Origin of the sequence: Rhizobium sp. BK491 (assembly GCF_014194925.1) — a bacterium.
Taxonomy (GTDB): Bacteria; Pseudomonadota; Alphaproteobacteria; order Rhizobiales; family Rhizobiaceae; genus Rhizobium.
Genome location: NZ_JACIAR010000005.1, coordinates 283,193 through 340,652 on the forward strand (window position 1 = coordinate 283,193; position 57,460 = coordinate 340,652).

51 protein-coding genes (2 of these 51 cut by a window edge) are annotated in these 57,460 nt (G+C 60.8%); 31 read left to right on the plus strand and 20 right to left on the minus strand.

What is annotated here, in order from left to right; all coding sequences use genetic code 11:
- Positions 1–845: the 5' portion of an ABC transporter substrate-binding protein gene (locus tag FHX05_RS23190; protein WP_183874773.1), read on the minus strand. The gene continues 169 nt to the left of window position 1, outside the view; 845 of the gene's 1,014 nt are visible here — the first part of the coding sequence; its start codon is at positions 843–845; its stop codon lies off the left edge, out of view.
- 268 nt (positions 846–1,113) lie between these two features.
- Here FHX05_RS23190 and FHX05_RS23195 point away from each other — a divergent pair, with 268 nt between their 5' ends.
- From FHX05_RS23195 to FHX05_RS23205, 3 genes are all read left to right on the plus strand, one after another.
- On the plus strand, positions 1,114–1,422 hold the full coding sequence (locus FHX05_RS23195; RefSeq protein ID WP_183874775.1) for a hypothetical protein: 309 nt from the start codon (positions 1,114–1,116) through the stop codon (positions 1,420–1,422).
- Between the two features lie 183 nt (positions 1,423–1,605).
- A complete protein-coding gene (locus FHX05_RS23200; protein WP_015341544.1) occupies positions 1,606–2,064 on the plus strand; it encodes a helix-turn-helix transcriptional regulator in 459 nt (152 codons plus the stop codon).
- Between the two features lie 320 nt (positions 2,065–2,384).
- On the plus strand, positions 2,385–2,624 hold the full coding sequence (locus tag FHX05_RS23205) for a hypothetical protein (RefSeq protein ID WP_112336496.1): 240 nt from the start codon (positions 2,385–2,387) through the stop codon (positions 2,622–2,624).
- A gap of 239 nt (positions 2,625–2,863) precedes the next feature.
- Here FHX05_RS23205 and FHX05_RS23210 read toward each other — a convergent pair whose 3' ends face one another.
- The gene (locus FHX05_RS23210) at positions 2,864–3,577 is read right to left on the minus strand and encodes a TetR/AcrR family transcriptional regulator (protein WP_246699055.1); all 714 of its coding nucleotides are present in this window, start codon (positions 3,575–3,577) and stop codon (positions 2,864–2,866) included.
- A 170-nt stretch (positions 3,578–3,747) separates the two neighbouring features.
- Between FHX05_RS23210 and FHX05_RS23215 the strand changes: the two genes are divergently transcribed.
- The 4 genes from FHX05_RS23215 to FHX05_RS23230 all read left to right on the plus strand — a co-directional run bounded on the left by FHX05_RS23215 (position 3,748) and on the right by FHX05_RS23230 (position 8,900).
- Positions 3,748–4,947, plus strand: coding sequence for an efflux RND transporter periplasmic adaptor subunit (locus FHX05_RS23215; protein WP_183874938.1), 1,200 nt, complete (start codon positions 3,748–3,750; stop codon positions 4,945–4,947).
- 9 nt (positions 4,948–4,956) lie between these two features.
- Positions 4,957–8,100, plus strand: coding sequence for an efflux RND transporter permease subunit (locus tag FHX05_RS23220; RefSeq protein WP_183874779.1), 3,144 nt, complete (start codon positions 4,957–4,959; stop codon positions 8,098–8,100).
- A gap of 132 nt (positions 8,101–8,232) precedes the next feature.
- The gene (locus FHX05_RS23225) at positions 8,233–8,478 is read left to right on the plus strand and encodes a plasmid stabilization protein (protein WP_183712571.1); all 246 of its coding nucleotides are present in this window, start codon (positions 8,233–8,235) and stop codon (positions 8,476–8,478) included.
- Positions 8,475–8,900 carry a type II toxin-antitoxin system VapC family toxin gene (locus tag FHX05_RS23230; RefSeq protein WP_112606634.1) on the plus strand — a complete coding sequence of 142 codons (426 nt, stop codon included), beginning with the start codon at positions 8,475–8,477 and terminating at the stop codon, positions 8,898–8,900. The genes FHX05_RS23225 and FHX05_RS23230 overlap by 4 nt, the downstream gene beginning before the upstream one ends.
- Positions 8,901–8,921: 21 nt before the next feature.
- On the opposite strand, the gene FHX05_RS23235 is transcribed toward FHX05_RS23230, so the two are convergent.
- The 4 genes from FHX05_RS23235 to FHX05_RS23250 all read right to left on the minus strand — a co-directional run bounded on the left by FHX05_RS23235 (position 8,922) and on the right by FHX05_RS23250 (position 17,975).
- Positions 8,922–12,038, minus strand: coding sequence for an efflux RND transporter permease subunit (locus tag FHX05_RS23235; protein WP_183874781.1), 3,117 nt, complete (start codon positions 12,036–12,038; stop codon positions 8,922–8,924).
- Entirely contained in the window at positions 12,035–15,154 is a 3,120-nt protein-coding gene (locus FHX05_RS23240; RefSeq protein ID WP_183874782.1) for an efflux RND transporter permease subunit, read from the minus strand. Before FHX05_RS23240 ends, FHX05_RS23235 begins: the two co-directional genes overlap by 4 nt.
- A complete protein-coding gene (locus FHX05_RS23245; RefSeq protein ID WP_183874784.1) occupies positions 15,151–16,662 on the minus strand; it encodes an efflux RND transporter periplasmic adaptor subunit in 1,512 nt (503 codons plus the stop codon). The genes FHX05_RS23240 and FHX05_RS23245 overlap by 4 nt, the downstream gene beginning before the upstream one ends.
- Positions 16,663–16,874: 212 nt before the next feature.
- Positions 16,875–17,975 (minus strand): RHE_PE00001 family protein, encoded by a 1,101-nt coding sequence (locus FHX05_RS23250; protein WP_183874787.1) that lies wholly within the window; start codon positions 17,973–17,975, stop codon positions 16,875–16,877.
- A gap of 171 nt (positions 17,976–18,146) precedes the next feature.
- Here FHX05_RS23250 and FHX05_RS23255 point away from each other — a divergent pair, with 171 nt between their 5' ends.
- Complete coding sequence (locus FHX05_RS23255) at positions 18,147–20,645, plus strand: heavy metal translocating P-type ATPase (protein WP_183874789.1); 2,499 nt, start codon at positions 18,147–18,149, stop codon at positions 20,643–20,645.
- A 103-nt stretch (positions 20,646–20,748) separates the two neighbouring features.
- Here FHX05_RS23255 and FHX05_RS23260 read toward each other — a convergent pair whose 3' ends face one another.
- Positions 20,749–21,939: an acetyl-CoA C-acyltransferase gene (locus FHX05_RS23260; protein ID WP_112606648.1), complete on the minus strand. Its 1,191-nt coding sequence runs from the start codon at positions 21,937–21,939 to the stop codon at positions 20,749–20,751.
- A 166-nt stretch (positions 21,940–22,105) separates the two neighbouring features.
- Between FHX05_RS23260 and FHX05_RS23265 the strand changes: the two genes are divergently transcribed.
- Complete coding sequence (locus FHX05_RS23265; protein ID WP_112336248.1) at positions 22,106–22,333, plus strand: type II toxin-antitoxin system VapB family antitoxin; 228 nt, start codon at positions 22,106–22,108, stop codon at positions 22,331–22,333.
- Positions 22,333–22,728, plus strand: a complete 396-nt coding sequence (locus FHX05_RS23270) for a type II toxin-antitoxin system VapC family toxin (protein ID WP_183874791.1) — start codon at positions 22,333–22,335, stop codon at positions 22,726–22,728. Before FHX05_RS23265 ends, FHX05_RS23270 begins: the two co-directional genes overlap by 1 nt.
- 126 nt (positions 22,729–22,854) lie before the next feature.
- Here the strand turns inward: FHX05_RS23270 and FHX05_RS23275 are convergent, their stop codons facing one another.
- From FHX05_RS23275 to FHX05_RS23290, 4 genes are all read right to left on the minus strand, one after another.
- Positions 22,855–23,160, minus strand: a complete 306-nt coding sequence (locus FHX05_RS23275) for a hypothetical protein (RefSeq protein ID WP_183874793.1) — start codon at positions 23,158–23,160, stop codon at positions 22,855–22,857.
- Between the two features lie 103 nt (positions 23,161–23,263).
- Entirely contained in the window at positions 23,264–24,703 is a 1,440-nt protein-coding gene (locus FHX05_RS23280) for an MFS transporter (RefSeq protein ID WP_183874795.1), read from the minus strand.
- A gap of 196 nt (positions 24,704–24,899) precedes the next feature.
- Positions 24,900–25,562, minus strand: coding sequence for a sulfite oxidase-like oxidoreductase (locus tag FHX05_RS23285; RefSeq protein ID WP_183874797.1), 663 nt, complete (start codon positions 25,560–25,562; stop codon positions 24,900–24,902).
- Between the two features lie 80 nt (positions 25,563–25,642).
- Complete coding sequence (locus FHX05_RS23290) at positions 25,643–26,221, minus strand: HutD family protein (RefSeq protein WP_210294965.1); 579 nt, start codon at positions 26,219–26,221, stop codon at positions 25,643–25,645.
- Between the two features lie 75 nt (positions 26,222–26,296).
- On the opposite strand from FHX05_RS23290, the gene FHX05_RS23295 reads away from it, so the two are divergent.
- Positions 26,297–26,560 carry a type II toxin-antitoxin system Phd/YefM family antitoxin gene (locus FHX05_RS23295; RefSeq protein ID WP_112606659.1) on the plus strand — a complete coding sequence of 88 codons (264 nt, stop codon included), beginning with the start codon at positions 26,297–26,299 and terminating at the stop codon, positions 26,558–26,560.
- Positions 26,557–26,943, plus strand: coding sequence for a type II toxin-antitoxin system VapC family toxin (locus tag FHX05_RS23300; RefSeq protein ID WP_112606661.1), 387 nt, complete (start codon positions 26,557–26,559; stop codon positions 26,941–26,943). Before FHX05_RS23295 ends, FHX05_RS23300 begins: the two co-directional genes overlap by 4 nt.
- Positions 26,944–26,960: 17 nt before the next feature.
- On the opposite strand, the gene hutU is transcribed toward FHX05_RS23300, so the two are convergent.
- The 3 genes from hutU to hutI are packed head-to-tail and all read right to left on the minus strand — an operon-like array spanning position 26,961 to position 31,448.
- A complete protein-coding gene (hutU, locus tag FHX05_RS23305; RefSeq protein WP_183874799.1) occupies positions 26,961–28,646 on the minus strand; it encodes a urocanate hydratase in 1,686 nt (561 codons plus the stop codon).
- Position 28,647: 1 nt separating this feature from the next.
- A complete protein-coding gene (gene hutH / locus FHX05_RS23310; protein WP_112400758.1) occupies positions 28,648–30,183 on the minus strand; it encodes a histidine ammonia-lyase in 1,536 nt (511 codons plus the stop codon).
- A complete protein-coding gene (gene hutI, locus FHX05_RS23315) occupies positions 30,180–31,448 on the minus strand; it encodes an imidazolonepropionase (RefSeq protein WP_183874801.1) in 1,269 nt (422 codons plus the stop codon). Before hutI ends, hutH begins: the two co-directional genes overlap by 4 nt.
- Positions 31,449–31,549: 101 nt before the next feature.
- On the opposite strand from hutI, the gene FHX05_RS23320 reads away from it, so the two are divergent.
- Both FHX05_RS23320 and hutC read left to right on the plus strand, forming a co-directional pair.
- The gene (locus tag FHX05_RS23320; RefSeq protein WP_183874803.1) at positions 31,550–32,893 is read left to right on the plus strand and encodes a formimidoylglutamate deiminase; all 1,344 of its coding nucleotides are present in this window, start codon (positions 31,550–31,552) and stop codon (positions 32,891–32,893) included.
- Between the two features lie 79 nt (positions 32,894–32,972).
- Positions 32,973–33,692: a histidine utilization repressor gene (hutC, locus tag FHX05_RS23325; protein WP_112336494.1), complete on the plus strand. Its 720-nt coding sequence runs from the start codon at positions 32,973–32,975 to the stop codon at positions 33,690–33,692.
- A gap of 16 nt (positions 33,693–33,708) precedes the next feature.
- Here the strand turns inward: hutC and FHX05_RS23330 are convergent, their stop codons facing one another.
- Positions 33,709–33,861 (minus strand): hypothetical protein, encoded by a 153-nt coding sequence (locus FHX05_RS23330; protein ID WP_165915281.1) that lies wholly within the window; start codon positions 33,859–33,861, stop codon positions 33,709–33,711.
- A gap of 312 nt (positions 33,862–34,173) precedes the next feature.
- Between FHX05_RS23330 and FHX05_RS23335 the strand changes: the two genes are divergently transcribed.
- From FHX05_RS23335 to FHX05_RS23355, 5 genes are all read left to right on the plus strand, one after another.
- A complete protein-coding gene (locus FHX05_RS23335; protein WP_183874805.1) occupies positions 34,174–34,788 on the plus strand; it encodes a hypothetical protein in 615 nt (204 codons plus the stop codon).
- Positions 34,789–35,302: 514 nt separating this feature from the next.
- Positions 35,303–36,661 carry an Nramp family divalent metal transporter gene (locus FHX05_RS23340; RefSeq protein ID WP_112606674.1) on the plus strand — a complete coding sequence of 453 codons (1,359 nt, stop codon included), beginning with the start codon at positions 35,303–35,305 and terminating at the stop codon, positions 36,659–36,661.
- Positions 36,662–36,793: 132 nt separating this feature from the next.
- Positions 36,794–38,647, plus strand: a complete 1,854-nt coding sequence (locus tag FHX05_RS23345) for a M23 family metallopeptidase (protein ID WP_183874807.1) — start codon at positions 36,794–36,796, stop codon at positions 38,645–38,647.
- 151 nt (positions 38,648–38,798) lie between these two features.
- Positions 38,799–39,455 carry a TetR/AcrR family transcriptional regulator gene (locus FHX05_RS23350; RefSeq protein WP_112606678.1) on the plus strand — a complete coding sequence of 219 codons (657 nt, stop codon included), beginning with the start codon at positions 38,799–38,801 and terminating at the stop codon, positions 39,453–39,455.
- A 127-nt stretch (positions 39,456–39,582) separates the two neighbouring features.
- Positions 39,583–39,960: a DUF427 domain-containing protein gene (locus tag FHX05_RS23355; protein WP_183874809.1), complete on the plus strand. Its 378-nt coding sequence runs from the start codon at positions 39,583–39,585 to the stop codon at positions 39,958–39,960.
- Here FHX05_RS23355 and ugpC read toward each other — a convergent pair.
- From ugpC to FHX05_RS23375, 4 genes are all read right to left on the minus strand, one after another.
- The gene (ugpC, locus tag FHX05_RS23360; RefSeq protein WP_112606682.1) at positions 39,957–41,027 is read right to left on the minus strand and encodes a sn-glycerol-3-phosphate ABC transporter ATP-binding protein UgpC; all 1,071 of its coding nucleotides are present in this window, start codon (positions 41,025–41,027) and stop codon (positions 39,957–39,959) included. The two genes, FHX05_RS23355 and ugpC, sit on opposite strands and share 4 nt — an antisense overlap.
- A 20-nt stretch (positions 41,028–41,047) precedes the next feature.
- Positions 41,048–41,896, minus strand: coding sequence for a carbohydrate ABC transporter permease (locus FHX05_RS23365; RefSeq protein ID WP_015341575.1), 849 nt, complete (start codon positions 41,894–41,896; stop codon positions 41,048–41,050).
- Complete coding sequence (locus tag FHX05_RS23370; RefSeq protein ID WP_112336232.1) at positions 41,889–42,827, minus strand: sugar ABC transporter permease; 939 nt, start codon at positions 42,825–42,827, stop codon at positions 41,889–41,891. The genes FHX05_RS23365 and FHX05_RS23370 overlap by 8 nt, the downstream gene beginning before the upstream one ends.
- Positions 42,828–42,899: 72 nt before the next feature.
- Positions 42,900–44,201 (minus strand): extracellular solute-binding protein, encoded by a 1,302-nt coding sequence (locus FHX05_RS23375; protein ID WP_183874811.1) that lies wholly within the window; start codon positions 44,199–44,201, stop codon positions 42,900–42,902.
- A 220-nt stretch (positions 44,202–44,421) separates the two neighbouring features.
- Between FHX05_RS23375 and FHX05_RS23380 the strand changes: the two genes are divergently transcribed.
- The 12 genes from FHX05_RS23380 to FHX05_RS23435 all read left to right on the plus strand — a co-directional run bounded on the left by FHX05_RS23380 (position 44,422) and on the right by FHX05_RS23435 (position 56,641).
- Positions 44,422–45,627, plus strand: coding sequence for an ROK family transcriptional regulator (locus FHX05_RS23380; RefSeq protein ID WP_183874813.1), 1,206 nt, complete (start codon positions 44,422–44,424; stop codon positions 45,625–45,627).
- Between the two features lie 40 nt (positions 45,628–45,667).
- A complete protein-coding gene (locus tag FHX05_RS23385) occupies positions 45,668–46,768 on the plus strand; it encodes a Gfo/Idh/MocA family oxidoreductase (protein ID WP_183874815.1) in 1,101 nt (366 codons plus the stop codon).
- A 24-nt stretch (positions 46,769–46,792) separates the two neighbouring features.
- The gene (locus FHX05_RS23390) at positions 46,793–47,434 is read left to right on the plus strand and encodes a ThuA domain-containing protein (protein WP_183874816.1); all 642 of its coding nucleotides are present in this window, start codon (positions 46,793–46,795) and stop codon (positions 47,432–47,434) included.
- A gap of 278 nt (positions 47,435–47,712) precedes the next feature.
- Positions 47,713–48,744 (plus strand): zinc transporter ZntB, encoded by a 1,032-nt coding sequence (locus tag FHX05_RS23395; RefSeq protein ID WP_246699056.1) that lies wholly within the window; start codon positions 47,713–47,715, stop codon positions 48,742–48,744.
- A 347-nt stretch (positions 48,745–49,091) separates the two neighbouring features.
- Positions 49,092–49,364, plus strand: a complete 273-nt coding sequence (locus tag FHX05_RS23400) for a hypothetical protein (RefSeq protein ID WP_183712634.1) — start codon at positions 49,092–49,094, stop codon at positions 49,362–49,364.
- 91 nt (positions 49,365–49,455) lie between these two features.
- Entirely contained in the window at positions 49,456–50,538 is a 1,083-nt protein-coding gene (locus FHX05_RS23405; protein WP_183874818.1) for an ABC transporter ATP-binding protein, read from the plus strand.
- Positions 50,539–50,547: 9 nt separating this feature from the next.
- Positions 50,548–51,618, plus strand: coding sequence for an ABC transporter ATP-binding protein (locus tag FHX05_RS23410; protein WP_112412962.1), 1,071 nt, complete (start codon positions 50,548–50,550; stop codon positions 51,616–51,618).
- A 2-nt stretch (positions 51,619–51,620) separates the two neighbouring features.
- Positions 51,621–52,493, plus strand: a complete 873-nt coding sequence (locus FHX05_RS23415) for a sugar ABC transporter permease (protein ID WP_112606698.1) — start codon at positions 51,621–51,623, stop codon at positions 52,491–52,493.
- A gap of 38 nt (positions 52,494–52,531) precedes the next feature.
- Positions 52,532–53,413 carry a carbohydrate ABC transporter permease gene (locus FHX05_RS23420; protein WP_246699061.1) on the plus strand — a complete coding sequence of 294 codons (882 nt, stop codon included), beginning with the start codon at positions 52,532–52,534 and terminating at the stop codon, positions 53,411–53,413.
- Between the two features lie 11 nt (positions 53,414–53,424).
- Positions 53,425–53,712, plus strand: coding sequence for a DUF2160 domain-containing protein (locus FHX05_RS23425; RefSeq protein WP_183712643.1), 288 nt, complete (start codon positions 53,425–53,427; stop codon positions 53,710–53,712).
- Between the two features lie 126 nt (positions 53,713–53,838).
- A complete protein-coding gene (locus FHX05_RS23430) occupies positions 53,839–55,569 on the plus strand; it encodes an ABC transporter substrate-binding protein (protein ID WP_183874820.1) in 1,731 nt (576 codons plus the stop codon).
- 211 nt (positions 55,570–55,780) lie between these two features.
- Positions 55,781–56,641, plus strand: coding sequence for an HAD family acid phosphatase (locus FHX05_RS23435; RefSeq protein ID WP_183712646.1), 861 nt, complete (start codon positions 55,781–55,783; stop codon positions 56,639–56,641).
- A gap of 262 nt (positions 56,642–56,903) precedes the next feature.
- On the opposite strand, the gene FHX05_RS23440 is transcribed toward FHX05_RS23435, so the two are convergent.
- Positions 56,904–57,460, minus strand: partial view of an extracellular solute-binding protein gene (locus FHX05_RS23440; RefSeq protein ID WP_183874822.1) — the final stretch only. Its footprint extends 739 nt past the window's final position; only the last 557 of its 1,296 coding nucleotides appear in the window; its start codon lies off the right edge, out of view; it ends in the stop codon at positions 56,904–56,906.

A 57,460-nucleotide genomic window follows, 5' to 3' on the forward strand; every position in this document is an offset into this window, starting at 1 on the left:
ACATAGCCTTCCTTGTCGCCGACATAGAAGTCTTTCGGCATCTTGTCGGCGATCTCGGCGGCTGAATGCGAGTTGATGAAATGCAGCGTCTTGACGAAAGCATTCGCAAGCTTCTGCACCTCCTCCTTGTGATCCTTGACCCACGACTCCTGCATATAAAGAGACGCAGCAGGATAGGTCCCACCCAGGGCGGCCCTCGTTCCGGCCATCGTGCGCATGTCGATGAGAACCTTGGCTTCGCCGGTCTTCAGGAGACGCGAGACCGTCGGCTCCGTCGTCATGCCGGCCTGAATGGCATCCTGCTGCATGGCGGCGATAAAGGTCTGACCGGCACCAACCGGAACGGAGGTGAATTCCCCCAGCTTCAGGCCGGCCTTGATGGCCAGATACTGCGTCAGGAAGTTGGTCGAGGAACCAAGGCCGGTGACGCCGAGGCTCTTGCCCTTGAAATCGGCGGGGAATTTGATTTCCGGATGCTTGGCCGACACCAGCTCGACTTCGCCCGGCGCCTGGCTGAACTGCACGACGGATTCGACAAACTTGCCCTTGCCCTGAAGGTCGATGCAATGGTCGTAGAAGCCGACGACGCCCTGGACGGCGCCTGCGAGCATTTCGTTTTCCGCATCAACGCCTGCAGGCTCATTGAGAAGTTCGACGTTAAGCCCCTGCTCCTTGAAATAGCCAAGCCCTTCGGCAAGCTTGGCCGGCAGATAGATCTGCTTTTCGTAACCGCCCACCATGATGGAAATCTTGTCAGCGGCGTTGGCGGCAGTGGCGGCAAATCCGGCTGCGGCTATCGCAATGGAAAAAGCCGTCGAATATCTAAGAATGCTGGATGCACGCATGAAGTTCTCCTCTCCAATTGTGTACCGGCGCCGATTGACAACGGCACGGCACGCGCTTCCTCCTGAAGCAGGAGAGACATGCACGCCCAACCTTTCATTGAACTGAAAGGAAGTTCTTGGCTATCGCCTGTTGGCTTCGAATGTCTGCGGTTTTCCGCAGCGGCGACGGAACGCCCGATTTCCGTACAACGGGAAGCATTCCTCCACCTTGGCATTTCCCGCATCGCGACTATCTAAGATGGAACGCTTTCGCTGGGAGGGATCACCGATGAGGACCATTGCCGCAGCCCTTGTCCTAATGACGATCACGGTAGCCGGGCCGGCATGGGCGATTTCCCGCTACGAGTCGCTCGGCAAGACCTGCGCATCGGTGCAGCAGCTTATCGCAGCCGAACGGGCGGTAATATTGCGCTATCCTTCGTCCCGAGGCGGCCCCGTTCTTTACGACCGCTATGTGGCCGGCCGCGGGCAATGCGGCATCTCCGACTATGCCAGCCGCACTTATGTTCCCACCAGGGATAACCCGCTCTGCCGCGTCTACAATTGCAAGCCATCCTCCATTTTCAATCCGCATTGACGCGAATCACCTTTTCTGAGGTTTATGCGGGGGCGGATTATAAACTTTGCAGCAAAAGACTTTTAGTTGAGTTACACTCATATTTAACGCACATTTTGCGGGCAGATGAAGGACGCGTCCCTTCGCGAGAAGGGTACGAGCATGGTGTTTCCACCAGCCCCTAAGTGATAAGGAGATTGCGCCGTGAGTGCAAAAGTACCGAATCCGATCGATGCCTATGTTGGCTCTCGCGTGCGCACGCGTCGTCTCATGCTTGGCATGAGTCAGGAGCGGCTTGCCGAACAGATCGGCGTGACGTTTCAGCAGGTGCAGAAATACGAAAAGGGCACCAATCGCATCGGCGCCAGCCGGCTGCAGGCGATTGCCGGCGTGCTGGCGGTACCGGTTGCCTTCTTCTTCCAGCAGGATAATTCGCAGCCGCTGAACACCGATGGCCTCGGCGCGATCAATGGTCTGGAAGATCTGTCGGACTTCCTGACATCGAAAGAGGGCCTCAGCCTCAACAAGGCGTTCATGAAGATCAACGATCCCAGCATTCGCCAGTCCGTGCTGACGTTGATCAAGTCATTGGCAAACGCTTCCGACGTTCTGCCAAATCATATTCCGCATGCAGCGGACGCGTCAGTCGGCCTGCGCAACTAAGGCTGCCGCTCCCGCGAGAATAACGATGCCGTCAATCCGAGGCAGGCCGAAAGTTGCTGCTTTGGGCCGGCACAGAATTATCGCCAACAACTGCGGTGCGGGCCGGTCTGGCCAGTCAAGCGATCGACGCCAAGATGTGCCTCGTTGCGATTTTCTCCGTGCCTGACCTTTGGAGGCGGTAAGAGCGGAATTTGCCGCAACCAAGCGTCGTGTCACGCTGCATGTCACGCGCCAACCTGCAAAACTTTCGTTACGGTTTGCTCATGTTCCCGGCCAGACACGATTCGTCTGCCGGGAACGGGGGCAATAGAGGGTACGAAATGACATCAGCACTTCCGATCGACGCAGCATACCAGGATCCTGATTCGCTCAAGGAACTGGCATCAATCGCTCGGCTCATCACCTATGCACGGCAAAGCGCCAAAAACCTGAACGCTGAATTCCCGGTCTGGTGCCTGGACTTGGCACTCGGGGCCGTGTTGCAGGAAATGTATGAAAATGGCTTGCCCAATCCCTTGTTCGAAACGGGAACGGACACAGCAAAAGTGGTGGCACACTGAATTTAAATAATTCCGGCCTTTGCCGGATACGAAATGATGCCGGTATGGCTCCCCAGGCCATATCGGCATTTTTCTTATGAGGCGACCGTCAGGACGACGAGGTTGTCGTATACCGGGTGGAAGCTAAAGCACTTCCAGGAAAAGTGCGCAGCGGTTTTCCGTCAGGAATGCGTTGGGAAATAAGAGCATAGAGCGTTTTCGCGATTCAAAGAAAAGTGGAAACGCTCTAGCGGCGCGGTTTAGCAGCCGTCCTTGCGCGGCCGGACGCCGGCAGTAAAGATTGCGATGCAATGACGCAGATGGCGCAGCCGCATTTCGCGGTCCGTCCAATCCTTCGGACGGCCCGGCCTCGAGATCATAGCATCGAAGATCATGCTCATCAGCATACGCGCCCCGCTTGCCGCATCGGCAATCTCGATCACTCCGCGCCGCTGCTGCTCAAGAAGCCAATCCGCCAACATCAGCTGCGATTGCTTGCCGCCGTAAGTATGCAGCAACATCGCGATCTCCGGAGATTGTTGCGATTCACTGATGACGAGATGAATAAAAGCGTCCCGTTCACGCTCCTGATCTTCATCGATATCGATCATGAATATCTGCTCGAGCGCCTTGTCGAACGGCAGGTTCTCATCGTCTGGCCGCGGCAAGGCCAGCATGGATGCGCGATGCTCGGCGATGATGGCCACAAACAGATCGGTCTTGCTCGGAAACAGCCTATAGAGGGTCTGCTTCGAAATCCGGCATCGCGTGGCAACCAAATCCATGGTTGTACCGGCATATCCGAGTTCGTAGAAGATCGCTCGCGCCTCTCTGACGATCTCAGCGCGGCGCTCATCGTCGCTCACGGTTTTCGGACGACCGCGCGGGCGGCGCGTGGCAGCCTGGTCGGCCTTGGCTGTTCGTTCCTTTGTCAGCACACCGAATTGACCCCAACAACCGAATACGATTGACATTTGACGCTGTATAAATATTTTCGGTACGACTTGGTACTATAAATAAGGCAACAGGAAATAGCAACGTGCGAAAGCTCGCTCCTCCCACTTCTGCACTCGTATATCCGCCGACATCCAACCGCCTTTCAGCCGGCCGCTCGTCGCTGACCGCCGCAGGATTGATCGCTGCGATGTTACTGGCCGGCTGCAACCAGCAGAATTCCGCGCAGAACAATGCGCCGGTCGTAAAGACAGAAGTCAGCGCGATGTCGCTGCATCCGCAATCCGTCGCCATCACCGCCGAACTGCCTGGGCGCACCAGCGCCTATCTTGTCGCCGAAGTGCGCCCGCAAGTCGGCGGCATCATCCGCAGCCGCAATTTCAAGGAAGGCAGCGAAGTCAAGGAAGGCGACGTCCTCTACGAGATCGATCCGTCCTCTTACCAGGCATCCTATGACAGCGCCGCCGCGGCCTTGCAAAAGGCCCAAGGCGCCTTGCCGAGTGCCCAGTCGAAGGTCGATCGCTACAAGAGCCTCACCCAGCAGGATGCGGTCAGCAAGCAGAACCTCGACGACGCGGTTTCCACATTGGCGCAGGCCAACGCGGACGTGGCATCCGCAAAGGCCGCGCTGGAAACGGCGCGCATCAATCTCGACTACACCAAGATGCGCGCGCCGATCGCCGGCCGCGTCGATGCCTCCACGGTCACGGTCGGCGCTCTCGTCACCGCCGATCAGACGACGGCGCTGACAACCATCCGTAAGCTCGATCCGATCAATGTCGATGTCACGCAGTCGAGCACCAACCTGCTCGAATTTCGCCGCGCTGTCGCGGAAGGTCGGCTGAAGACCAGCGGCAACAATGTTTCGGTTCACCTGACGCTCGAAGACGGCAGCCAATACAAGGAAACCGGCACGCTGCAGTTTGCCGAATCCTCCGTTGCGGAAACGGTCGGCACAATCACCGTGCGCGCTGTCTTCCCCAATCCGGATCGCATCCTGCTGCCGGGCATGTATGTTCGCGCCACCATTCAGGAAGGCATTGCCGAAAACAGCTTCGTGGTGCCGCAGCGCGCCGTGACCCGCAACACGAAGGGCGAACCGATCGCCATGTTCGTGACTGCGGAGGGCAAGGTACAGCAGCGGGTGTTGAAGGTGGAACGCAGCATCGGCAATAGCTGGCTTGTCAACCAGGGCGTCGCCGACGGCGATCGCGTAATCGTCGAAGGCGTTCAGCGCGTCCGCGACGGTCAGGAAGTTACGGTGTCTCCGGTAACGATCGACGATGCGACCGGCGAAGTGAAGCAGGCAGCCGCCGATGGCAAGCCGTCTGCCGAGCAGGCCGGGCTGGAGAAGACCGATATCAAAGCCGCCTCCGGCGTCCAGAAGTGAGGTTAGACGATGTCTCGTTTTTTCATCGACAGGCCGATCTTTGCCTGGGTGATCGCCATCGTCATCATGCTGGCGGGCGCACTTTCGATCTTCACCCTGTCGATTTCGCAATATCCGCAAATCGCGCCGACGACGGTCAGCATCAGCGCCACCTATTCCGGGGCTGACGCGGCAACCGTCGAAAACTCGGTGACCAAGGTCATCGAGCAGGGCATGACGGGCATCGACAATCTCGACTACATGACCTCGACCTCGACCTCGACGGGTCAGGCCTCGATTTCATTGACCTTCACCAACAAGGCCGATCCCGACGTTGCGCAGATGCAGGTGCAGAACAAGCTGCAACTCGTCACCGCGCAGCTGCCGCAGACCGTGCAATCCACGGGTATCGTGGTTTCCAAGTCGACGTCGAACTTTCTGATGGTCGTGGGCTTCGTATCGACCGACGGCAAGCTTAACTCGAACGACCTTGCCGACTACGTCGACAGCACCCTCAACGACACGCTGAAGCGCATCGAAGGCGTGGGCAACACGCAGATCTTCGGTTCCGGCTACGCCATGCGCATCTGGGTCGATCCGGACAAGCTCGCCAAATACCAGCTGATGACGTCGGATGTCGTCTCTGCCATCCAGGCCCAGAACTCGCAGGTCTCGGCCGGCCAGCTCGGTGCATTGCCGCAGCGCAAGGGCCAGGAGCTCAATGCGACCGTCACAGCCAAGAGCCGTCTGCAGACGCCCGAGCAGTTCAACAACATCATCCTCAAGAGCCAGCCGAACGGTTCGCTGGTTCGCTTGAATGACGTCGCCTCCGTCGAACTCGGCGCCAAGAGCTACACGACGTCGAGTACCTATAACGGTCATCCCTCCGCCGGCCTGGCGGTGATGCTGGCCTCGGGCGCCAACGCCATCAACACGGCGGAAGCGGTCCGCACGACCATCAACAATCTCAGCCAGACGCTGCCGCCGAATGTGGAGATCGTCTATCCCTACGATACGACGCCCTTCGTGAAGCTGTCGATCGAGGACGTGGTCAAGACGCTGTTCGAAGCCATCGTACTCGTCTTCATCGTCATGTTCGTCTTCCTGCAGAACATCCGCGCCACGCTCATCCCGACGCTCGCCGTCCCGGTCGTGCTTCTCGGCACTTTCGGCGTGCTGGCGCTGTTCGGCTATTCCATCAACACATTGACCATGTTCGGCATGGTGCTCGCCATCGGTCTATTGGTCGACGATGCCATCGTGGTGGTCGAGAATGTCGAGCGCGTGATGGAGGAGGAGGGACTGTCGCCGCGCGAGGCCACGATCAAGTCGATGCAGGAAATCACCGGCGCGCTGATCGGTATCGCCACCGTGCTTTCGGCCGTGTTCATCCCGATGGCCTTCTTCTCCGGTTCGGTCGGTGTCATCTACCGGCAGTTCTCGGTGACGATCGTCTCCGCGATGGTGCTGTCCGTCATCGTTGCTCTTATCCTGACGCCCGCCCTTTGCGCCACCCTTTTGAGAAAGCCCAAGCATGGCGCCAAAGAGCGCGGTCTGTTTGGCTGGTTCAATCGCAACTTCGAGCGGGCAACGCATCGCTACCAGCGCGGCGTTCACGGCATGATCCGCCTCAGCATCGTCTTCCTGCTGATATTCGTCCTTATCGGCGGTGCCGTTGCTGCTCTGTTCAACCGCCTGCCGAGCTCCTTCCTGCCGGATGAAGACCAGGGCATCCTGCTGACCGCCATTCAGCTGCCGCCGGGCGCCACGGATTCACGCACCAAGGCCGTGCTCGACCAGGTGAGGAACTATTACCTCAACACCGAAAAGGACTATGTCGAAGGCGCATTCGCTGTCGCCGGCTTCGGCTTCAGCGGTCAGGGCCAGAATGTTGGCCTCGTTTTCGTGAGGCTGAAGGACTTCGACCTGCGCAAGACGCCGCAATCCAAGGCGCAAGCGATCGCACGCCGCGCGATGGGTGCTTTCTCGAAAATCAAGGACGGCAATGTCTTTGCGCTGGCGCCGCCGGCCATCCCCGGCTTCGGCAGCTCGAGCGGCTTCGACTTCTTCATCAAGGACATCAACGGTGCCGGTCACGCGGCACTGATCGCTGCCCGCAATCAGTTGCTCGGGGCTGCCGGCAAGAATCCGAAGCTTGCCGGCACCCGTCCGAACGGCCAGGAAGATACGCCGCAATTCTCCTTGAACATCGACGAGGAAAAGGCGAGCGCTCTGAATATCAGCCTGGCCGATATCGACTCGACCCTGTCGACCGCCTGGGGCGGCACCTATGTCAACGACTTCATCGACCGCGGTCGTGTGAAGCCCGTCTATGTTCAGGCCAACAAGGATTTCCGCATGCAGCCCGAGGATTTCGGTCGCTGGTACGTGCGCAATTCCAGCGGCGACATGGTGCCCTTCTCGGCCTTCTCGAACGGTGAATGGAATTACGGTTCGCCGCGCCTGGAGCGCTATAACGGCTCCTCCGCCGTCGAAATCCAGGGCGCGGCCGCGCCGGGCGTCTCCTCGGGCGACGCCATGAATGAGATCGACAAGATCATGGCGACCCTGCCGCAGGGCTTCAGCCACGAATGGACAAGCCTCTCGGCCCAGGAAAAGCTCTCGGGTAACCAGGCGACCCAGCTCTACGCCATCTCCATCCTGGTGGTGTTCCTGGCACTCGCCGCCCTCTATGAGAGCTGGTCGATCCCCCTCGCCGTCATGCTGTCGGTGCCGATCGGCATCTTCGGTGCGCTCCTGGCTGCAACCCTGTTCGGACAATCGAACGACGTCTACTTCAAGGTCGGCCTCTTGACGACCATAGGTCTGGCGGCGAAGAACGCCATCCTGATCGTCGAATTCGCCATCGAGCAGCAGAACCAGGGCAAAAACCTGATCGACGCCACGCTGGAAGCATCGCGCCAGCGCCTGCGGCCGATCCTGATGACCTCGCTCGCCTTCATCCTTGGCGTCATGCCGCTGGCGATCGCCAACGGGGCCGGCTCCGGCAGCCAGAACTCGATCGGTATCGGCGTCATGGGCGGCATGATCTCGGCTACCGTGCTCGGCGTCTTCTTCATCCCGCTGCTCTTCGTCTCGGTGCGCCGTGTCTTCAAGGGTACGGTTAAGTCGACGGCAGCGCCGGAGTCCGCCAACCCTGACGTGGCGCATTAGGACCTCTCCACTCGCTCTCGCGAAAAAGAGAGCGGGTGGTTGAAATCTCGATCACGGATCGGCTGCTTGGTCTTGATTTGCCAGATCTGTCATCAATGATTGATATGCAATCATTGATGACAGGACATTTCTATGGCCAGTATGACGATCCGCAACATCGATGATCATCTAAAGACCCGGCTGCGCATTCGCGCTGCCGCGCATGGGCGATCGATGGAGGATGAGGCGCGAGATATTCTGCGAGCGGCCTTATCGACGGAAGAAAAGCGTCATCCCAATTTAGCCGAGACAATTCGTCGTCGTATGACTGCAAGCGGTGGGGTCGTACTGGATATTGCCCCACGTGAACTAATCCGCCCGGTCGATCTCGATCCATGATCATTCTCGACACGAATGTCATTTCGGAACTATTGGCGCCATCGCCATCGCAGGTAGTTGAAGCTTGGCTCGCTGCCCAGCCTCCTCTCGCCATCTTTACGACGGCAACGACAGAGGCGGAAATCCTTTACAGCCTCCGGCTGCTGCCCGCGAGCCGACGCCGAAGCGAATTGGAGGCTGCCATTCTCCCGATCTTCGAAGAGGATTTCGCCGGAAGAGTTCTTCCCTTCGATAGTGAAGCCGCGGGCGCATATTCTTTCATTGCAACATCGCGGCGTCGGGCCGGCAAACCAATCACCCAGTTCGATGCTCAGATCGCCGCAATTGTAGCGTCGCGAGGAGCAGTGCTTGCAACACGCAACGTGTCGGATTTCCTGGATACAGGAATAGCTATCGTCAACCCGTGGGACTATCAGGGCTGATCCGGTCCGTCCGCTAAGCACTCAAATTGATAGCGGAGATATTGGCGGTTCCGAGGCTGCAGTCTGCGGTTTCGGCGACCATTTTGCGTGCAGCTTGGCAAGCATCAGGTAGATGATCGGCGTGGTATAGAGCGTCAGCACCTGCGACACGACGAGGCCGCCGACGATGGTAATCCCAAGCGGCCGGCGCAGCTCCGCACCGGGCCCTGTTGCAATGATCAACGGGATGGCGCCCATCAGCGCGGCGAGCGTCGTCATCAAGATCGGGCGGAAACGCTTGAGGCATGCCTGATAGATGGCTTCTTCCGAAGGCAAGCCGAGCGTGCGCTCGCCCTGCAGGGCGAAATCCACCATCATGATGCCGTTCTTCTTGACGATGCCGATCAAGAGAATGATGCCGATGAAGGCGATGATCGTCAGCTCCGTGCCGCTGATGGCGAGCGCCAGCAGCGCGCCGAGACCGGCCGAAGGCAGCGTCGAGATGATCGTCAGCGGATGTGCCAGGCTTTCATAGAGAATGCCGAGAACGATATAGACCGTCAGCAATGCCGCCAGGAGCAGGAGCGGCTGGCTGCCGGACGACTGGGTAACGCTTGCGGCATCGCCGGCGAAATCCGCATGCAGCGTATCGGGCAGATGCATGTCGAGCACGGCTTTCTGGATGGCATCGTTCGCCACCTGCAGCGGCGTATTGAGCGCCAGATTGTAGGAAATCGTCACGGCGGGATATTGACCCTGGTGATTGACCACCAGCGGCGCGAGCGTCCGGTCGATTGACGCCACCGCGCTCAACGGCACCTGCGTGCCGCCGGCGGCGGGCACGTAGAGCTTGGAAATATCGTGGGGATCGAGCGCATAGTCGGGATTCGCCTCCAATACGACACGATATTGGTTGCGCTGCGTATAGATCGTAGAGATCTGCCGTTGCGCGAAAGCATTGTTGAGCGCGGAATCGATGGACTGGATGTTGACGCCGAGCTGGGAAGCGAGGGTGCGATCGATATTGACGGTCGCCTGCAGGCCGTTGGGCTGCCTGTCGGTGGCAACATCGGTCAATCCTGGAAGAGCCTGCAGACGTTCCAAAACCTTAGGCGCCCATTCCACCAGCTCGTCGTAATTCGCACCCCAGATCGTGAATTGATATTGCGATTGCGACTGACGCGCGCCGGCGCGGATATCGCCCGGCGAAAACAGGAATGTGCTGAGGCCGGGAACCGCCATCAACTGCTTGCGGAGCCGGTCTATGACATCGGCGGTCGGCGCACGCTCCGATTCCGGTTTCAGCGAGATGAAAAGCTGGCCACGATTGACGGAGCTGGAAAAGCCGCCCCCGCCGACGGAAGAGCCGACACCCGACACCGCCGGGTCCTTGGCAACTATATCCGCCGCCAGCTGCTGGAGCTTTACCATGGCCGGATAGGAGATATCGGTCGCGGCCTGCGTCCCGCCCTGGATAAAGCCGGTGTCGTCCTGCGGAATGAAGCCCTTTGGAACCTTGACGTAGAGATAGCCCGTCATGACCACGCAGGCGATGATGACGACGACCGAAAGGAGGCGGTGATGCAGCACCGCCCGCAGGGTGCGGCCGTAAAAGCCCGTAACGGCGCTAAGCGTGCCTTCGACGATACGTCCGAACGGGCCGGGCCGGGCATCGATATCGTGCTGACGCAGTCGATGGCCGCAGATCATCGGCGTCAGCGTGAGGGACACCAGTGTCGAAACGACGATAGTGAAGCCGAGCGTCAGCGAGAAGGTCTGAAAGAACCGGCCGACGATACCGCCCATGAAGAACAGCGGGATGAAGGCGGCAAGCAGCGACAGGCTGATGGAAATGACGGTAAAGCCGATCTGCTTGGCGCCTTCGAGCGCCGCCCGCATCGGCTTCATGCCGGCTTCCAGATTGGCATAAATGTTCTCGATCATGACGATGGCATCGTCGACGACAAAGCCGACGGAAACGGCAAGCGCCATGAGGGAGAGATTGTCGATCGACAGTCCGAAAAGCCACATCGCGGCAAAAGTGCCGGCAAGCGACAGGGGCACCGTCACACCCGCGGCAAAGGTCGGCGTTGCTCGTCGCAGGAAGACGAAGACAACGGCCATGACCAGGCAGATAGTGGCAAGCAGCGTCCATTGCATATCGGTGACGCTTGCATGAATCGTGGTGGTGCGGTCGGACAGGATGGAAACATTCACCCCGGCAGGAATGAGCCGCTGTAGCTCCGGGATCAGCTGCTTGACGGCATCGACGGTGGCGATGACGTTCGCATCCGCCTGCTTGGTGATGTTGAGCAGCACGGCCGGCTTGCCGTCGTACCAGGCATCCGAGCGGCTATTGCGCACACCCGGCTCGACAGTGGCGATATCCGAAAGGCGAACCGCCGTGCCGTCGCCACTGCGCACCACAATCCGCCCGAACGCTTCCGGCGTCTTCAACTGGCTGTTGACGGCGACTGAGAAAGCGCCGCCCGCACCGTCGATCGAGCCGAAGGGGCCGAGCACATTGGCATTGACGATCGCTGTACGGACCGCATCGAGCGAGAGGCCCATGGCCGAAAGCCGGTCCGGATCCAGCCGGACGCGGATGGCGGGCTGGTCTGCTCCGCTCACGGTCACACCGCCGACGCCGTCCACCTGCGAAATGCGCTGCACCACCACGGTATCGGCTGCATCATAGATGGCGCTCGGAGAGACATTGTCCGAGGTCAGCGCCAGGATGAGAACGGGGGCCGCAGCCGGGTTGATCTTGCGGAAGGACGGGAGAGTGGGCAGGTCGCCGGGCAGGTCCGTCGCAGCCGCGTTCAATGCCGCCTGCACATCCTGCGCGGCACCATCGACGCTGCGCGACAGGTCGAACTGGATGATGATCGTGCTCGATCCGAGCGAGCTGACGGACGTCATTTGAGTGACGCCGGCAATAGTCCCAAGATGACGCTCCAACGGAGCGGCCACGCTCGCCGCCATACTGGCCGGATCGGCCCCAGGACGGCTTGAAGAAACGACAATGGTCGGCAAATCCACCGTCGGCAGGCTTGCAACCGGCAGGAAGCGATAGGCAACGATGCCGAGGATCACCAGCCCGATCGCCAGAAGCGTCGTCCCGACAGGGCGTTTGATAAACGGCTCGGAGATGTTCATCTCTCGCCACCCGCCAATTCATTCATCTCGGCGCTCGGCGTGCCGCTGGTGCGGCCGACGACCTTGGCGCGCAGCCGCTCGAAGGCGAGATAGATCACCGGCGTCGTATAGAGCGTCAGGAGCTGCGAAAGCACGAGACCACCGATAATGGTGATTCCGAGCGGAATGCGCAACTCCGCACCCGTACCCTGCGCCAGCGCCAGCGGCAAGGCGCCGAAGAGTGCCGCGAGCGTCGTCATCATGATCGGCCGGAAACGCAGGATAGAGGCTTTCAGAATGGCCTCGCGCGGCTCCAGGCCTTCCTTGCGCTCCGCCTCTAGCGCGAAGTCGATCATCATGATCGCATTCTTCTTGACGATACCCATCAGGAGCACGATGCCGATCAACGCGATGATCGAGAGATCCTGCCCGAACAGCATCAGCGCCAGCAGCGCGCCGACGCCAGCCGAAGGCAGCGTCGAAAGAATCGTCACCGGATGCACGGCGCTTTCATAGAGCAGGCCGAGCACGATGTAGATCGTCACGATTGCCGCGAGGATCAGCCAGGGCTCGCCCGCCAGCGACGAGGCAAATTCCTCGGCATCGCCGGAATATTTGCGCTGGATATTGTCGGGCATCTCGATATCCCGTTCCGCCGCCTTTATCTCGGCGACGGCATCGCTGAGCGACGCGCCCTTGGCGAGGTCGAAGCTGAGCGTCACGGCCGGAAACTGCTCGTCATGGCTGATGACCAGCGGCGCGGTCGTGAAACTCGCCGTCGTGAAGGCATTGAGCGGCACCTGGGTATCGCTGGCACCGGCGACATAAAGCTTGTCGAGCGATTTCGGGTCGGACTGATATTGCGGCGCAGCCTCAAGGATGACGCGATACTGGTTGGCCTGGCCATAGATCGTTGCGATCTGCCGCTGGCCGAAGGCATCATTCAAAGTATCGCTGACGGCCTGCATCGATACGCCGAGCCGAGAGGCGGTTTCGCGATTGACATCGACGAAGATGCGCCCGCCGCCCATCTCGACCTCGGAAGAGACATCGATGAGCTTCGGGCTTTCCTGAAGGCGCTGGGCGAGCTTCTGCGACCAGTCGACCACCGTGTTCGTGTCCGTGCCCGTTAGCGTATATTGATAGGGCGCACGGCTGGCCCTGGTGCTGATCGAAATATCGCGAACGCTCTGGAAGGTGACGTGGATGCCGGGTAAGCCCGTCACCTCGCCGCGCATCCTGTCGATGATCTGATCGGCGGAGGCATTACGCTCGTTCCGCGGCTTCAGCACGAGACTGAGGTTGCCGGTGTTCAGCGTCAGGTTGCTGGCGCTGGCGCCTATGACGGCAACGACGCCGGCGACATCCGGGTCCTTGCGCAGCCGGTCGGTCACATCAGCCTGGATCTGCTTCATGGTCTCGAAGGAGGTCGTCGGCTCGGCCTCGATGACGGCGGTGATGAGACCCGTATCCTGCGCCGGCAGGAAGCCCTTGGGAATGACGACATAAAGGGCGATCGTCGCAGCCAGCGTCACCACCGTCACCAGCAGCATGAGACGGCTGCGATCCACGGCCCAGACAAGGCTGCGCCGATAGCCCTCGACCATCCAGTCGGTGAAACGGTCGGCCCCGGCCAGAAAGCCGCCCTGATGCTCTTTCGGCTTGCGCAGGATGCGCGCGCACATCATCGGCGTCAGCGTCAGCGAGACGACGGCCGACACGACGACGGCAATGGTGAGCGTCAGTGCGAATTCCCGGAACATACGGCCGACAATGCCGGTCATGAACAGCAGCGGAATGAAGACGGCGACCAGCGAGACGGTGAGCGAAATGATCGTGAAGCCGATTTCGCCGGCGCCCTTCAGCGCCGCCTGCATCGGGTTTTCGCCCTCTTCGATATGGCGGGCAATATTCTCGATCATCACGATGGCGTCGTCGACGACGAAGCCGGTGCCTATGGTGAGCGCCATGAGCGAGAGATTGTCGAGGCTGAAGCCGGCGAACCACATCACCCCGAAGGTTGCGATCAGCGACAGCGGCAGGGCGACGCCGGCAATAAAGGTCGCCGTCATCGTCCGCAGGAAAAGCAGGACGACCAGGATGACGAGGCCGATGCTGATGACCAGCGTCCACTGCACGTCATGGATCGAGGCGCGGATCGTCTCGGTGCGGTCATTGACGATATCAAGCGAAATACCGGCCGGCATCGCCTGCTTCAGCTTCGGGATCTGCTTCAGGACGTTCTCGACCGTCTGGATGACGTTGGCGCCCGGCTGGCGCATGATATCGAGAATGACGGCGGGCTGGCCCTGATACCAGGCGCCGACACGATTATTCTCCAGCCCCTCGACGACCGTTGCGACGTCTTTCAATTGCACCGGCGCGCTGTTGCGGTAGGCGACGATGACCGATTTATAGACGTTCGGATCGACGATCTGGTCGTTGGCGGCAAGCGTGAAGCTCTGTTGCGTGCCGTCGAGCGAACCCTTCGCGCCGGCAACGCTGGCATTGGTGATGGCGGTGCGGATGTCCTCAAGGGCGAGACCATAGGAAGCGAGACGCGGCAGGTCCACCTGGATGCGGATGGCGGGTTTGACGCCGCCCTGGATGTTGACGTCGCCAACACCGGAGACTTCGCTCAGGCGCTGCGCCATCATCGTATCGGCAAAGTCGCTGAGTTCGCGGATCGAATAGCTGTTGGAGCGCAGCGCCAACGTCACGATCGGCGTATCGGCCGGGTTCACCTTCGAGTAGGTCGGCGGATAGGGAAGCGTGCGCGGCAAGGTCGATCCGGCAGCGTTGATTGCTGCCTGAACGTCCTGTGCAGCGCCATCAATATCGCGGCCGAGATCGAACTGGAGGGTAATCTGGCTGATGCCGAAGGCGCTCGATGAGGTCATCGACGCCAACGACGGAATCTGACCGAGTGGCCGCTCCAGAGGTGCCGTCACCAGCGCCGCCATCGTATCGGGATCGGCACCCGGAAGCTGCGTCGTCACCTGGATCGTCGGAAAATCCACCTGCGGCAGCGGCGCGACCGGCAGGAAGAGAAAGCCGAGAATGCCACCCAACAGCACCGCCACCCCGAGGAGCGAGGTGGCGATCGGCCGGGAGATGAAGAGCGACGAGACGTTCATTGTTGTTGCGTCGGCGTGCCGGAGGAATTGTTGGAGGCCGAGCCGCTGCCCGCATCCGCACCCTGCTCGCCGCCGGCGCCAGGCTGACCATCCTGGCCGCGATGGCCATTATGCCCGCCGGCACTGCCCTGCTCGCCCTGGCCACCGGTTCCACCTTGGCCGTTGTGCCGACGATGCGGGCGCTCGCTCGCATTCGCTGTGCCGGCACCGCCATTCTGCGAATCGTTCTCCGCGACGGGCTGGCCTTTATTATCGGTTGACGGAGCAGCCGGCGACGCCTGATCCGGATTGGCTGAAATCTGCACCTTCGATCCATTCTGCAGCCGGGCGAAACCGGTCGTCACCACCTTGTCGCCGGGCGCCACACCCTCCGCGATGACGGCAAGCGTATCGTCCTGCTGGCGCACCTTCACCGGCTTCATCGCGACGGTCTGATCCTGACTGATGATATAGACAAAGGTGCCGTTCGGCCCGCGCTGGACGGCGCCGCTCGGGATGACGGTGACGCCCTTCAGCGTCTCCACGAGCAATCGGGCATTGACGAAGGCGCCGGGCCAGAGCGCCAGCTTGTCGTTCGGGAAATTCGCCTTCAGCCTGACAGTGCCAGTGGTGGGGTCAACCTGATTGTCGACCACACCAAGCGAACCATTGTCGACCACCGTCTCGCCGTCGTTGCCCAAAGCCTGGACGGAAAGCGTTCCGGCCGCGCTTGCCGCGTTAACGCGGGCAAGCTGTTGCTGTGGAATGGAAAACAGCACGGAGATCGGCTTGATCTGCGAAAGCGTGACGATACCGGTCGTATCGCCGGAGCTGACGAGATTGCCGATATCGACGTTACGGATGCCGGTGCGCCCATCGAAGGCCGCCCTGATCGTCGTATAATCGAGCGTCGCCTGTGCGCTTTCGATCGCCGCCACATCCACCTGGACCTGCGCGGTATATTGCGCCACCAACGAGGTCTGCGTGTCGACCTGCTGCTGCGTGCCGGACGCGCTCTTCACCATCATCTGATAGCGGGCGAGATCGCGCTGGGCGCCTGCGAGCAAAGCTTCGTCCTGCGCCTTCTTGGCGATCGCCTGGTCGAGCTGCGCCTTATAGACGGAATCGTCGATGCGGGCGATGATATCGCCCTTCTTGATGTCCTGGCCCTCGACGAAATTGATTTCGACGATTCGTCCGCTGACCTGCGCGCGCACCGTCACGGCATTCAGGGCCTTCACCGAGCCCACGCCGTTGATATAGACAGGGACATCGGCCGTCGTCGCATCCGCGGCGAGCACCGGAACCGGTCCATTGAACTGCGACATGCTGCGCCGTCCGCCACCGCTGCCACCCTGCCTTTGGCCACCACGGCGTCCGTCCTGGGCTTGCTCTCCCGGTGCTGCGGCATTTTGGTAGCCAAGCAGCTTCTCCGCGGGCCCAAGCCAACGATCGCGGGTCACATAGGCGCCATACCCGACGGCGCCGATCACTGCCAACCAAACGACGACCCGAAACGTCCGAGCCATTCACCCACCTCTTCAAATCCCGGGGTGATCGACGATCTCCCGCTATTCATGGCGCGACCTTAGCTTGCATCGTGCCGCTTAGGAATTTGGTATGGGCATTAAATTTTGTCCATTTTAGCGCCACTTAGCGTAACAAACTGTAACATTGGACGAAAACCAGGGTTGTGGTTGCAAGGGACGGCGGCGCTACCCACACCAGCCGTTGCAGCACATCAAAGTACGCCCCAGCCTCGATAGCGCCCGCGCCCGGTCATTTCGCGCAGGCCGAGTTCGGTCACGAGATTGAGCGCGCCCCTTGAGGTAATGCCGACATGGCGCGCAATCATTTTTGCCGAGACGATCGGCCGCGATAGCACGATGTCGATGACCTCAGGCAGACTGCTGTTGGACCGCCTGTCCTTGAGCCGCACTTCCATCTGCAGCTTGGCAAGCGAAAGCCGATCAAGCTCCTTGAGGCCTGAATCGGCCGAAAGTGCCATGGCCTCCAGAAACGCCGTCAGCCGCGTGGTGCGGTCCGGCGCTCGCCGGCGGTCATGGCGAACGGCCTTCAGGCCGACATTCAGGCAGAAGAGGTGCGATGTCACCTTGCCCCGGCTGCGCAGATAAGCGCTGGCCAGCAAGCCGCCGAGCCAATGCTGCCGCCGCAGCGGCTCGATCCTTTCCCAGGCATCGAAAAGCACCGCGGCACCCAGGGTAGCCGGCAGCAGATCCGCCTCGCGCATGACGGCGCGCCAGCTGTCCAGCCGCTCATCCTCATCCCAATCTTCGTCTCGGATGAGTGCCAGGGGATCCTGGGCATCGATAATCGGCTGCCTGGGTTCCGGAACGCCGCCATTCAGGATCTTGTCGGATCGGGCGAGGATCGCGTCGATCTCGGCGAAATCGACGCCGAAATCATCCTCCGGCTCGTCAGGCTCGATGGACCGGGCAGAGGTCGAACGCGGCGTGCTACCCTCGTTGGTCTCGCCGACCTCACCGCGCAGCACGGCAAGGCCAGCCGGCTCCAGGCCCCAGGACGGATCGGCGGCCCATAGACGGCGACGGCTGCGCAGCACCGAATGGGCAATGGTCAATTCATGAGTCGGGGTGCGCGTATCCATGCGCGCATCGTGCAGGACGAGATCCTCCACATGCACAAGTTCGCCTCCCACCCAAAGCGCACCGGCAGCATCGAAAAAGTGCCCACGCTCGCGAAAGCCATTCGCTACCGCATGCCTCAGCACGCGCTCATCCAGCCGGGCCAGCATATCTTCCGCCTTGACGACGGCAGGCAGAAGCGCGGCAAGCGGCAGCGTGGTCAGATCATATCGCATTGGAATCACATCATTGCATCGATCTTACGGAACTTATCATCGCCATCCGCAGCGAGATAGGAAGGCGGCTCTGTGAACTGTGGATGGCAATCACTATTTTCTGGCTTGACCTTCCAGCGATGGGAAGGTCCATAGACCTGTCCGAAGCCCCTTCGGGCAAAGGAGTATGACATGGCACCGCATGACGAGCACGATCACAGCCATCATGGACACGATCACGATGACGCCCACACGCAGGATGAAGTGATCCGCGATCCCGTCTGCGGCATGACCGTCGACCCCGATGCCGGCAAGCCGTCGCTGCAATATAGCGGCCGCACTTTCCACTTTTGCAGCAATGGCTGCCGTACAAAATTCGAGGCTGCGCCGGAAAACTACCTCACGGCCAAGGATCCCGTCTGCGGCATGACGGTCGATCGCGCCACTGCCCGCCATTTCACGAAGCACGAGGGCGAGAAATTCTATTTCTGCTCGGCCGGCTGCAAGGTGAAGTTCGAAGCGGACCCATCGGCTTGTCTCGACGGCAACAAGCCGGCGCCAAAGCCGATGCCGAAGGGCACGCTCTATACCTGCCCGATGCATCCCGAGGTGATCAGCGACCATCCTGGCGACTGCCCGAAATGCGGCATGGCGCTGGAGCCGACGGGTGTCCCGGCCGCCGATGAAGGCCCGAACCCCGAGCTTGTTGATTTCACGCGGCGGCTCTGGATCAGCGCCGTCCTGTCGCTGCCGCTGCTTGCCATCAGCATGGGGCCGATGATCGGCCTTCCCATTCGCGACTGGATCGGCGAGCCGATCGCCACCTGGGCCGAACTTGTTCTTGCAACGCCGGTCGTGCTTTGGGCGGCTCTTCCCTTCTTCCGCCGCGCCTGGAACTCGCTCGTCAACCGCAGCCCCAATATGTGGACGCTGATCGGTCTCGGCGTCGGCACCGCCTATCTTTACAGCGTGATTGCGACGCTTGCCCGCGGCCTGTTTCCGATGAGCTTCCGAGGGCATGGCGAGAGCGTGCCCGTCTATTTCGAAGCAGCGTCCGTGATCGTCGCCTTGGTCTTCGTCGGCCAGGTACTGGAATTGAAAGCCCGCGAACGCACCGGCTCGGCCATTCGCGCCCTTCTCGATCTCGCGCCGAAAACGGCACGACGCATCGGCGCCAATGGTAGCGAAACCGATGTGCCCGTCGACGAGATCCAGGCCGGCGATCGGCTGCGCGTGCGCCCCGGCGAGCGCGTCCCTGTGGATGGCTCCGTTGTCGAGGGACAATCGACCATCGATGAATCGATGATTACGGGCGAGCCCTTGCCGGTCGAGAAGGCCAAGGGTGACGCCTTGACCGGCGGCACGATCAACAGGAACGGCGCACTCATCATGCAGGCCGAGAAAGTCGGCGCCGAAACCACGCTCTCGCGCATCGTCGAGCTTGTCGCCAAGGCGCAGCGCTCACGCGCCCCCATCCAGACGATGGTCGACCGCGTCTCGGCCGTCTTTGTGCCCGCGGTCGTCGCAGCCGCCATCATCGCCTTTGCCGTCTGGGCCTTCGTCGGGCCGGAGCCGAGGCTGGCGCATGCGCTGCTTGCCGCCGTCGCGGTGCTCATCATCGCCTGCCCCTGTGCGCTGGGCCTGGCAACGCCCATGTCCATCATGATCGCCACCGGCCGCGGCGCACAGGAGGGCGTGCTGGTGCGCGATGCCGAGGCGCTGGAACGCTTCGCCAAGGTGGACACATTGATCGTCGACAAGACCGGCACGCTGACGGAAGGCAAACCGAACCTGACCGACATCGTCGCTGCGGCGGACATAGATGAGGCACACCTCCTCTCCCTCGCCGCCAGCCTTGAGCGCGGTTCAGAACACCCACTGGCCGAAGCCATCGTTGCCGGCGCCGAGGAACGCGGTGCGCGCTTCGTCGAGATCTCCGGCTTCTCGGCGGTGACCGGCAAGGGGGTGGAGGGCCGCGCCGGCGAAACCGCGATCGCCCTCGGCAATGCCGCGATGATGTCCGATCTCGGCGTTGCGACCGACGCATTGAAAGCAGAGACGGAACGCCTGCGCAGCGAGGGCAAGACCGTCATGTTCGTCGCCATCGACCAGAAGCTGGCCGGCCTCATCGCTGTTGCCGACCGGATCAAGCCGACCACGGCAGCCGCCATCAAGGCGCTGCATGAAAGCGGCCTGGCGATCGTCATGGCGACCGGCGACAACGGCAAGACCGCCGCTGCCGTCGCCAGAGAGCTTGGCATCGACGAAGTGCGCGCGGACATGCTGCCGGAAGGCAAGAAAGCGCTGATCGACGAGCTGCGGGCCAAGGGCCGCATCGTTGCCATGGCGGGCGACGGCGTCAACGATGCTCCGGCACTTGCCTCTGCCGATGTCGGCGTCGCCATGGGCACGGGCGCCGATGTCGCAATGGAAAGCGCAGGAATCACGCTGGTCAAGGGCGATCTCAACGGCATCGTCCGCGCCCGCCATCTCTCGGAAGCGACGATCCGCAACGTCAAGCAAAACCTTGCCTTCGCCTTCGGCTACAATGCGCTCGGCGTGCCGCTGGCAGCCGGCGTGCTCTATCCGGTGTTCGGCCTGCTGCTGTCGCCGATGATTGCGGCAGCGGCGATGAGCCTGTCGTCAGTCTCGGTTATCGGCAATGCACTGAGGCTGAGATTGGCGAACTAGAGGGATTGCCCTTCTCCCCCACGGGGAGAAGGCTAGGATGAGGGGCCACGCCGGCAGGTGCGACATCAATAGGCGTGCCTGGCTAGCCCCTCTATCGCTCCAGTCAGCCGACCCTCTCTACCGCAATCGCCGTAGCCTCGCCGCCCCCGATGCAAAGGGCCGCGACGCCCTTCCTTGCACCTTGGCGCTCCAGCGCATGCAGCAGCGTCACGATCAGCCGCGCGCCAGTAGCGCCGATGGGGTGACCGAGCGCGCAGGCGCCGCCGTTGACATTGAGACGGTCACGGGCAATGCCGAGTTCCTTTGCGGCCGCCATGGCGACGACGGCGAAGGCCTCGTTGATCTCGAAAAGCTCGACATCGCCGATCTTCCAGCCGCTCTTGTCGAGCACCTTGCGGATCGCCGGGATCGGCGCGGTCGTATACCAGGCAGGCTCCTGAGAATGCGTCGCATGCGCCTTGATTTCGGCAAGGATCGGCAAGCCCTCGCGCTCGGCGAGCGAACGGCGCGTCAGGATCAACGCTGCCGCACCGTCGGCATTGGCCGAGGCACTGGCAGCCGTAATCGTGCCATCCTTGCGGAAGGCCGGCTTGAGTGTCGGGATCTTTTCAGGCGAAACCTTTTGCGGATGCTCATCCTTGGCGATTGTGACCGGACCACCCTTGCCACTCACCGAGATCGGCGTGATTTCCGCTTCGAAAGCGCCGGTCTCGAGCGCCTTGCGGGCGCGCGACAGGGTTTCGACCGCGTAAGCATCCTGATCGTCGCGGCTGAACTGATAGGCCTCGACCGCCATCTCGCCGAAATCGCCCATGGAGCGACCCTTCTCATAGGCATCCTCCAGCCCGTCGAGCATCATATGGTCGAAGATGCGGTCATGGCCCATGCGATAGCCGCCGCGCGCCTTGGCGAGCAGATAAGGCGCATTCGACATGGATTCCATGCCGCCGGCGACCGCGATGGAGGCCGAGCCGGCGAGAAGCAGGTCATGTGCCAGCATGGTCGCCTTCATGCCCGAACCGCAGACCTTGTTGATGGTGGTGGCGCCGACGGCATCCGGAAGGCCAGCCCCGCGCGCAGCTTGCCGGGCCGGCGCCTGCCCTTGCCCCGCAGGCAGGACGCAGCCGAACAGAACCTCGTCCACTCTCTCGGCAGAAAGTCCCGCGCGCTCCAGCGCAGCACGGATGACATGCGCACCGAGCTCGGGCGCCTGCAGGGGCGAAAGATCTCCCTGGAAGCGGCCGAGCGGCGTGCGCGTGGCGGAAACGATGACAACGGGATCGATAGCGGGCATGACATCTCCTCACGGTCAAGCAAACAGCTTGATGTCATTGCTAGCATGTTAGATGATGTTCGTCATCTAAATATCGATGCACACGGAACACAAGCAGGCAACAGATGCGATTGCCCTCAAACCAGACAGGCTCTAAGGATATCCGCAAAGATTCAAAGGATATCTCATGCCGCTTTACATCAAGGACGACGCCATCGACCGATTGGCGCGCCGCTATCAGGCGTTGACCAAGGCCACTACCAAGACGGAAGCCGTTCGGCTTGCCCTGCAGAAGGCGCTCGATGAGGAGCTGACCAAACCGGCCCTTGCCGATGTCGCCGTCGCATTCTGCCGCAATCTCAAGCAGAAAGCCACCGCCAAGGGCGCCGGCACTGGCATGACAGGAGAGCCCTGATGTTCATCGACGCTTCGGTTTTGGTGGCAATGCTGACCGACGAGGAGGAGGCGCGCGCCTTTGCCATCCGCATGCAGCCGGCAACGGCCCGCATGACCTCGCCGCTTGTCGCAGCAAATGCCGCGATCCAGATTTCCACTATTTTGGGATTATCACCGACCGAGGCCGGCGAAGCGGTGCGGACTTTCCTGCAGCTGATGAACATCCAACTGCTCGCCGTGCCGCCTCGTGCCGCAGTTCTCGCGACCGAAGCTTACGAGCGCTATGGCCAAGGCGGCCATCCGGCGCGCCTCAGCCTGGACGATTGCATGACCTATGCCTGCGCTCGCTATTATCGCCAGCCGCTATTGTCGAATAGCGACCGCTTCAAGCAGACGGATATCGAGCTGGCTTAGAGCATGTCGCGTAAAAGTGTGCAGCGGTTTTGCGACGACGACATGCGCAAAATCAAAGACCTAAAGCGTGAGAAGCGAATCTGAAAGATCGCGACGCGCTTTAGGCCAGCTTGAGCCATTACGCCATTACGGGCAAAGCGAAGCGGAGCCTGCACTATAGGTGCTCGAGCGAGCGCCGACGGAGTTAGGGGCAGCGGCGCACTGCAGGCGGGAAATGGAATCGCCGGCACGAATCGGACCGGTCACCGACGGATCGGTGTTGATCGTGCCGTCCGGAAGGATTGCATCCTTCGAATGGTCGACGCTGCCGACATCGGCCTGGAACGCCTCGATATTGACGCGCTTGGGGTGATGCTTGTGCATCTGCTCGGCCATGGCGGCACTGGATACGCCGACGACGAGAGCGGAGATAGCGAGGGTTCTGAGCAGCATGGGACTGCCTCCTGTAGGAGTTGACGCAAGTTTCATATGGGAACCGGCAGGCCATTTTACAGCGGCTTGCCTGTCAATATCATTAAGAATTTGAAGGTTTTGATCAGGTCTTCACTTTGTGGCGGGATACCTCTGCGCCGGCATCGTGCGGCAGGCTGATAAAACGCAATGCGGAGATGCCACCGATAAGGCCAATGATGAGGAAAGCCCAGCGAAAATCGATGAGCGAGAGCATTTCCCCACCATGAATCGTGCGCGAGAGATTGAGAACGGCGGCAGCGACGGCGACGCCCAGTAGCAGCGAAACCTGCTGCAGCATGCTCGACAATGTGGAAGCGGAGCTGCGCTGCGCGGCATGGATATCGGCAAACCCCAGCGTATTCAGCGCCGTGAAGTTCATCGAACGCGACAGGCCGGCGATGAATAGCAGGCAATATATCAACGGGTCTGGTGTCGAGGGAGACAGAAGCGCGCATCCGGCAATGCTGGCGGACGAGATCAGCCCGTTGACGACGAGCACGTTGCGGAAACCAAAGATTCTCAACATCTGCGTCGTGATCGCCTTCATGCCGAGATTGCCCGCGAAATAGAACAGCAGATAGGAGCCCGCGTCGATCGCCGAGCGGCCGAAGCCAACTTGGAAAAGCAGCGGGATCAGGAAAGGCGTAGCGTTGATCGCCACACGGCTCGCCGTACCCGCCGAAAGTGTCGACATGGCGAAGGTCTGCACCTTGAAGGCGGAGAGATCGAGCAAGGGCGCATCGACCTTCATGAAATGCCGGGTGGCAATGATGGAAAAACCCGCACCTGCGGCGATCAACGCAATGCTGGCCGCCAGCCCCGTCGTCCCCTGCACCACGAATTCGAGGCCGGCAAGCAGGAAGGTCAGCCCCGCCGCCGATTGCAGAAAGCCGATAAAATCGAGCCGCGCGACCTTTTCCTCCCGCTGATCCGGCACGAAGCGCAGAACGAGGCCGAGCCCGATGATGCCGATCGGGATATTGATCAGGAAGTTCCAATGCCAGCTGAGATAGGTGGTGATGAAGCTGCCGAGCACCGGACCGATGACCGGAGCGGTCAGCGCCGGCCAGGTGATCATCGACATCGCATGCACCAGATCGGATTTGCGAGCATTCTTCAGCACGATGATGCGTCCCACGGGCGTCATCAGCGCGCTGCCGATACCCTGAACGGCGCGGGCAATGATGAACTCGGTCAAATTGCCCGAGAGGCCGCAGAACAGCGACGCCATGGTGAAGATGGCAATGGATGCCAAAAACACCCGCCGGGCGCCATAGCGATCGCCAGCCCAGCCTGCGAGCGGCACGAAAGCCGCCATGGTGAGCAGATAGACCGTGATGCCGATGCTCATCGAGACCGGCTCGACGCCGAAACTTACCGCCATCTGCGGCAACGAGGTGGTGATGATCGTCCCATCCAGAAACTGCATGAAAAAGGAAACGGCGACGACAAAGGCGATGATGCGGGACTGCCGGCCGAAACTTGCTTCGGAAGGCTCTTCTATAGTCCGGGCAACGGTCATGAGATGAATTTCACTGAATGGCGTTCAAGGGAGCCGGTGCTTCGGCAGCAATCATATGATCATTGAATACGCCCATGATGGTGGCTTGCAAAGCCACCAACCCGGCTGGCGCCGCGAAAAATTGACACGGTGACATAAGAACTACGATTCGAGACAGCCAATCCAAAGCCCCCTCACCCGCAGCGCTCCGGGAGCGTCAATCGTCCGCGTAGCGCTGCTCCCGCCAGGGATCGCCATACATGTGATAGCCGTTCTTCTCCCAGAAGCCGGCCCGGTCGGCGCCGATGAGTTCGATGCGGTTCAACCACTTGGCACTCTTCCAGAAATAGAGATGCGGCACGACGAGGCGCATCGGCCCGCCATGTTCGCCGGTCAGCGGCTGCCCCTCCCAGGCAGTAGCGAGAATGGCATCTTCGGCCGCGAAATCCGCAAGCGGCAGGTTGGTGGTATAGCCGTCATAGCTCGTCAGCAGCACATGTTGCGCCTCCGCCGTCGGCATGGCGAGATCAAGCAGTTCGCGCGTGGAAACCCCTTCCCAGCGATTGTCGTAGCGCGACCAGGTCGTGACGCAGTGAATGTCGCTGACACGGGTGCTTTGCCCGATCGCCTGGAAAGCTGCCCAATCGAGGCTGAGGCGCTTTTCCACGAAACCGATCACATCGAGCCGCCAACTGGACAATGAAATCTGCGGCTGCACGCCGAGATCGAGCACCGGCCAGTTCTTGACGAGATGCTGCCCCGGCGGCAACCGCTCGGTCTCCGGCCGGCTGATACGCCCCGTCAGAAACTTGCCCTCCGCCGCCCAGCGGCGCTTGGAAGTCGTGAGCTTGCTATCGGCGGGGATCTGGTCGTCGCTCATGCCGGCTATCCTCTCTCTGCTGAGTAGAAATAGGATAATCATACGGGTTCATGTCAAGCCGAAGAACATCTCATAGCCGGCTATATTGCCTTAATGGTAATCCAGAACAGCTGCGCCTTGCCCGAAATGGACCGCTCTGCGACGTCACTCTCCGAGACAAGCAGGCAATCGCCTGCGTTAAGCGCCGTGCCATCGATTTCAGCATTGCCGCGATGGCAAAGGACAAGGGTCGTCCCAGCCTCGAAGGCGACTTTGCTATTTCCGTCGACCGAAACGCGCCTCACCGAATGCGTGAAACGCCCCCGCCGCGTCATCACATTGAGATCCGTAATCGTGCCATCGATCAGCGTCGCCGAAGTCGGCGCGTCGGCAGCAAAGGGCAGCGGCTCGCTCGCCTGCGTCAAGCGCTCGGGCGCACGCCCCTTGATGAAGAGGGTCATGCCCTCGCCATCAAGGATAGATAGCGTACGATCGATACCCGGAAAAACCGAAAACGGCCCGTCCGTCGCAACAGTTGCCATGCTGACGCGCCAGTCGAAGTCGGCAAGCCCGACGCCTTCGGGCGAAACGGCGATCTCCACCGTTTCGCCGCCGCCGTTTTTCCAAGGCATGCGACGGTGACTATCGCTGCGGAGAAGCGTGATTTTCGGCATTGCCATCTGTTCCTGTCCCATCATTGCAATTCGATTCAGAGTAAACTAAGTTTAGTGGACTAAGTCCATTCGGAGCCTGCTATGGAAACCGTCAACATTCATGAGGCGAAAACGCATTTATCGCGGCTGATCGAAAAAGCCGCCAAGGGCGAAGCTTTCATCATCGCCAAGGCGGGCAAGCCGATGGTGAAGGTCGTCCCGATCGAAGAGAAGGAGGCGCCAAAGAAGCGGCGCATCGGTTTCATGAAAGGCGAAATCGTGGTTCCAGACGATTTCGACACCATGATGGCTGATGAAATCGAGGAGATGTTCTACGGCAATCGTGACGACATCGCCAACAAATGAGATTTCTCCTTGATACGCATATCCTCATATGGGCGGCGGGTGATATCGCACTACTCTCGCAGGAGGTGAGAGCGCTCATCGATAACGACGAAAACGAGCTCCTCTTTAGCCCTGCGAGTATTTGGGAAGTCGCGATCAAACATGGTTCGGGGCGAAGCGATTTTCATACCGACCCATTTCGGTTGCGATATAAGCTAATGGAGGCTGGCTACAAAGAGCTGCCGATCATCAGCGAACACACGATCGCAATTGCCGGGCTTCCACCTCTTCACAAAGATCCATTCGATCGCATTTTGATCGCTCAGGCCATTGTCGAAGGCATTCCATTGATCACCGTCGACGAAATCATCTTGCGTTATCCCGGCCTCAATCGAAAATATTGAGGCCGGGAAGCGTCTCATCAATTCCCCAGGATGGCGGGCAGGCGCAGGCCCTGCTGTTTAGCCCAGTCGAGTGCGATGTCGTAGCCGGCATCGGCGTGGCGCATGACGCCGGTTGCCGGGTCGTTCCAGAGAACCCGCTCCAGGCGCTTGGCCGCGTCATCCGTGCCATCGGCGCAGATGACCATGCCGGAGTGCTGGGAAAAACCCATGCCGACGCCGCCGCCGTGGTGCAACGATACCCAGGTGGCACCCGATGCGGTGTTGAGCAGAGCGTTGAGCAGCGGCCAGTCGGAAACGGCATCCGAGCCGTCCTTCATGGCTTCCGTCTCGCGGTTCGGTGACGCGACCGAGCCGCTATCGAGATGGTCGCGGCCGATGACGACAGGCGCCTTCAGCTCGCCGTTCCTGACCATTTCGTTGAAGGCGAGACCGAGGCGGTGGCGATCGCCGAGGCCGACCCAGCAAATGCGCGCCGGCAGGCCCTGGAAGGCGATGCGCTCGCGCGCCATGTCGAGCCAGTTGTGCAGGTGCTTGTTGTCGGGCAGCAGCTCCTTCACCTTGGCATCGGTCTTGTAGATATCTTCCGGATCGCCCGAGAGAGCAGCCCAACGGAACGGACCGATGCCGCGGCAGAACAGCGGACGGATATAGGCCGGTACGAAGCCCGGGAAGGCGAAGGCGTTTTCAAAACCTTCATCCTTGGCAACCTGGCGGATGTTGTTGCCGTAGTCGAGCGTCGGCACGCCGGCGTTCCAGAAATCGACCATGGCTTCGACATGCACCTTCATCGATGCGCGGGCGGCAGCTTCAACGGCCTTCGGATCGCTCTCGCGCTTAGCCCGGTGTTCAGCGACCGTCCAGCCTGCCGGCAGGTAGCCGTTTAGCGGGTCGTGAGCGGAGGTCTGGTCGGTGACGATATCCGGGCGCGGGCCGCCGGCCTTCATGCGCTTTACGAGTTCCGGGAAGATTTCGGCGGCGTTGCCGAGCAGGCCGACGGACTTGGCTTCGCCGGCCTTCGTCCACTTGTCGATCAGGGCAAGTGCTTCATCGAGCGTCTTTGCCTTCTCGTCGACATAACGGGTACGCAGGCGGAAATCGATGCGAGTTTCGTCCGACTCGACGGCAAGGCAGCAGGCGCCAGCCATGACGGCCGCCAGCGGCTGTGCGCCGCCCATGCCGCCGAGACCGCCGGTCAGGATCCACTTGCCCTTCAGGTCGCCGTTATAGTGCTGGCGACCGGCTTCGACGAAGGTTTCGTAGGTGCCCTGCACGATGCCCTGCGTGCCGATATAGATCCACGAGCCGGCCGTCATCTGGCCGTACATGGCAAGGCCCTTCTTATCCAGCTCGTTGAAGTGATCCCAGGTCGCCCAATGCGGCACGAGGTTGGAGTTTGCGATGAGCACGCGCGGCGCATCCTTGTGGGTGCGGAACACGGCGACCGGCTTGCCGGACTGCACCAGCAGCGTCTCGTCTTCGTTGAGCGTCTTCAGCGTCGCGGCGATACGGTCGAAATCGTCCCAGGTGCGGGCGGCGCGGCCGATGCCGCCATAGACGACCAGCTCGTTCGGGTTTTCTGCGACATCCGGGTCGAGGTTGTTCATCAGCATGCGCAGCGGCGCTTCGGTCAGCCAGCTCTTGGCATTGAGCTCCGGACCACGGGGCGCGCGGACTTCGCGGATATTATGGCGTGGATTGGTCATGTCACATCTCCAAGGAGGGCAGGATGTCGGTTGAAATCGAGGCATTGAGTGCGCCGGAGGCAATGAGGTCGCTGGCAGCCTTCAGGTCGTTCGCCATATAGCGGTCCTCTTCCAGCGAGGGCACAGCGGCGCGGATCGAAGCAATGGCAAGGGTCAGTTCCGGGCTGGTCGTCAGCGGCGCGCGCAGCTCGACGCCCTGGGCAGCGGTCAACGCTTCGATGCCGATAATGGCGAAGAGGTTTTCGGTCATTTGAAGCAAGCGGCGGGCGCCATGACAGGCCATGGACACATGGTCTTCCTGGTTGGCGGAGGTCGGTGTCGAGTCGACCGAGGCCGGATGCGACATCTGCTTGTTTTCGGACATCAGCGCCGCCGAGGTCACTTCGGCAATCATCAGGCCGGAGTTCAGGCCCGGCTTCTTGGCGAGGAATGCCGGCAGGCCGTAGCTGAGCGCGGGGTCGACGAGCAGCGCGATGCGGCGCTGTGCAATCGCGCCGATTTCACAGACGGCAATGGCGATCTGGTCGGCCGCAAAGGCGACAGGCTCGGCGTGGAAATTGCCGCCGGAAACGACGGAATTGTCCGAAAGCACGAGCGGATTGTCTGTCACGGCATTGGCTTCGATTTCGAGCGTGCGGCCGACGGAACGCAGAAGGTCGAGGCAGGCGCCATCCACCTGCGGCTGGCAGCGGATGCAATAAGGGTCCTGCACACGCTCGTCGCCCTCGATATGGCTTTCGCGGATCACTGAGCCTGCCAGCAGGCCGCGAAGGGCAGCAGCGGTATCGATCTGGCCCTTATGGCCGCGCAGCGTATGGATATCGGGATGGAACGGGGCGGAAGAACCCATGGCCGCATCCGTCGACATGGCGCCGGTGATGAGGGCAGCCTGGGCGGCACGATGGGCGCGGAAGAGGCCGGCAAGCGCAAGCGCGGTCGACACCTGCGTGCCGTTGATCAGTGCCAGTCCTTCTTTGGCGGCAAGTACGACCGGCTTAAGGCCAGCCTTTTCGAGCGCTGCCGCGCCGGAGAGCTGCTCACCGGCATAGAAGGCCTCGCCATGACCCATCATGACAGCGGTCATATGCGCGAGCGGCGCCAGATCGCCGGAAGCGCCAACCGAGCCCTTTTCGGGGATGACGGGCACGACGCCCTTTTCGAGCATGCCTTCGATCAGCCGTACCAGCTCCAGTCGCACGCCGGAGGCGCCGCGGCCGAGCGAAATGAGCTTCAGCGACATGATGAGGCGAACGACATTCTCAGGGAGCGGCTGGCCGACGCCGCAGCAATGCGAGAGGATAAGATTGCGCTGAAGAGTCGCGACATCGGCGCTGTCGATCTTGATGGAGGCCAGTTTGCCGAAGCCAGTATTGATGCCATAGACCGGCGCATTGCCGGCAGCGATCTCCGCGATGCGGGCCGCGGCCTTGGCAATGCCGGCATCGAAGGAAGCATCAAGCTTGGCGGGCTCACCGGTCCAGTAGATTGCCGCCAATTGTTGCAGCGAAACGGAGCCGGGATGGAGAACGACGGTCATCGGTGGAACCTTTTTCCCTTGAATACGTGGGCATGGAGGGGATTGAAGCCGATGCGGTAGACAAGCTCCGCGAGGCTTTCGACATCCCAGATGGCAAAATCGGCCGACTTGCCGGTTTCGAGCGTACCCGTTTCGGGGAGCAGCCCAAGGGCACGCGCCCCTTCGCGGGTGGCGCCGGCGATGCATTCCTCGACCGTCAGGCGGAAAAGGGTGGCAGCCATGTTCATGGTTAGCAGCAGCGAGGTCAGCGGCGAGGTACCGGGATTGGAGTCCGTGGCGATGGCGATCGAGACGCCCGCATCACGCAGGGCTTGAACCGGCGGCCTCTGCTTCTCGTTGATGGCATAGAAGGCGCCGGGCAGCAGCACGGCAACCGTTCCAGCCGCAGCCATTGCCTTGACGCCGTCCTCGTCGAGATATTCGACATGATCGGCTGACAAAGCACCATAGGAGGCGGCAAGCTTGGCGCCGCCGAGATTGGAAAGCTGCTCCGCATGCAGCTTCACCGGAATACCGAGCGACTTGGCAAGATCGAAGACGCGGGCGATTTCCGCCGTCGAAAAGGCTATACCTTCGCAGAAGCCATCAACAGCATCGACAAGACCTTCGGCATGCGCCTGTTTCAAGCCGGGCAGCACGACATCGGTAATATAGTCGCCGTTGCGGCCCTTGTACTCCACCGGGGTCGCGTGCGCGCCGAGATAGGAGGTGACGACGCGAACCGGGCGGACTGTCCCCAGCTTGCGTGCGGCTCGCAGCATCTTCAATTCGGATTCAATGTTGAGGCCGTAGCCCGATTTCACCTCGATCGTCGTCACGCCTTCGGACAGCAGCGTGTCGAGGCGCGGCAAGGCAGCAGCAACTAGCTCGTCCACCGATAGCGCGCGCGTCGCGTTGACGGAGGAAACGATGCCGCCGCCGGCACGGGCGATTTCTTCGTAGCTCGCACCTTCGAGCCGCATCTCGAATTCGCGGGCGCGATTGCCGCCATAGACGATATGTGTGTGGCAATCGACGAGGCCGGGGGTTACCCAGCGCCCTTCGAGATCGATGATTTCAGCGCCTGACGTATCGGGCAGATCGGCTTCATGGCCGGCAAAGACGATACGGCCGCCCTTGGTCAGGATCGCGCCCTTCTCGATCGTGCCGAGCCGAGGCTCGCCCTCTATCAAGGTCGCAAGGCGAGCATTGCGCCAGACGCGGCCGGCCGCGTCGCTTTCCCTGCCATCGTTGGGGCCGTCTTCGGAAAAATTGTTCCCACCCATCAGCTTTACGCCTTTCCTCGTTGGCTCGTAATGTATATACATAATCGAAAGGCTGACAAGAGGGATTTTGGACTCGGCGTCCAAAAGGAAAGGGTGAGATCATGACGAGACTTCATGCACGCACGGCTTTGCTTGCTGACGGATGGCACGAGAATGTACGATTGACCCTCGAAGACGGCCGCATCGCCGAGATCGCGACCGATGTCGCTCCCGAAGACGGTGATGACAGGCAGAATGTTCTGGTTCCGGCGATGCCGAACCTGCACAGTCACGCCTTCCAGCGCGCCATGGCTGGCCTTGCCGAAGTCCGCGGCCCGGCCAACGACAGCTTCTGGAGCTGGCGCACCGTCATGTACAAATTCGCTCTGTCGATGACCCCGGATCATGTCGAGGCCGTTGCCGCGCAGCTCTATATGGAGATGCTGGAAGCCGGCTTCTCTCGCGTCGGCGAATTCCACTACCTGCATCACGACAAGGACGGCAGCCATTATGCCAATATCGCCGAACTGGCCGAGCGCATCGGCGCCGCCAGCACCGAGACCGGCATCGCGCTGACTCTTCTACCCGTCTTCTATGCCCATTCCGGCTTCGGCGGCGCCGCTCCCATCGAGGGCCAGCGCCGCTTCATCAATTCGATCGAGAGCTTCGAAGCGCTGATGGCCGGCTGCCGCGCGGTCACCGGCCGCCTGCCCGGCGCCGAACTCGGTATTGCGCCACATAGCCTGCGCGCCGTGACACCGGAAGAGCTGGCCAAACTCGTGCCGATCGCCGGCGACGGACCGATCCATATCCACGTCGCCGAGCAGGTGAAAGAAGTCGAAGACTGCATCGCCTGGTCGGGTGCCCGCCCGGTGCAATGGCTGCTCGACAACACTCCTATGAGTGAGCGCTGGTGCCTGATCCACGCCACGCATATGACCGAGGATGAAACCCGGCGCATGGCTAGAAGCGGCGCGGTCGCCGGCCTTTGCCCCATCACCGAGGCCAATCTCGGCGACGGCGTTTTTGCTGCACCGCTCTTCCTCGAAGAAGGCGGCCGCTACGGCGTCGGCTCGGATTCCAACATCCTGATTTCGGTGCCCGAGGAGTTGCGGCAGCTCGAATATTCGCAGCGTCTGGCGCTGCGCGCCCGCAACGTCATCGCCACGACCGGCGGCTCGACCGCCCGCATGCTGTACGATGGCGCGCTGGCGGGCGGCGGCGCAGCTCTTAAGGCACCGGCAGCCCTTGCCGTTGGCAACCATGCCGATATCGTTTCGCTCGATGTGAGTGCCGTGCCTTATCTCTCCGGCGACCGTATTCTCGATCACTGGACTTTTGCCGGCGGCGTCAAGGTCGATGGCGTCTGGGCACTGGGCCGCAAGCAGGTCGAAGGCGGCCGCCATCGAAAGAGAGAGGAAATTTCGGCGCGATTCCGCCAGGCTATGGCCGAGCTGATCGCTTAAAAACCGCTTTTCCTCCCCTAGATTGGTCCCTAAATAACCTGCGGAAGATCCCATGTCTCACACGGAACAGACGGACGGTATGACCACAGGCAAAGAGGCGACCCTCCATCAGCGCATTCTCAGCGATATCGAGGGCCGGATCGTCTCCGGCGCCTGGCCTCCAGGGCATCGCATACCATTCGAGATGGACCTCGCAGAGCACTATGACTGCTCGCGCATGACGGTAAACAAGGTGCTGACCCAGCTTGCTCGCGCCGGACTGATCGAGCGGCGAAAGCGCTCGGGCAGCTTCGTCACCCATCCGCAGGCGCAATCCGCCGTGCTTGAGATTCACGACATCAAGTCCGAGGTCCTATCACTCAATCTGCCCTATTCGCACCGGCTGATAAAGCTTGCCGAACGACGCGGACGGCCGGAGGATGCGCGCAGGCTGCAGTTCGTCGGCTCCATACCGGTGATGGAGATCACCTGCATCCACTATGCCGGTCCGCGCCCCTTCTGCCTGGAAAATCGCGTCATCAATCTCGACGCGGTGCCGGAAGCGGCGAAGGCAGACTTCGAGACATTGCCGCCAGGCCCCTGGCTGCTCAACCAGGTGCCGTGGAGTACCGCCGAACATCAGATCCGCGCCATATCGGCCGAAGGCGACGCGGCCGCCAACCTCGATATCCAAAAAGGGACGGCATGCCTCGTCGTCGAACGGCGCACCTGGAGCGCCGCCGGCCCGATCACCCACGTTCGCCTCACCTATCCCGGTGATCGCCATAGCCTTGTGGCGCGCTTTACACCGGCAAGCTGACAGTTGCCCGCCCCGATTAAGGACGCTGCGGCGACTCTGTCGGCGGCGGAATGAGGCTGTCGGATTGACGGACAGGCGGAGCGGGATCGACCAGCAGGATACTGAGCGCAATCAGAACGAGTGCCAGAATCAGGAGGATTCCGATCAGAAGCGGGCGAATCGCGGTCATTTCGTTCTCCAATCTCCCCAGCCCAGCGCCAAGCGCGATAGGGAATTCGAGATAACCAACGCAGTCTAACGGTAAACGTTAAGCAATGCTTGATGTTCTGCGAAAAAATGGGCCTTTTCCCGGAATTTCTGCCCACGCCGGACGAGACCCCAATCTCACGCTTGTTTGAATGGTGAGTGATGGAAGCGGCGCATAGGATCGCGATGTAGATGGCTTCGAAGCCGTTCCGCGGCTTCCGTCGATCAATTCCGACCTTCTTATCAAGCACGACCGGCGCATCGCTCGGCCGATATCTCAAGGGAGATTCCACTTATGAATCGCAAACGTCTGATCGCGGCTGCGCTGACGCTCTCCGTCGCCGCCCTTGCCGCGTTTCAAAGCGCCGGGGCCGCCGAGCGGGTAAGGGTGCGCGGCACCGTGGAAAGCCTCGATGGCGACACGCTCAAGGTTAAGTCCCGCGGCGGCAAGGACATTACTGTTGCACTGAAATCCGGCTGGAACGTCGGTGGCGTCATCAAGGCTGCAGTCAGCGACATCAAGCCCGGCGATTTCGTCGGCATCGCCTCGCAGCCGACTGACAGTGGCATCAATGGCGCGATCGAAGTCGTCATCTTCCCGGCCTCGATGAAGGGAACGGGCGAAGGCGACCGCCCTTGGGATTCAGCGCCGAACAGCTCGATGACCAACGCCACGGTCGCCAATGCCGTGACCTCGGTCAACGGCCCGACATTGACGCTCACCTACAAGGGCGGCGAACGCAAGATCAATATCCCGGATGGCACGCCCGTCGTGACGCTGACGTCAGCAACGAAAGCCGATCTGAAGCCCGGCGCCGGCGTCTTCATCACAGGCGAGCAAACCGGCGAGACCGCAGTCTCCGCCGACAGGGTTGCCGTAGGCCTCAACGGCACCGTGCCGCCGATGTGATGGATTGGCGGCGGGGTAGATAACGACCCTCTCAGCCGATCGAGCAAGGCACGATCCGAATCCCACACATCCTGACTGAGGAAGAACATCGGTAGCGCGTCCTGGCGATCATGCGTCTTGGCAGCGAATTAACCAGGCGCACGTCCGGCACGGCCAACAGATCATCGCCACCAACTCCGAAACGTTCGGCATTGATGGAAACTGCCTGGAACGGCGGATAAGCAGCATGCTCACTGGCATTGTGGACGTCTGACGCCGCCCACTCCATTGAGTGTTCGATGGACGGCCGGCGAGCCGATATCGCTATGACAAGGCGAATCCTTTCCCTTCTTTAACATCGATGAACGCCTGCCGCCCAGAGTTTTTCGCTCCTTGGGTGCAAGGGCAATGGCCGAAGAGCGGGCAACGCGCGGCAAGAAAATGCAATAGTCACTGAAATATAGCCTATTGCATAATTCTTACATCAGTCGTATTTGTTTGGTGAAATCTTAGCACGACTCTCCCGGAGCCCCGCATGACGCAAGTTCAAGAAGCTGATGCCCAACGGCGCGCATGGCAGTTTGCCAGCCGCGACGAAGACGATCGTCCGAGCCTTCCCGAAGTCAATGCCACCGTCAGGGTTCCCCATGGCGGCAGTTGGGTGCGGCGCCTGATCGCTTTCGTCGGTCCAGGTTATATGATTTCGGTCGGCTATATGGACCCCGGAAACTGGGCGACCGATCTCGCCGGCGGCGCACAGTTCGGCTATACGCTTCTGACGGTCATTATGTTGTCGAACCTGATGGCGATCCTTTTACAGGCGCTTTCAGCAAGGCTCGGCATCGTCACCGGCCGCGATCTCGCACAGGCCTGTCGCGATCACTATCCGCGGCCGGTCAATCTGGCGCTTTGGTTTGCCTGCGAGCTCGCCATCATTGCTTGCGACCTGGCCGAGGTTATCGGCACGGCGATTGCATTGCAGCTGCTCTTCGGAATTCCGCTGATCGGCGGCGCGCTCATCACCGCGCTAGATGCCTTTCTATTGCTGCTGCTGATGAGCAAGGGTTTCCGCTATCTCGAAGCTTTCGTCATCGCGCTGCTGATCGTCATTGCCACCTGTTTCGCCATTCAGATCGTCGCGGCCGCACCGCCGGTCGCAGCGATCCTCCAGGGTTTCATTCCCTCGCCGGAAATCGTCACCAATCACGAGATGCTCTATATCGCCATGGGCATTATCGGGGCGACGGTCATGCCGCACAATCTCTATCTGCACTCCTCCATCGTGCAGACCCGCGCCTACAAGCGCACCGAAGGGGGCCGCCGCGATGCGATCAAATGGGCGACGATCGATAGCACGGTCGCCCTCATGCTGGCGCTCTTCGTCAATGCCGCGATCCTGATCGTCGCAGCCGCTGCCTTCCACACCAGCGGCCATTCCGATGTGGCCGAAATCGGCCAGGCCTACGAGCTGCTGTCGCCGCTGCTCGGCCTCGGCATCGCTTCCACGTTATTTGCCGTGGCGCTGCTCGCCTCCGGTCTCAACTCCACCGTCACCGCGACGCTTGCCGGCCAGATCGTGATGGAAGGCTTTCTCCGGCTCAGGATTCCGCATTGGGCAAGACGGCTTTTGACGCGCGGCCTCGCAATTATTCCGGTTGTGTTCGTGACCGCTATCTATGGTGAAAAAGGCACAGCGAACCTGCTTGTTCTGAGCCAGGTCGTTCTCTCCATGCAACTGCCCTTTGCCGTCATCCCCCTGGTCCAATTCGTGACGAATCGCGAGAAAATGGGCAGTTTCGTCATCTCCAGAAGCATCGCTATTCTATCGTGGACGGTCGCGGCGATCATCCTGGCGCTGAACTTCAAACTGCTCTACGACACCATCTTCGGTTGACGAATCATCTTGAACGCGCAAATCTCGCCCTGTGGACGATCACGGCAATTAACTGCCTCGTAATATTTGCCTAGATTTCGCCATGATTTGCCCTAGTTTGGGCCCACCGCAATCTGCAGGGTTCCTCACTTCATGGCCGAAAGTCCATTGCGCGTTCAATTTCCTGCAGAAGCCGCCATCCAGGCGCGGCCGCATCATGATTTTCACATTCCATTCCTGCCGCGCTCCGCGCATCTTCGCCATCTGATCGTCATCGGCCTCGCCGGCACCGCATCCTTCGGCCTACTCGCAACTGTGCTCTATCCCTTGCTGGCCCGTAGCACGATCGAGCGCGCAACGCCGGTGCGCAATGCTCAACTCGCGCGTTCTCAACCAGCCATGCGCAAAGCCGGCCGGCTGGCCGCAAAACAGCGTTTCGATGGCGCCCGTTTTGCGCAGGTGGCGGAAAAACTATCCAGCGGCGAAACCCGCATCTTCACCTATCATCGCACGACGCTGGTCTTCAAATCCGACGAAGCTGCCCTGGCGCGCGCAAGCGCCATCAATGCCTCCTATGGCCCAGAGCGTGCCGACAGCGAGCTATTTTCGCCCCCGTCGCTTTCGAATATCCGCCATGGCATCTACCCGCAGACAACACATTATGATGCCGTGCGCCGCTCTCGTTTTCCGGTTCGCGGCGTGCCGCTGAACGTCAGCGTATCGCGCGCGACGACCGGCGAAACCGGGCGCGAGTTCCACAGGCTCGTCTCCATGCCGAAGGACAAGCAGGATCTTCAGGATATCCTGGCGTCTGCGGGCCTCGGCAGCGACGCCGGCGACGAGCTGCAGCGTGCGCTGGAAACCGATACGGTCTCCCCTGGCGACAGCCTGGAACTGCTGCTTGAGAAAAAAGGACCTAATGCCCGCCCGAAGCTGATCATGGCGCGCCTCAGCGGCGACAAGACGCCGGAGCGCGTCGTTGCCCGCGACGATGCCAACGGCTTCGTTCCGATGGCCAATGACAGGCTCTTTTCCACCCTCTACAGCGAAAGCCAGGCCGACGCTCCATCTTCGACGGAGGTCGCCGCGGTCGATCTGAAAGGTATCGACGAAAGCGATGAGCGGGCAGTCAGCGACAAGCTCGAAAGAGCCGGCCTCACCAAGGAATATGCCTCGCAGCTCATCAAGCTTGCCAAGGCCAAGGGCATTTCTCTCACCAGCATTGATGACGCTCCCGACAGCATCGATCTACTCTTCCGCAAAGCGGACGACGGCCGCAGCGAGCTGATGTTCATCGAATTCCACGCCGATGGCGACACGCATCGCTTCTATCTGCACAAAAACGGCGGCGAAGGCCCTTCGGAATTCTACGACGAGCGCGGCCGTTCGATTGCCAAAGTGCTCGTGCATCGGCCCGTGCCGAACGGTACGCTCGGCGATGGCTTTGCCTGGCGAATCCACCCGATCCTGGGTGTGAAGAAATTCCACAATGGAGTCGATTTCCGCGCACCGATGGGCAGTCCCATCCAGGCCGGCGGCGACGGTGTCGTCGAGAAGATTTCCTGGGAAACCGGCTACGGCAAATATGTCCGCATCCGCCACGATGGCGGTTACGAAACCACCTATGCCCATATTTCGGCAACGCCGCCGGATCTGCGCGTCGGCCAGCGCGTCACCCAGGGCCAGACCATCGCCTATGTCGGCTCGACGGGCTACTCCACCGGCCCGCATCTCTATTACGAGCTACGCGTCAACGGCCGTTACGAAAACCCGCTGACTGCACAATTGCCTGCTGGCACCAATCTGACGGGCAAGTCGCTCGACAGCCTGCGCTCTCAGGTCAATCATGTCGAGAACATCATGAGCTATCTCGACGTTCCGCCCGCCCACGGCAATGCGCCCACCGCCTTCGCCAACTTCGAGCAAGGCCCGAGCTTCGGGCCGAATTCAGGGCCAAACCTGGGGCCAAGCTTCGGACCGAACCATTTCGGCGCACCCTCTCCTTAAATAGGCTAAAAAGCCGGCGCAGACGACCCCTTCCGATTCCGTCGGTCGGCAATAGCGCCTTGATGCCGAATACGGTAACAATCGTCCGGTACTTCGCCATGGAGAAGACGCTGCCGCGCACTATTCTTACCAAAAGGCAGGATATCGTCACATGGCAATCCGTAGGGAGCAGACATTGGCGCGCAAGCCATTGCCGGAACCGAAGAATATCGCGCCAAGCGAAAGCAGGCGTCTGCGCGCCGATGCGCGACGCAACTATGACAAGCTGATCGAAGTAGCAGCACAAGCCTTCGCCAGCCACGGCACCGCCGCCTCCCTGGAAGACATAGCTCGCCGCGCGGATGTCGGGATCGGTACGCTCTATCGCCATTTTCCGAGCCGGGAACATCTGGTCGAAGCGGTTTATCGTCACGAGGTCGAAGCGCTGTGCGATGCCGCGGAAGAGCTCTCGCGCGAGCGCGCACCGGATGAAGCTCTGGAAGAGTGGATGAACCGCTTCGTCGATTATATCGCCACGAAAAGGGGGATGGCCGATAGCCTGCGCATCCTTCTCAGCAGCAATTCCAAGCTCTTTGCCGACAGCTACGGTCAGGTGCCGGTCGTGCTCTCGGGCCTGATTGATCGCGCGGTCGCCGCCGGTACGATCCGTACCGATGTCGACAGTACCGATGTACTGCAGGCATTGTCCGGCACCTATTCCATGCCCAATTCACCGGAATGGTACGACCGGTCCCGTCGCCTCGTGCGTCTGCTGATGGATGGATTGCGTTGGGGTGCCCCGAAAATACGAGTATCGCAAAAGACCTGATAATCGGCAGGATGCTTCCTATATGCATTTGGACTGAGAACGTCAGGCGAATCTGGTTCTGCCGCAGCCACATAAGCCGCGGCAGAACTAAACTATGCTGGCTGCTGCCAAGCTGAGGAGAGCAGGAATGTCCGAAAGAGCAGTCAAGATCCCCGGTCCGGATCATCCGATCACGATTGAGGACAAGCAGGCCCATGTCATCGTCTCCGTCGCCGGCAAGGTTATCGCCGATACGCATGAGGCGTTGTCGCTCAAGGAAGCGTCCTATCCGGCCGTCATCTATATCCCGCGCAAGGATGTCGATATGTCGTTGCTGGAAAGGACCAGCCACGAAACCTATTGCCCCTACAAGGGCGAATGCTCCTATTACAGCATCCCGGCCGGCGGCGAGCGCTCGGTGAATGCCATCTGGACTTACGAAAATCCCTATGCATCCGTCAGCCGGATCAAGAACTACATGGCCTTCTATCCGGATCGCGTCGATTCGATCGATGTGAGGACTTAAAGAGCAAGACCGCTCGCGGCATCGAAGACGTAGACCTGCTCCGGGCTCACCGAGACATTCAGCGGTTGCCCATAGCGCACCGGCGCCTCGCCATCGACGACGGCCGTCACCTGCTCACCGGCGAGGTCGAAGAGCACATGCGTCTGCGCGCCGGTGGGCTCGACGAGTAGCGTCTGCCCCGTGAGCGGCGAACCGCCGCTGGCAAGGCTCAGATGCTCGGGCCTCAGACCAATCTTCACGCTCTGGCCCGCCTTCACCTTGCGTTCCCCGGCAATGCGGATCGGCGTGCTGTCCTTCAGCCGCACGGCTGGCGAGCCCTCGACGCCCTCGACCACGCCGTCGAGGAAATTCATGGCCGGCGAGCCGATGAAGCCGGCGACGAAGAGATTGGCCGGCTTGCGGTAAAGCTCGATCGGCGTGCCCTGCTGCTCGATGCGGCCCTGGTTCAACACGACGATGCGGTCGGCCAGCGTCATCGCTTCGATCTGATCGTGTGTGACATAGATCGAGGTGGTCTGCACCTTCTGATGCAGCGCCTTGATTTCCGAACGCATTTGCACGCGCAACTTCGCATCGAGGTTGGAGAGCGGCTCGTCGAACAGGAAGACGGCCGGGTTGCGCACAATGGCCCGGCCCATGGCGACGCGCTGGCGCTGGCCGCCGGAAAGCTGCGCCGGCTTGCGATCGAGCAGCTTGGTGAGATCGAGCATGCGAGCCGCTTCATTGACACGCTGCTCTATCACCTGCTTGGTCTCACCCGAGAGTTTAAGGTTGAAGCCCATGTTCTCGGCAACCGTCATGTGCGGATAGAGCGCGTAGGACTGGAAGACCATGGCGATGTTGCGCTCGCGCGGCGTCATCGAGTTGACCACCTGCCCACCGATCGACACGTCGCCATCGGTGATTTCTTCCAACCCGGCGATCATCCGCAGCAGCGTGGACTTGCCGCAGCCGGAGGGGCCGACGAGCGCGATGAACTCGCCATCCTCGATCGAAAGCGAGATGTCGTGGATGACGGTGAGCGCCCCATAGGCCTTATGGATGTTGTGCAGTTCGACGGATGCCATGTTGTTTGCTCCAGTAAGCCTCAGGATTTCACCGCGCCGGCGGTGAGGCCGGCGATGATGTGCTTCTGCGCCAGGAAGAAGACGATGACGGTCGGCAGGATGGTCAGCGTGATGAAGGCGAGCACCAGCTCCCATTCCGTGCCGAATTCGCCGCTATAGACCATCATGCCGAGCGGCCAGGGATAGATCGAATCCGAGTTCAGCATGATCAGCGGCAGAATGTAGCTGTTCCAGCTGCCGACGAAGGAGATGATGCTGACGGTCGCGATGATCGGCCGCGAGAGCGGCAGCGAGATATGCCAGAAGAAGCGGATATAGCCGCAGCCATCGACAAAGGCCGCCTGGAACAATTCTTCCGGGAGGTTTCGAAAATAATTCCGGAAGAGCAGGATGCTCATGCCGAGGCCGAAAGCCACCTGCGGCAGCACGACGCCCCAATAGGTATTAAGCAGGCCGAGATCGCGGATTCGGATGAAGAGCGGCAGGATGGCGGTCGCCGCCGGGAACATCAGGCCTATCAGGAAATAGTTCAGCAGGAAGTTCGAGCCGAAGAATTTCACATGGGCGAAGGCGAAGGCAGCCATCGCCGAGACGGACAGCGTCAGGAACACTGTCAGCACGGCGATGATCAAGGAATTCATCATTTGCCGCCAGTAGCGGTCGCCGAAGAGGATGCCAGTGTAGTTCTCGAAATGCCACTCGGCCGGCAGGCCGAAGGGATTGGTGCGGAGATCGCCGAGGGTCTTGAAGCCGCCGAGCGCGGTCGTCAGCAGCGGGATCAGCACGATCGCGGCAATGATGGTCAGCGATACATAGAGATAGATCTTCGTGCCGGTGGTCAGTCGAACGGATGAGGCCAGATCAGTCATTGCGCATAAATATCCGTTTGTAGCCGAAGGCGAGGGTGACGCAGATCACAAACAGCACGACGCCGACGGCGCTGCCGAGGCCGACCTGCATGCGGGTGACGCCGAAATTGTAGAGGAAGGTCACCATCGTCTGGGTCGAGTTGAACGGGCCGCCGCCGGTGAGCGGCATGATCATGTCGAAGAGCTGCAGCGATCCGACGACCGCGAAGAAGACGGAAAGACGCAGCGTCGAGCCGAGCAGCGGCAGCGTCACGTAGCGAAACTTCTGCCAGCCGGTGGCGCCATCGATTTCGGCCGCCTCCAGCACGCTCTTGTCCAGGGATTGCATGCCGGCGATGAACAGCATCATGTGAAAGCCGAAATATTTCCACACGATGACGCCGAGCACGGCGTACATCGCCAGGTCCTTGTCAGCGAGCACATAGGGTGTGGGCGTGCCGAGGAAATGCGCGATCGCGGCAAACAGGCCGTAATCGCCGTCATAGACGAAGCGCCAGATCAGGCCGGCGGCCACTTCGGCCAGCACATAGGGCAGGAAGAAGATTAGCCGGAAGAGCACAACGCCGCGAATGCGATGCGCCAGCATCGTCGCGAGCCAAATGGCAAGCGGCACCTGGACCGCAATCGACACGACGATGATCAAAGCATTGTTCTTCAGCGACGTCAGGAAGGCGCCGTTCTTGAACAGCACCTGGAAATTGCGCAGTCCCACAAACTCGGTCGGCGGACCATAGCCATTCCAGCGATAGAGGCTGTACCAAGCCGCTTCCCCCATCGGCAGGATGACGAAGATGGTGAAAAGCAGAAGAGCGGGCGGCAAGAACAGCAGGATAACGGGCATGCGACCGCGCGCAGCCGGGGATTTTCGCTTCGCAGCCGGTTTCGCTCTCGCGACGGAGGGTATGGCGGTCGTTGCGCTGACATCGGTCATGGGCAGTCTCGACAGTTGCAGTTCAAAGAAGAACCGGCGCCGGCACAAGGGAGAGGCCGGCGCCGGATGGCGCTAGAGCTGGTCCTGCTCGAAAGCGTCCTGGACCTGCTGCGCGCCATCCTTCGGCGAAATCTGGCCGGAGACGATACCGACGGCCACATCGTTGACAACGCGGCCGACCGAGGGGCCGAGATCCTGGTCGAAGAAATTCTGATGCCAGGTCGAATGCGCCAGCTGGTCGGCAGCCTCGTGCATCAACGGACCCTTGACGCCGTCCTCAGCGCCGACGGCGACCGGGATGATCATGCCGGCCTGCGCCATGGCGCGCTCGTTTTCGGCATTGGTGAGATAGGCGAGGAAATCAAGCGCCTCGGGGGGAGCCTTTTTGGTGACGGCCCAGCCGTTCAGGCCACCGAGCGTATCCGTGGCGAGACCTGCCCCGCCGGTCACGGCCGGGAAGGCGAAGCGGCCGATATTGTCAGCCGCCAGTCCCTTGCCGTCGCCGGAATTGGTGCGCTGGTTAGCGACCGTATTTTCGAAGCCGAGGATCATCGCAGCCTTGCCATCGCCGAAGACACCGAGCGCCTGCGGCCAGGTGGTGCCGAGATAGCCGGGCTGGAAGGGTTCGAGCTTGCCGAGCTCGGCAAGCTGCTCGCCGGCCTTGATGATCGCCGGATCGTTGAAACCGTTGCCCTTGCCATTCTTGGCGTCGTTGAAGACCTGCTGACCGCCGTCGCGCATCACCAGATAGCTCCAGTAGAAATGGATCGGCCATTTCTCGCCGCCACCGCCGGCGATCGGCGCAATGCCAGCAGCCTTGATCTTCTTGACCGCGGCCAGATAATCGTCCCAAGTCTTGATGGCGCCGGCATCGACGCCTGCCTTGGCGAACAAGGCCTTGTTATAGAAGAAGGAAACCGTGCCGAGCTTGTAGGGTACGGCGCTGATCTTGTTATCGAAGGTCAGGCCCTTGATGGCTGCCTGATTGTAGCTCTTCAGCCAGGCGCCATCCTTGGCGTTCATCGCCGCGGTCAGGTCCAGCAGCGTGCCCGTCGCCTGCTGCTGCTTGAGCACCCCGCCGCCCCAGCTGAAGAAGAAATCGGGAGCGTCCTTCGATTGTAGGAGCGTCGGCAGCTTCGCCTTGAAGGCTTCATTGGCCAGGAACTGCATCTCGATCTTCGTGCCGGGATGCTTGGCCTCATATTGATCCGCGATCTTGCGCCAGACCGCGACATAGTTCGGATCGGTTTCCAGATGCAGCCATTTGACGACGGTGTCGGCGGCAGCGCCCGTTGCGCCGGCGAGAATCGCCAGTCCGGTCGTAGCGGCAACAGCGGCAATGCGAAGGGGGTTGGCCCCACGTAGATGGATCATGATTTTCTCCTCCCAAGGGAACCAAGAGCCTCACTATTTTTTCCCTTATGCGGAATAATTCAACGGAGCTTTGCTAAAATGTCAACCGCCTTCGTTAAATTTTCGGCAGATTAGCCGCGAAATGGCTTGACATTGGGCAATGGCCATAGGTTATTTAATTCGCATTCCGTTAAAAATACCAGGCCGCAGCCGAGCGGGTCCGTCATTCGGCGTCAATCTCATGAAAACAGCAGACCCCGAGCTTATGCGGGCGATAAACCGCTTCAATGTGCTGGATACGATCCGGCGGGCGGGCTCCATCGCGCGTATCGAAATCAGCGACCGCACCCAGCTTTCGACTACGACAGTCTCGGCGATCACAGCCTCGCTGCTGGATGACGGGCTGATTCTGGCCCGCACGGAAGGCGACTTGCGCGAGGCGGCCAGCCGCGGCCGACCCCGCGTCATGCTGGAGCTCAATCCCGATGCCGCGCGCGTCGTCGGCGCGAAAATTGCCGCCAATCGCATGGTCTTCGTCGTGACGGACTTTTGCGGCGAGGTTCTTTCGACATTGACGCTTGCACTGCGCGTCGACCGGCAGCCGATCGGCGTCATCGCCGATCTCATCGAGGATGGGGTGCGCCGCTGCGTCGTCGATGCCAATCTGGCGCTCGACGAAATCGATTCCGTCTGCCTCGGCCTACCCGGCGTCGTCGAGCACCGCACCGGCCATATCCGCACCAGCCCGATCTTCCGCGAGACGGGCGTCGATTTCGCCAAGGAAATGTCGGAGCGGCTGGGCGTGACCACCATCGTCGAAAGCGATGCGCATGCCATCACGCTCGCGCATCATTGGTTTGGCAAGGCGAGAGACCTCGACGACATGGTGCTGGTGTCGCTGGAGCAGACGCTGGGTCTCGGTGTGCTGCATGGCGGCCAGCTGTTTCGGGGCGCAGGCGGCCTCAGCCACAATCTCGGCGACCTCGTGCTTGGCATAGGCTCACAAGGCACCGTCAGATTGGCGAGCCTTGCCGGCGAAAGCGCCATTCTCGGTGATCAGCCAGGCGGCGGCCGCTTCGCCGAAGCCATCCGCCTCGGCCGTGGAATGGCGCACGCCAAGACGCTGATCGATGCTGAAGACACCTCACTGATCAATGCTGCCATCCGCGCCGGCGAAGCCTGCGGCATGGCGCTCGCCAACATCGTCACGCTGTTTGCGCCGCCGCGCGTCATTCTTGTGGGATCAAGCCTGGCGCTCGGCCAGCCTTTCCTCGACAGCCTGCGGGAGGCCTATTCGCTGGCCATTCCGCCATCGATCAAGGGCGTGACCGAACTCGTTTTCGACCAGTCGACCGACGAGACCTGGGCGCAGGGCGCCGCGGTCGTCGCACTGCGCGAACTCTACGAATCGCCCTGGGGAACAACGGGACCGGCACCGGCTCTCTGATTTCGCGGGACAGCAAAGACAATTCATCTGGAGGAATTTTATGAACAAGGTCGGCATCGGCATCATCGGCTGCGGGAACATTTCCGGCGCCTATCTCACTGCCATGAAATCCTTTCCCATTCTCGACATCAAAGGTGTGGCCGACCTCAATCGCGAGCTCGCGGAGGCAAAGGCTGCCGAATTCGGCCTGAAGGCGGTCGATATCGCCACCCTTCTGGCCGACCCCTCGATCGAGATCATCGTCAACCTGACCATTCCGAAGGCGCATGTCGCCGTCGGTCTGCAGGCGCTGAACGCCGGCAAGCATACCTATTCGGAAAAGCCGCTCGGCATCAATTTCGCCGAGGGCAAGACGCTTGCGGATGCTGCTGAGGCCAAGGGTCTGCGTATCGGCGCTGCCCCCGATACCTTCCTCGGCGGCGGCCACCAGACGGCGCGCGCCATCATCGACGAGGGTGCGATCGGCATCCCGGTCGGCGGCACCGCTACCTTCATGTGCCCCGGTCATGAACGCTGGCATCCGAATCCGGCTTTCTATTACGAAGTCGGCGGCGGCCCGATGCTTGATATGGGACCCTATTACATCACCGATCTCGTCAACCTGCTCGGCCCTGTCTCGCAGGTTGCCGGCTTTGCCGTCACGCCGCGCAAGGAACGCATCATCACCAGCGAACCGCGCAATGGCGAGCACATCCCCGTGCATGTGCCGACACATGTTGCCGGCGTCATGGCCTTTGCCAGCGGCGCGGTCGTCCAGATCGGCATGAGCTTCGATGTCGCCGGCCACAAGCATGTGCCGCTCGAAGTCTATGGCACCGAAGGCACGCTGATCGTGCCCGACCCCAACCGTTTCGGCGGCCCGGTGGAGTTCCTGAAGAAGGGCGGTGAATTTGCCGAGCGCGAGATCACCGCGCCCTATGCGGACGGCAATTACCGCTCGCTCGGCGTCGCAGACATGGCGCACGCCATCCGCTGGAACCGTCCGCACCGCGCCAATGGCAGCCTCGCGCTGCATGTGCTCGAAGTCATGGAAGCCTTCCAGACGGCCTCCGATACGGGTCGCACGGTCACCATCAAGACGCAAACGGAGCGTCCGGCCCCTCTGTCCGAATCCCTGGTGGATGGGCAGATCGGCCGCTAACCAAGTAATTTCAGGAGGATTATCATGCGTGAAGCACTTATCGTCTGGGGCGGCTGGAGCGGCCACGAACCGCACGAATGCGCCCATATCATCCGCGACATGCTGGAAGAGGACGGCTTCAAGGTCTATCTCGAAAACAGCACCGAGGCCTTCGCCGATCCTTCGATCCACGATCTCAGCCTGATCGTGCCGATCGTCACCATGTCGAAGATCGAGAAGGAAGAGGTGAAGAACCTCGCCGATGCCATCGAAAGCGGCGTCGGCATAGCCGGCTATCATGGTGGCGCTGGCGATAGTTTCCGCGAAAGCGTCGAATATCAGTTCATCATCGGTGGCCAGTGGGTCGCCCATCCCGGCAACATCATCGACTATACGGTTAATATCACCCGCCCGGACGATCCGATCATGGAGGGGATCACCGATTTCCCCTACACATCGGAGCAATATTACATGCATGTCGACCCGTCGAACGAGGTGCTGGCAACCACGACCTTTACCGGCGACCATGCCTACTGGATCGACGGCGTCGTCATGCCGGTCGCCTGGAAGCGCAAATACGGCAAGGGCCGCGTCTTCTATTCCTCGCTGGGCCACCAGGCCAAGGAATTCGCGGTGCCGCAGATGAAGACCATCTTCCGCCGCGGCGCCAACTGGGCGGCACGCTAAGGCACCCGCCTTTTTCTGATTTATGAGCAAGGATTACCCCTAACCATAGCTCTCCTCCCGCAAGCGGCAGGCCAATTGCATATGAGGCCCGCCAGAGCCGTAAGCACCTTCTCCTCTCGGGAGAAGGTGGCCCGGCGGGTCGGATGAGGATTTCGACGCACTATCCATCCCCACCTTGCCACTCTGAACCGAACTGGTAGAATATTGCCGGCACGCCACAAGCTCTTGTGCTGCTTGCGCTTTTTTGCTGCCATGGAGGATGGATGGATCAAGGCGCCATGGAAGCAACGAACACCTCGACCGTCAGCTACGGCATCGAACCAGGGTTGCGCTTCGCTTCCCTGCTCGACGGGCATGGCGGCTGCCGGCAGCAGCTCAATATGGATCAGGTCTGCGCCTGGAAGCCGGCCGAGGGCGTCATCTGGCTGCACCTCGAACGCGACCATCCGGCAACCGCCGACTGGATCGCCCACAAGAGCGGTCTCGATCCTTTTGTCATCGAAGCTCTGCTGGAGGAAGAATCCCGCCCGCGCGTCGAGCCGGTGGGCGACGGGCTGCTGATCATCCTGCGCGGCGTCTGCGCGACCTCGCCTGACGGCGCGACGCAGAAACCCGCGGATATAGACCTGGTGCCCCTGCATCTTTGGATCGACGCGAACCGCATCATATCGCTGCGCGACAGCGGCCACTATATCACGGCACTACGCGATATCCGCCTGTCGTTGGAGAAGAAGAAGGGGCCGCAGCGCTCCGGCGACCTGCTCGCCCTGATCGGCGACAAGCTGGTGCGCGATCTCGAACCGGTGCTCGACGCCATGGACGAAGAGGTGGACGAGCTCGACGAGCTCATCTTTCACGGCGAAGCCGGCCAGGTGCGCGAACGGCTGAAGCTGCTGCGCCGGCGCGCCGTGCAGCTTCGCCGCTACCTCGCCCCGCAGCGCGACGCGCTGAACCGTATCGAGCATGACGATGCGCCCTGGCTTGCCGAACGCGATAAGCTGCGCATGCGCGAGGTCATCGACAAGCTGATGCGTTACATCGAATATCTCGACGCCATCCGAGACCGCACCAGCATCCTGCATGACGACCTCTCGACCGTCATCAGCGAGCGCATCGCCCGCAACTCCAACCGCCTCGCCGCCCTTGCCGCCCTGCTCCTGCCGCCGAGCGTGGTGGCCGGGCTCTTCGGCATGAATGTCGGCGGCATTCCCGGCGTCAATGACACCTGGGCTTTCATCATCATCGTCGCCTTCGTCACGATTACCTCGATTGCGACGCTCTGGGTGCTCAAACGTATCAACTGGCTTTAAGTCCGGTAATTTCGGCCACGCGCGGCGTAAAGACGACCCTTTCGAATGGTGGAAACGCCTCTCCCGCCGGCAATTTGCCTGACCGTCATGCGGATAAGGCGGCGAAAAGGGCCCGAAACCATCGGTTTATTTTTCGCGATCGACGCAAGGGTTTCGGGCATTTCCAATCCCGATCAATCGCTTACCGATTTTACCTCCGTTCGCGGGAATATCGTCCTCAGACCCGGCTTTCAGCGGGCAATCGGGATTCGCCGAATTTTCGTTTGACATTCCTTTAGCTTCATTTATCGTCATTATAGTTTCGGTTTTAGCTTGAGGAGTAGAAACCGAAACAGGGGGAGATATCATTGTCCAAAGCTCAAAACGACAGGATAGACGGCATCGATTGCGCCGCAGGCCGCAATCCTGTCAAGCAGGCTTGCCGTGTCCTTACAGGACGAATCGGGCCTTCCGTTTCGCATGGTGCGAAGCCTATCGACGATGATCGCCTGCGGCGTGAATCGCTCGCATACGGCTCGCGGCAATTCGCGTCTGTGCGGCTATTTAATTCTTATCAATTTGTTGAAAACGCATGGCATTCTGCCCCTATGCCGATCTTGGCCGAAGGCATCGCTCCGTGATGCTGCCGATCGCTATTCAGTGGCAAAAAACAGGCCTTGCGGCCAGCAGTCCGTCGCGGCTCCGGCATGCGACGTGTAGAAGGAGCCTATCGTGCTTGAACTCAGAAACGTGTCGAAGTCGGTCAGTGGCGAAACGCATATCGCGGAAACGAACCTGAAGCTGCAGCGCGGCACGCTGAATGTGCTGCTCGGACCGACGCTTTCGGGCAAGACCTCGCTGATGCGGCTGATGGCCGGTCTCGACAAGCCGACCACGGGCACAATCCACGTCGATGGGAAGGATGTCACCGGCCTGCCGGTGCAGCGGCGCAACGTTGCCATGGTCTACCAGCAATTCATCAACTATCCCGCGATGACCGTCTACGACAATATCGCCTCGCCGATGCGGCTGAGCGGCAAGAGCGCGGCGTCCATCGACAAGGAAGTAAAAAAGGCAGCCGATCTTTTGCGGCTTGGTCCCTTCCTTGATCGCCTCCCCTTGAGCCTTTCCGGCGGCCAGCAACAGCGTACGGCCCTTGCCCGCGCCATCGTCAAGAATGCTGGCCTCGTGCTGCTCGACGAGCCGCTCGCCAATCTCGACTACAAGCTGCGCGAGGAACTGCGCGCCGAATTACCGAAGATCTTCGCTGAATCCGGCGCGATTTTCGTCTATGCGACCACCGAACCTTCCGAAGCGCTGCTTCTGGCAGGTAACACCGCGACCCTGGCAGAAGGCCGCATCACGCAATTCGGATCGACGATCGATGTCTTCCGCAATCCTCATGACTTGATTACCGCGACCACTTTTGCCGATCCACCGCTGAACACGATGACGCTCGACAAGCGCGGTCGGGAATTCGTACTCGACAGCAACATCCGCCTGCCTGTACCGAGGGGTTTAGAAGACCGGCCGGATGGCCGCTACACGATCGCCTTCCAGCCGCATCATCTGGCGCTTGCGCCGCAGACACCGGAGGCGGTCGCTGCCCCGGCACGGGTGATGGTGACCGAGATCACTGGCTCGGAGAGCTTCATCCATATCGATTTTGCCGGTCAGCGCTGGGTGATGCTGACCCAGGGCGTGCAAGATATCGATGTCGACGATGCGATCGACGTCTATATCGACCCGCGCCACATCATGGTCTTCGACACCGATGGCGCCGCCGTCACTCCCGCCCTGCAACAAGCCGCCTGAGGAGGGACTATGGCCCGCATCGATCTCGACCACATCCGGCACGCCTATAACGACCACCCGAAATCCGACGCCGACTATGCACTGAAGGAAGTCAATCACAGCTGGGAAGACGGCAGCGCCTACGCTCTGCTGGGCCCCTCGGGCTGCGGCAAGACCACGCTTCTCAACATCGTTTCCGGTCTGGTGCAGGCTTCCGAAGGCCGCATCCTCTTCGACGGCAAGGACGTGACCCGGCTGTCGACCCAGGAGCGCAACATAGCGCAGGTCTTCCAGTTCCCGGTCGTTTACGACACAATGACCGTCTACGACAATCTCGCCTTCCCACTGCGCAACCGGCATGTTCCGGAGGCTGAAGTGAAGCGCAAGGTCGATGAGATCATCGAGATGATTGGTCTTTCCGACAGCGCCCACCGCAAGGCGCGGGGTCTGACCGCCGACGCCAAGCAGAAGATCTCGCTCGGCCGCGGTCTCGTGCGCTCCGACGTCAACGCCATCCTGTTCGACGAACCGTTGACCGTCATCGACCCGCACATGAAATGGGTGCTGCGTTCGCAGCTGAAGCAGCTGCACCGCCGCTTTGGCTTCACCATGGTCTATGTCACCCACGACCAGACGGAAGCGCTGACCTTCGCCGACAAGGTCGTGGTCATGTACAATGGCGAAGTGGTGCAGATCGGCACGCCGAACGACCTTTTCGAGCGTCCGCGCCACACCTTCGTCGGCTATTTCATCGGCTCGCCCGGCATGAATGTCATGCCCGTCGAAATCGAAGGCAGCAGCGCGCGCATCGGCAACCGCACGATCACACTGCCCGGCGCGCCTAAAGAGAAGCGGTTCGGCCGTTCCGAGCTCGGCATCCGCCCCGAATTCGTCCGCATCGGCCGCGACGGCATGCCCGCCACCGTCACCAAGGTCGAGGATCTCGGCCGCCGCAAGGTGGTCCGCGCCAAGCTCGACGGCCAGGATATCGTCGCCGTCATCGGCGAGGACCAGACGGTGCCGGCCGAGCCGCATATCGCCTTCGATCCGGCCGGCATCAATATTTACGCCGACTCCTGGCGCGTCGAGATGGGAGCCTGACGATGGACAAGACCTGGAACAACAAAGCCTGGTTCATGCTCATTCCGGTTCTGCTGCTGGTCGGCTTTTCCGCCGTCATCCCGCTGATGACGGTGGTGAACTATTCGGTGCAGGACACGTTCGGCAACAACGTCTTCTTCTGGGCGGGCACGCAATGGTTTGAAGAGATCCTCCATTCCGGGCGTTTCTGGGATTCGATGATCCGCAACCTGATCTTCTCCTTCGTCATCCTGGCGATCGAGGTGCCGCTCGGCATCTTCATCGCGCTTAACATGCCGAAGAAGGGCATCGGCGTTCCCGTCTGCCTCGTGCTGATGGCCTTGCCGCTGCTGATCCCCTGGAACGTCGTCGGCACGATCTGGCAGGTCTTCGGCCGCAGCGATATTGGCTTGATGGGCTATGTGCTGGTCAATCTCGGTATCGACTACAACTATGTCTCCGATCCGGCAGACGCCTGGGCGACGATCGTCATCATGGACGTCTGGCATTGGACGAGCCTCGTCGTGCTGCTCTGCTATGCCGGCCTCGCCTCCATTCCCGACGCCTTCTACCAGGCCGCCAAGATCGACGGCGCCTCGCGCTGGTCCGTCTTCCGCTACATCCAACTGCCGAAGATGAACCGCGTCCTGCTGATCGCCGTGCTGCTGCGCTTCATGGATAGTTTCATGATCTATACCGAACCCTTCGTCGTGACAGGCGGCGGGCCCGGCAACTCCACGACCTTCCTGTCGATCGATCTCGTGAAGGTGGCGCTCGGCCAGTTCGACCTCGGCCCGGCAGCAGCCATGTCGCTGATCTACTTCCTGATCGTGCTGCTGCTGTCTTGGGTCTTCTACACCGTCATGACCAATTACGATGCGGGAGAAAGCCGATGAGCGGCAAACCCTTCTCCACCACGGCCGATGACGCCGCGATGCACAAGATGGCAGCGTCGGATGCCGCCGCAAATACCGTCACCGCGACGGGCGCGCAGGTTGTCCGCCGTCCCGGCGAAAAAGGCCGGTGGTCCTGGCTTGTGCCGACGCTCTACATCGTCTTCCTGCTGCTGCCGATCTATTGGCTCGTCAATATGAGCTTCAAGACCAATGAGGAAATCATTGGCGGCCTGACCCTCTATCCGCACCAGCCGACGCTGCGCAATTATGCGATCATCTTCACGGATCCGTCCTGGTACAAGGGCTATATCAACTCCATCACCTATGTCGTCATGAACATGGTGATCTCGGTTGCCTGCGCCCTTCCCGCCGCTTACGCCTTCTCGCGCTACCGCTTCCTCGGCGACAAGCACGTCTTCTTCTGGCTGCTGACGAACCGAATGGCGCCGCCGGCGGTCTTTGCGCTCCCCTTCTTCCAACTCTATTCGGCCTTCGGCCTGATCGATACCCATATCGCCGTGGCGCTGGCGCATTGCCTGTTCAACGTGCCGCTGGCCGTCTGGATTCTCGAAGGCTTCATGTCCGGCGTGCCGAAGGAAATCGACGAAACCGCTTATATCGACGGCTATTCATTCCCGCGCTTCTTCATCAAGATCTTCATCCCCCTGATCGCAAGCGGCATCGGCGTCGCCGCCTTCTTCTGCTTCATGTTCTCCTGGGTGGAACTGCTGATCGCCCGCACCCTGACGACAACCGACGCCAAGCCGATCGCCGCTATCATGACGCGCACGGTCTCCGCCGCCGGCATGGATTGGGGTCTGCTTGCCGCCGCCGGCGTGCTGACGCTGATCCCCGGCGCGCTCGTCATCTATTTCGTCCGCAACTACATCGCCAAGGGCTTCGCGCTCGGCCGCGTCTAAAGGAAACCGCCATGAACACAGACTTTTCCTGGATGGCCTGGACCCTGCCGACGGCGCTGTTCTTCGCGACGATCCTGCTGCTTTTGATCGGCATGGCGGTATGGGAATATTTTTCGCCCGGCGGCAATCCGCGCCTCGGCATTCTGCGCTTCGAAACGACGCGCGGCGACCGGCTGTTCATTTCGCTGCTCGGCGCCGCCTTCATCCATCTCGCCTGGCTGGGCCTGGGAGGCCCCAGCCTATGGTGGGCTCTTGCTCTTTCCGTCCTCTACGCCGTCGGTGTCTTCCGTCTGGTCTGACGCGGAAATTCAACCCGTTACCGCTCCGTTGCCCATCCGGTCATACGAAGCAGTAAGGCAAATCGATACAGATGGCCGGAAATCCGGCTGGCTGACAATGCACTCGCAACCTGTAGGGAGGAATATATGCGACGGCATCTCTTGACGACAACGGCAGTTGCCTTGCTGGCCCTGGCCGGCACAGCCAACGCCGGCATGAACGAAGCCAAGACATTCCTAGACAAGGAGATCGGCGATCTCTCGACGCTCTCGCGCGCCGACCAGGAAAAGGAAATGCAATGGTTCATCGATGCGGCCAAGCCTTTCCAGGGCATGGAAATCAAGGTCGTGTCCGAAACACTGACGACCCACCAGTATGAATCGCAGGTTCTCGCGCCGGCCTTCACCGCCATAACAGGCATCAAGGTCACCCACGACGTCATCCAGGAAGGCGACGTTGTCGAGAAGATCCAGACGCAGATGCAGACCGGCCAGAACCTCTATGACGGCTGGGTCAACGATTCCGACCTGATCGGCACGCATTGGCGCTACAAGCAGGTGCGCAACCTGACGGACTGGATGGCTGGCGAGGGCAAGGATGTTACCAATCCGGGCCTCGATATCGCCGATTTCATCGGCACCAGCTTTACGACTGCTCCGGACAAGAAGCTTTATCAGCTTCCCGACCAGCAGTTCGCCAACCTCTACTGGTTCCGTTACGACTGGTTCAACGACCCGAAGAACAAGGCCGATTTCAAGGCCAAGTACGGCTACGAGCTCGGCGTGCCGGTCAACTGGTCGGCCTATGAGGATATCGCCCAGTTCTTCACCGGTCGCGATGTCGATGGCAAGAAGGTCTTCGGCCATATGGACTATGGCAAGAAGGACCCGTCGCTCGGCTGGCGCTTCACCGATGCCTGGCTTTCCATGGCCGGCAACGGCGACAAGGGCCTGCCGAACGGCCTGCCGGTCGATGAATGGGGCATCAAGGTCGATGCCAACTCCCGTCCTGTCGGCTCCTGCGTCGCGCGTGGTGGCGACACCAACGGACCGGCCGCCGTCTATTCGATCCAGAAATATCTCGATTGGTTGAAGGCCTATGCTCCGGCGGAAGCACAGGGCATGACCTTCTCGGAATCCGGCCCGGTTCCGTCGCAGGGCAATATCGCCCAGCAGATCTTCTGGTACACGGCCTTCACCGCCGATATGGTCAAGCCCGGCCTGCCGGTCATGAATTCGGATGGCACGCCGAAGTGGCGCATGGCACCGTCTCCGCATGGCGTCTATTGGAAGGACGGCATGAAGCTCGGCTACCAGGATGTCGGTTCCTGGACGCTGATGAAATCCACTCCTGTCGATCGCGCCAAGGCCGCATGGCTCTATGCGCAGTTCGTCACCTCGAAGACGGTGGACGTGAAGAAGAGCCATGTCGGCCTCACCTTCATCCGCGAATCCACCATCCGCGACAAGAGCTTCACCAAGCGTGCGCCGGAACTCGGCGGCCTGATCGAGTTCTATCGCTCGCCGGCCCGCGTGCAATGGTCGCCGACCGGCACCAACGTTCCTGACTATCCGAAGCTCGCGCAGCTCTGGTGGCAGGCGATCGGTGATGCCGCATCGGGTGCCAAGGATGCTCAAGGAGCTATGGATGCGCTCTGCGCCGATCAGGAAAAGGTGATGCAGCGCATCGAACGCGCAGGCGTTCAGGGCGATATCGGCCCGAAGCTCGCCGAGGAGCACGATCTTGCCTACTGGAACGCCGATGCCGTCAAGAACGGTCATCTCGCTCCGCAGCTGAAGGTCGCCAACGAAAAGGAAAAGCCGGTCACCGTCAACTATGACGAGCTGGTCAAGAGTTGGGCCGACGCGAAGAAATAAGTCGGGTACATGACGCGAAATGGGTGCCGGGGCTCGAAAGAGCTCCGGCATTTTTCGTCGGGACGAAAGTTTCGCAAAAATAATGCTGCGATGACTGTCACAGACTTGACACATTTCCCGCGAGCACGAACTATCCTTATCCGGATCATGATGTCGACGCACATCAGAACCCATTGATATATTTCATGGATTTCTGCATAAGGAGAACAGCGTGAGAAACGGATATTTTGGGCGCAGGACGCTCATCACCGCCATTGGCCTTGTTGCCGCCCTGCCGGCTCTCAGTGCCGATCTGCCGGCACCATCGCCAGACGACAATCTCAATGCCGTTCTTTGGGACCAGACATCGGTCGAGGCGCAGGCCAACGCGCTTGGTGCCTATGCGCTCGGCCGTATCAGGCTCGACGAAGCGCTGACCGACAAGAACTGGACCGCAGCTCCGGTCGAGCAAACAGGCAATTTCCAGGACTTTCCACCCGCCATCATCCTCGATGTCGATGACACCATTCTTAACACCTCGCCCTATCAGGCGCGTAACATCACAGCAGGCACCAGCTTCAAGCCGGATACCTGGACGCAATATGTGAATGCTCAGCAGGACAAGCCTATTCCCGGCGCGGTGGAATTTACCCAATACGCGGCTTCGAAGGGCGTGAAGGTCTTCTACGTCACCAACCGCACCGCCGATGAGGAAGGTCCGACCGTTGAAGAAATGAAACGCTTCGGTTTTCCAATGGGCGACAATGTCGACACGTTCCTGAGCGCCAAAGAGCAGCCGGACTGGGGTTCGGCCAAGGGCACGCGCCGCGCCTTCATCGCCAAGAACTATCGCATTCTCCTGATGTTCGGCGACAATTTCGGCGACTTTACCGACGAGTACAAGGGGACCGTCGAGGAGCGCCAGAAAGTCTTCGAAGCCAACAAGGCGCATTTCGGCCACGACTGGATCGCCATCGCCAATCCGACCTACGGCTCGTTCGAGAGTGCGCCCTACAAGGGCGATTACAAGCTGCCGCCGGAAGAACAGCGCCGGATGAAGCAGGATGTACTGAAGCCCTGGGATGGGAAGTGACCTTCGTCGATAGAAACCTGTCAGGTGAATTCGTGGCTGTGGCAACTCTGTGCCTGGCCCCTCACCCCGCCATGCGGGGAGAGGGAGCAACCATGTCCGAACGCTGCTTCAATTCAAGCGGAAAGGCCAATTGTCTTGCTCTGTCGTCCGCTCTCCCCGCCATGCGGGGAGAGGGTTAGGGTGAGGGGCCGCGGACGGTACGGACCGGGCTGACCCTGACAGATTGAACCGGCCTGACCGTCCCCCCATAGCCAGCCACCAATCAACCCTTCCGCTTCAATTTCGTGGCACCTTCCTCCACCAGCCGCTTCGCCGCCTCGGCGACCGTGATCTTGCCGAAGGCGAGTTGGTCGGCGACGGGGCGGGCGACGTTCACGTCGAATTCCTGGGAGCCGAGCGGCGCCGGCACGGGATAGGTGCCCACCTGATCCTTCAACAGCTCGATATAGTGCACCGTCTGCTGTTCCACCGGATTGAGCGTTGGCAGGATGGCGGCCCGAACGGCAGGCGACATCGGCACGCCGCGCTCGACACCGAGGATCTTGCCGGCATCGAGATCATTGACGAAGAAATTGATGAATTTTGCCGCCGCTTCGCCATTCTTGCTGGTGGCACCGACGCTCCAGATCAGCGCCGGACGATAATAATGGCCGGACGGGCCATCCTTCTTCTCGCGCGGCAGCATGGTGACGGCGAGCTTGCTCTTGACGACAAGTTGGTAACCGACGAGCTGATTGGAATAGGCCATGCCGATCGCAGATTTGCCGAGCGCCAGGCAGTTGCTTTCGATGACGTTCTGGTCGAGCGTCTGCACATCGG

Bases quoted from the DNA above. Each gene is read 5' to 3' on its own strand.
- FHX05_RS23195 (WP_183874775.1), top strand. From the start codon at position 1,114: ATGAGGACCATTGCCGCAGCCCTTGTCCTAATGACGATCACGGTAGCC.
- FHX05_RS23205 (WP_112336496.1), top strand. From the start codon at position 2,385: ATGACATCAGCACTTCCGATCGACGCAGCATACCAGGATCCTGATTCG.
- FHX05_RS23210 (WP_246699055.1), bottom strand. From the start codon at position 3,577: ATGTCAATCGTATTCGGTTGTTGGGGTCAATTCGGTGTGCTGACAAAG.
- FHX05_RS23215 (WP_183874938.1), top strand. From the start codon at position 3,748: ATGTTACTGGCCGGCTGCAACCAGCAGAATTCCGCGCAGAACAATGCG.
- FHX05_RS23220 (WP_183874779.1), top strand. From the start codon at position 4,957: ATGTCTCGTTTTTTCATCGACAGGCCGATCTTTGCCTGGGTGATCGCC.
- FHX05_RS23225 (WP_183712571.1), top strand. From the start codon at position 8,233: ATGGCCAGTATGACGATCCGCAACATCGATGATCATCTAAAGACCCGG.
- FHX05_RS23230 (WP_112606634.1), top strand. From the start codon at position 8,475: ATGATCATTCTCGACACGAATGTCATTTCGGAACTATTGGCGCCATCG.
- FHX05_RS23235 (WP_183874781.1), bottom strand. From the start codon at position 12,038: ATGAACATCTCCGAGCCGTTTATCAAACGCCCTGTCGGGACGACGCTT.
- FHX05_RS23240 (WP_183874782.1), bottom strand. From the start codon at position 15,154: ATGAACGTCTCGTCGCTCTTCATCTCCCGGCCGATCGCCACCTCGCTC.
- FHX05_RS23245 (WP_183874784.1), bottom strand. From the start codon at position 16,662: ATGGCTCGGACGTTTCGGGTCGTCGTTTGGTTGGCAGTGATCGGCGCC.
- FHX05_RS23250 (WP_183874787.1), bottom strand. From the start codon at position 17,975: ATGCGATATGATCTGACCACGCTGCCGCTTGCCGCGCTTCTGCCTGCC.
- FHX05_RS23255 (WP_183874789.1), top strand. From the start codon at position 18,147: ATGGCACCGCATGACGAGCACGATCACAGCCATCATGGACACGATCAC.
- FHX05_RS23260 (WP_112606648.1), bottom strand. From the start codon at position 21,939: ATGCCCGCTATCGATCCCGTTGTCATCGTTTCCGCCACGCGCACGCCG.
- FHX05_RS23265 (WP_112336248.1), top strand. From the start codon at position 22,106: ATGCCGCTTTACATCAAGGACGACGCCATCGACCGATTGGCGCGCCGC.
- FHX05_RS23270 (WP_183874791.1), top strand. From the start codon at position 22,333: ATGTTCATCGACGCTTCGGTTTTGGTGGCAATGCTGACCGACGAGGAG.
- FHX05_RS23275 (WP_183874793.1), bottom strand. From the start codon at position 23,160: ATGCTGCTCAGAACCCTCGCTATCTCCGCTCTCGTCGTCGGCGTATCC.
- FHX05_RS23280 (WP_183874795.1), bottom strand. From the start codon at position 24,703: ATGACCGTTGCCCGGACTATAGAAGAGCCTTCCGAAGCAAGTTTCGGC.
- FHX05_RS23285 (WP_183874797.1), bottom strand. From the start codon at position 25,562: ATGAGCGACGACCAGATCCCCGCCGATAGCAAGCTCACGACTTCCAAG.
- FHX05_RS23290 (WP_210294965.1), bottom strand. From the start codon at position 26,221: ATGGCAATGCCGAAAATCACGCTTCTCCGCAGCGATAGTCACCGTCGC.
- FHX05_RS23295 (WP_112606659.1), top strand. From the start codon at position 26,297: ATGGAAACCGTCAACATTCATGAGGCGAAAACGCATTTATCGCGGCTG.
- FHX05_RS23300 (WP_112606661.1), top strand. From the start codon at position 26,557: ATGAGATTTCTCCTTGATACGCATATCCTCATATGGGCGGCGGGTGAT.
- hutU (WP_183874799.1), bottom strand. From the start codon at position 28,646: ATGACCAATCCACGCCATAATATCCGCGAAGTCCGCGCGCCCCGTGGT.
- hutH (WP_112400758.1), bottom strand. From the start codon at position 30,183: ATGACCGTCGTTCTCCATCCCGGCTCCGTTTCGCTGCAACAATTGGCG.
- hutI (WP_183874801.1), bottom strand. From the start codon at position 31,448: ATGGGTGGGAACAATTTTTCCGAAGACGGCCCCAACGATGGCAGGGAA.
- FHX05_RS23320 (WP_183874803.1), top strand. From the start codon at position 31,550: ATGACGAGACTTCATGCACGCACGGCTTTGCTTGCTGACGGATGGCAC.
- hutC (WP_112336494.1), top strand. From the start codon at position 32,973: ATGACCACAGGCAAAGAGGCGACCCTCCATCAGCGCATTCTCAGCGAT.
- FHX05_RS23330 (WP_165915281.1), bottom strand. From the start codon at position 33,861: ATGACCGCGATTCGCCCGCTTCTGATCGGAATCCTCCTGATTCTGGCA.
- FHX05_RS23335 (WP_183874805.1), top strand. From the start codon at position 34,174: ATGAATCGCAAACGTCTGATCGCGGCTGCGCTGACGCTCTCCGTCGCC.
- FHX05_RS23340 (WP_112606674.1), top strand. From the start codon at position 35,303: ATGACGCAAGTTCAAGAAGCTGATGCCCAACGGCGCGCATGGCAGTTT.
- FHX05_RS23345 (WP_183874807.1), top strand. From the start codon at position 36,794: ATGGCCGAAAGTCCATTGCGCGTTCAATTTCCTGCAGAAGCCGCCATC.
- FHX05_RS23350 (WP_112606678.1), top strand. From the start codon at position 38,799: ATGGCAATCCGTAGGGAGCAGACATTGGCGCGCAAGCCATTGCCGGAA.
- FHX05_RS23355 (WP_183874809.1), top strand. From the start codon at position 39,583: ATGTCCGAAAGAGCAGTCAAGATCCCCGGTCCGGATCATCCGATCACG.
- ugpC (WP_112606682.1), bottom strand. From the start codon at position 41,027: ATGGCATCCGTCGAACTGCACAACATCCATAAGGCCTATGGGGCGCTC.
- FHX05_RS23365 (WP_015341575.1), bottom strand. From the start codon at position 41,896: ATGACTGATCTGGCCTCATCCGTTCGACTGACCACCGGCACGAAGATC.
- FHX05_RS23370 (WP_112336232.1), bottom strand. From the start codon at position 42,827: ATGACCGATGTCAGCGCAACGACCGCCATACCCTCCGTCGCGAGAGCG.
- FHX05_RS23375 (WP_183874811.1), bottom strand. From the start codon at position 44,201: ATGATCCATCTACGTGGGGCCAACCCCCTTCGCATTGCCGCTGTTGCC.
- FHX05_RS23380 (WP_183874813.1), top strand. From the start codon at position 44,422: ATGAAAACAGCAGACCCCGAGCTTATGCGGGCGATAAACCGCTTCAAT.
- FHX05_RS23385 (WP_183874815.1), top strand. From the start codon at position 45,668: ATGAACAAGGTCGGCATCGGCATCATCGGCTGCGGGAACATTTCCGGC.
- FHX05_RS23390 (WP_183874816.1), top strand. From the start codon at position 46,793: ATGCGTGAAGCACTTATCGTCTGGGGCGGCTGGAGCGGCCACGAACCG.
- FHX05_RS23395 (WP_246699056.1), top strand. From the start codon at position 47,713: ATGGAAGCAACGAACACCTCGACCGTCAGCTACGGCATCGAACCAGGG.
- FHX05_RS23410 (WP_112412962.1), top strand. From the start codon at position 50,548: ATGGCCCGCATCGATCTCGACCACATCCGGCACGCCTATAACGACCAC.
- FHX05_RS23415 (WP_112606698.1), top strand. From the start codon at position 51,621: ATGGACAAGACCTGGAACAACAAAGCCTGGTTCATGCTCATTCCGGTT.
- FHX05_RS23420 (WP_246699061.1), top strand. From the start codon at position 52,532: ATGCACAAGATGGCAGCGTCGGATGCCGCCGCAAATACCGTCACCGCG.
- FHX05_RS23425 (WP_183712643.1), top strand. From the start codon at position 53,425: ATGAACACAGACTTTTCCTGGATGGCCTGGACCCTGCCGACGGCGCTG.
- FHX05_RS23430 (WP_183874820.1), top strand. From the start codon at position 53,839: ATGCGACGGCATCTCTTGACGACAACGGCAGTTGCCTTGCTGGCCCTG.